The organism is Clostridium sp. OS1-26 (genome assembly GCF_030915445.1).
Lineage (GTDB): Bacteria > Bacillota > Clostridia > Clostridiales > Clostridiaceae > Clostridium_AM.
On record NZ_CP133264.1, the window covers coordinates 806,704 to 864,374 of the forward strand.

The window sequence follows — 57,671 nt, forward strand, 5'->3', positions numbered from 1 at the left end:
CATTTTCTTTAAATTCTTTAAGATTTCCATTTATAACATTACACTTACACTTCTCAATCCATTTTTCATATAAAATATTAGCTGATCCAGGAATTTTCTCATAAGGTCTTACTTTATAAAGTACCCTCATGAATAAGTCACCATATAATAACCCAATCATAGCTTTATTTAGAAGACCTGCAGTTATTTTAAATCCAGGATTTTTCTCCATACCTATAGCATTCAACGATATTACCGGAATATTTGACATTCCAGCTTCCTTAAGAGCTTTTCTTAAAAAGCCTATATAGTTTGTTGCTCTACATCCCCCTCCTGTTTGGGTTATTAGTACGGATGTATTATTTAGGTCATATTTTCCTGATTTAAGCGCTTCAATTAGCTGTCCAACTACTATTATAGAAGGGTAACATGCATCGTTATTTACATATTTTAGCCCTTCATCTACCGCCTTCTTATCTACAGAAGGTAAAACCTCTAGATTATATCCAGATGCTTTAAAAGCTTCTTGAACGAATTGAAAGTGTATCGGAGACATTTGTGGACTCAAAATTGTGTGCGTTTTTCTCATTTCCTTGCCAAAAACAATTCTGTCTGAGTTCTGCAGCACCTTCTCTGGCTTGAAGCCTATGCTATCTCTTTCTTCTAAAGCAGCCTTTAATGATCTTATTCTGATTTTAACCGCTCCTAAATTACTTCCCTCATCTATCTTTAAAACAGTATATATCTTTTTATAAGAACTTAATATATCTTGCACCTGATCTGTGGTTACTGCATCTAAGCCGCAGCCAAAAGAGTTTAGTTGTATAAGTTCTAAGTTTTCTTGAGTAGCGACAAAGCTTGCTGCAGCATATAATCTTGAATGGTAAACCCATTGATCTACAACTTTTAGAGGTCTCTCAACTTCTCCTAAATGTGCTATAGAATCCTCTGTTAAAACAGCCATTCCGTAAGAAGTAATTATATTCGGGATTCCATGGTTAATTTCTGGGTCTAAATGATAAGGTCTTCCCGCTAATACTATACCTTTTTTGCCAGTTTCCTTTAGATATTGCAATACTTCTTCGCCTTTATTTCTTATATCTTTCTTAACCTTATGGTCTTCCTTATAGGCTTCTGCAACGGCTTGTTTAATCTCATCTCTACTTATATTGAAATCTTTTAATTCATCAAATAATCTTTTTACTAGTCTATTCTCATTATCTATAGGCAAAAACGGGTTCATAAATTTAATATCTTTATCTCTTAAAATATCCATGTTATTCTTAATAACTTCTGGATATGATGTAACCATAGGGCAGTTATAGTTATTGTCTGCCTGAACTTGTTCCTTCTGTTCATATGGAATGCAAGGATAAAAAATAAAATTTACACCTCTGTTAACAAGACTGATTATATGTCCATGAACTATTTTTGCAGGGTAACAAGCTGATTCAGAAGGTATTGTTTCTATTCCAAGTTCATATATCTCCTTGGATGATCTAGGAGACAGTTCAACTCTAAATCCTAACTTAGTAAAGAAGGTAAACCAAAATGGGTAATTTTCATATATATTTAGCACTCTTGGAATACCAATAGAACCTCTTTTAGCTTCTTCTTTCTTTAGTGGCTTATACTGAAATACTTTTCTATATTTATAATCAAATATATTTGGTATTTCATTAGTCTTATTTTCTAAACCGGCACCTCTCTCACATCTATTTCCTGAAATAAATTCTCTGCCATCAAAAAATTTATTTATAGTTAAGAGACAGTTATTGCTGCATTTTCCACACCTTTTCATGGTTATATCCGTTGAAAAACTATCTAGTTTATCAGATCCTAATAAGCTACTTTTTTTATCTTTTTTATATCTTTCTCTAGCTATTAAACCAGCTCCAAAGGCCCCCATAATACCTGCTATATCCGGTCTTACAACTTCTCTTTCGGATATAAGTTCAAAGGCCCTAAGAATAGAATCATTATAGAAGGTTCCACCCTGTACAATTATCTTCTTTCCGAGCTCCTTAGGATTTCTTATCTTTATAACCTTAAAAAGAGCATTTTTTATTACTGAATAAGAAAGCCCTGCCGATATATCACCTACAGAAGCTCCTTCTTTTTGGGCCTGTTTAACTTTTGAGTTCATAAAAACGGTACACCTTGAACCCAAGTCCACAGGTTTTTTTGAATAGGTTGCTGCCTTAGCAAAATCTTTTACATCCATATTTAAAGAATGAGCAAAAGTTTCTATAAATGAACCACATCCAGAGGAGCAAGCCTCATTAAGCATTATACTATCAATTACTCCATTCTTTATTTTTAGACATTTCATATCCTGTCCACCAATATCTAGAATAAAATCTACTCCCGGCTGGAAAAATTCTGCTGCCTTGTAGTGAGCTACAGTTTCAACTTCTCCTATATCCACTAAAAGAGCAGCTTTTATAAGCCCTTCTCCATAACCAGTAACTGCAGAATTTACTATGCTAGCTTTTGGAGGCAATTTGCTATATAAATCTTTTAATATTCTCACTGCAGACTTAAGCGGGCTTCCTTCATTACTTCCATAAAAAGAATAAAGTAAGTTACCATCATCATCAATAAGAGCTGCCTTAGTAGTAGTAGAACCTGCATCTATTCCTAAATAACAGTTTCCCTCAAAGTCTTCCAAACTTCTTTTTTGAACTACATATTTTTGGTGTCTTTCTCTAAAGCTTTGTAGTTCATGTTCATCTTTAAAAAGAGGCCTCAATGTCTGTACTGCATCACTTGTAAACTCTGCAATTTTAGGCAATTTTTCAATCAATGATTCAAAAGACATTATATTCTCTTTTTTAGAGGTTAACGCAGCTCCAATAGCTACAAACAACTGAGAATTCTTAGGAAATATAATCTGTTTTTCTGTTAATTGTAAAGTTTCAATGAATCTATTCCTAAGCTCAGATAAGAAGTATAAAGGTCCTCCTAAAAATGCTACATTTCCCTTTATTGATTTACCACAAGCAAGTCCACTTATTGTTTGATTCACTACGGATTGGAATATAGACGCAGCTACGTCTTCCTTTGCAGCTCCTTCATTTAAAAGAGGCTGAATGTCAGTTTTAGCAAATACTCCACATCTTGCTGCTATCGGATGAATGACCTTGTACCTCTTTGCAAGCTCATTTAATCCTTCTGCATCTGTTTGGAGTAATGATGCCATTTGATCAATAAAAGCTCCAGTTCCGCCAGCACATGTACCATTCATTCTTTGATCTATTCCATCATCAAAAAAAGTTATTTTAGCATCTTCTCCACCTAGCTCTATAGCTACATCTGTAGATGGAATAAATCTTTTTATGGTATTAGTACATGCTATTACTTCTTGTATGAATGATATATTCAACCATTCAGACACAGATAATCCACCGGATCCTGTCACCATTATTGTAATATTTGCTTCTTTGAAATAATCGTAAGCTTCTTTTATAACATCAATTATAGTACTTTTTATATCTGAAAAATGTCTTTGATATCTACTATATACTATACTGTCCTTATTATCACAAATGACAACTTTTACTGTAGTTGATCCTACATCAAGACCAATATGGAATAAGTTTCTCATAAATCATATCACCTTTTTTTACAAATTAATAAGTTTATGGGAATTACATATTTTTCTTTTAAATTATCCTAGGGATAAAATAACGTATGTACATTTTAATACATATTTTTATTATAACAATGTAAAACTCCAATTTTCATATGCTTTTTCATAAGCAATTTATATAATTCCTTAATACTAAATATATAGTTTATAAGAAAAAAAATAACCATATCGGCAATATACGGTTATTATATAATTTTGTTAAATTTACATAAATGAGATATAAGCGTATGAAATCCCATAATAATACTTTTCTATAGTAACATTATAACATATATTTGTCTCTATCTGTTTACTAATTGTTCAAATATAACATAATGTTAAAATTTCTATTTTAACATTATGTTATAGCCGTTCATATAATGAAATATGTCAAAACTTTTATAGGAGATGATCTCTTGGATAAAGTATCTGTTAATAACATTTATATGAACTATCATTCGCTAAAAGGATTAACCAAGGCTATAAATGATATAACCTTTACAGTATCAGATGGTGAATTTCTTAGTATAGTGGGGCCTTCAGGTTGTGGAAAATCAACCTTACTTAATATAATTGCAGGACTTTTGAAGCCATCTAATGGAGAAATATATGTTGATGGTGAAGTTTCAAGTTCTATATCAACTAAAATGGGGTATATGTTTCAAAGAGACCACTTATTTGATTGGTTAACAGTATGGGACAATATACTTCTTGGATTAAAAATACAACATAAGCCTGTAAATTTGTATAAAGAAAAGATTAACTCCCTGCTAAATGACTATGGATTATGGGATTTTAGATTCCATCATCCCTCAGAGCTTTCCGGTGGTATGCGGCAAAAAGTTGCCTTGATTAGAACTCTTGCCCTTAATCCTGAAGTTTTACTTTTGGATGAGCCCTTCTCAGCTTTAGATTACCAAACTAGACTTAATATAAGTGATGAAATTTATAAGATAATTAAAAAAGAAGGTAAAACGGCAATTATGGTCACACATGATATTTCTGAAGCCATATCAATGTCTAATAGAATAATTGTTTTAACAAATCGCCCTGCAAAGATAAGCAAAATATTTGATATTGATTTTTCAATCCCTCATGATTCGCCATTAAAATGCAGGGAAGACTCTAAGTTCAGACTTCACTTCAACAATGTATGGAAGGAGTTAAACTCTTAATGATTGATGAAATTAGAGAACATGAATTATATATAAAAAATGTTAAAAGAAGAAAAAGAAATATTGTAATTACTAGAATATCGATTTTAGTAGCAATATTTTTATTATGGGAAATTGCAGGAGATTTAAAATGGATAGATCCATTTTTGACAAGTACTCCATCAAGAATGTGGAAAAGTCTTGTTAAATTATATATGGAAGGAAGCTTATTTAAACATATTTGGGTTACTTGCTATGAGACTATATTAGGATTTGTCCTTGGAACACTCCTTGGTACTCTAATCGCTGTAATATTATGGTGGTCTGACTTCATTTCAAAAGTAATGGATCCGTATATTGTTGTGCTTAATGCCCTTCCAAAAGTAGCTCTTGCACCAATCATAATATTTTGGGTTGGAAACGGTACTCCTGCAATAATTTTAGTAGCTCTTCTTATATCAATAGTGGTTACTATAATAACTGTACTAAATGGCTTTAATGAGGTTGATATAGATAAAATAAAGCTTCTTAAAACTTTTGGAGCTTCTAAGCTTCAGATATTAATTTACTTGATAATACCATCCTCAATCCCTACATTGGTTTCAGCATTAAAAATAAATGTAGGACTTTCCTGGGTAGGAGTTATAATGGGCGAATTTCTAGTAGCTAAGGATGGATTAGGCTTTTTAATAATATTCGGTGGTCAAATAGCGCAATTGGATACAGTTATGCTCAGCATTATAATATTAGCGATACTCGCGTATTTAATGTATGAAGCGGTGGAGCTTTTAGAGAAAAAGCTAAGAATGTGGCTCTCGTAACTGCATAAAAAAATAAAATGTGGTTATGATTTTTAATGGAATATTTTTCCGAAAAATTCGATATAAATTTATTACAACAACAGAACGAAAAAATGTTTTGGTAAACCTAAGGAGGATCAAAATGAGCTACTTTCACAAGGCTAATGAATATTATAATGCTAAAGATTATAAAAAAGCGCTAGATATGTACGAAAAGGCCATTAAACTTAAAGAAAATGAAGCATCTTCACTTTATAATTCTGCTGTATGCTTTATAAAACTTAAAGAATATGATAAAGCTATTCCTCTATTAAAATCTGCTATTAGTTTAAAACAAGAAAGCAAGTACTTTTTTAACCTTGGATATTGTTATACCATGCTAAAGAATAATAAAAAGGCTTTAGTATATTTTAATACAGCATGGAGCCTAAATAATGATGATACTGACTGTGAAAAAGCAATAAATATAATAATTAAAAATCACCTATCAAAAAAATCAAAATAAAATACAGCTTGAAGTATCTAATCTTCAAGCTGTGTTTTTATTTCAGAGTATCAAAATTATATCCCTTAGATTGTAAATATTCTATTACCTGTGGAAGAGCCTCCACTGTAGTAACCTTAGCAGGAGCATCATGCATTAAAATTACTACATGGTCTTGGGTAGTGTATTTTTTCAACTCATCAAGCAAACCACTTACAGGAACATTGGGACGCTCAGCATCGCCGGTTAAGTCATTCCAGTCTATATAATGATAACCAGCCTTTTTTGCTGCTTCTCTAAAAGGTGCTAATTTTGTCCCAAAAGAGCCTCCTGGAAATCTTGCAAGCTTTAAATTATAATCATTACCTATTACAGATTTTAAAACCTTGTCCCCTTTATCTAAATCACTAATAAAAACACTTGGGTTTGAATATATGTGTTTCATGTTGTGAGAATAGGTATGATTTCCAACTACATGTCCTTCTGCTATCTCTCTTTTTACTAACTCGCTATTTTGCTCAGCATTTTGTCCAATAACAAAAAAGGTTGCTTTTATATTATATTTTTTTAGTATGTCCAATATCTTTGGTGTATTATTTGTTGATGGACCATCATCAAAAGTTAAATATGCAACTTTTTTACCATCTGGTTTATATGGGTCAAAGTCTCCACTACTATTGCTGCTTTTTTTATTATCACTATTTACCGCACTTTCTCTCTTATTCATAGCTTCGTCGGAAGGTTTCTTTTCTTGTTGCTTGGAGCTGTCATTTGCAGCACTTACAACAACATTACTCTTCTTATGAGATATTTTACCGCCAACAAAGAATCCAAAAGAAAAGAGTACTAATAAAGAAAATGCAGTAATGATGGCATTTCTTTTTTTTCTTCTTCTATTTTTCTTAATTCTTTCTTCATATTTCTCCATAATTCACCATCTCCTATAATCTCGTCAACAACATTATACTGCTTTTTGGTGAAAAATCATATTACAATTTAGTAACATTTTTACCACTCTCCAGCTATTTGAGATCCTCTATGATCCAAGTCAAATCTTTTGCTATTAAAGTAATTTCCTCCTTTATAAAAGGTTGTATCAACGTTAATCCATTTTCCTTCTTCAGGTATATACACTTGGTTCCATGCATGGCTTACCCAGCTGACACCATTAAACCCTTCACCAGTTATTAATCTTACTTTAATATGATTAGCCCTAGCCATCGCAACATACAAACAGGAATAGTCAAAGCAAATCCCTTTACCTGTGTTAAAGGTAGGTATAGCCCCTGACTCCACATTAAAGTTGTTGTTTAATACTTTATTCGCTTTATCATGATCATAACTTATGTTACTTCCTATCCAATTATATATTATCTTAGCTTTTCCCTTTGTATCAGATTCCTTAGCAGTAATTTCTCTCGCTGTCTTATCTATTTCTGCATCAGACTTTACACCCTGATCTAATGTAACTCCATTGTAATAGACTATAGTCCTGCCTTTGCTAACACTTTTTCCTGGCGTGGTTTCTTTAGACTCAGGTTCTTTTATTACAATCCTAAAAGAATTATTTATTATACCTGGTAACTTTTTAGCTATTTGAGAGTCTGTAATAGGGATAACTATTTCTTTGCATATAGTATTGTATGGTTTAGATGCTTCCAGGTGCTCATTAAGTTTTTCACTAGCACCAAATATAGACATTATATTTAATACAAAAGTTACTATGAGTACGTAACATACAGCCTTAGGAAACTGAGCAAGCATTCCTGCTATTCTCTTAAAAAAGCTGCTCTTTGAGCTCAAAAACTTTTCTAGCCCATCTAGTACGGGATAAAGGGTTACGTAGCTTATAAGGTCAAAAATCAATTTAATAATTCTATATACTATGAATATAAGTATTGGTATTACAACCGCATATACTATAAAACTATTGCTTTCTATATACTGAACTACACTATCGGGTATAATTTTATATATCTGTTTATAAACACCAGCTTCGTGCTGTAAAAATATTTTTTTGCCATAATAAATTCCTAATACTAAAGAAATAATAAAAGAAATATTTCTATTTATTTCATCTATTCCAGCCTTCAAGTTACTTGAGGAAAATTTAAATAAGAAACCTTTTAAAAGAGGATATAAAAATACTAAAACTAATACAAGTGTTACAGGATTAATATTCTTATTCATTATAATAATCACCTCTTAATCAGTTGATAATTTCTATACTTAACAAAATACTTTTACGTTTTAATCTAAGAGGCCTTGTTAAATATAAGAGTCTTTTATAATATTATTTAATGCTGCTTTTATGTCATTCCAAGAATATCCTCTTCTCAAAAGATAGTCTCCTAACTTCTTATAAAGTTTTCTAACATCACTTTCAGATTTTATTAATATTTTATATCTTTTCTCTGCCAGTTCATATAATTTATCTATATCCTCATTCACCTTATCTTCAGCTTCTTTTTCATATATATCATCTATATCCTGTTTTACTACTTGATTTAAAACACCTTGTACTATATCTAAATTATAGCCCTTTCTAATTAGGTATTCTCTTAATTTTTTATGAATATTTCTGATATCCTGTTCACTTTTAATTAATAAATTATATTTTTTTTCCGCCAATTTTAAAGCGGAGCTTTCCTCAGATTCTTTATCTATATAACATAGCTTTTCATTTATTATTTCTTCACTTATTCCTTTATTAATTAATGCGTATTTTATTTTATTTCTACCTTGAGAGTTCATTTTATCTTTTATGTACATTTGTGCATACTTATTATCATTTATAAAATCATACTGTTTGAGAAACTCTTTAGTTCTTTTCACAACTTTCTCATCGTAACCTTTTTCAATTAATTTATCAGTAATCTGCCTCTCTGTTTTATACGATTTTTCGATCATTTTTAGGGAGGTGCTCTTACATTTTATATAATTATCTTCATTTGCTATTTCCTCTAAAGTATCTTTCTCTATAATCTTATCCTTTGAAAGATTATGAGTATATACAAGTTCTGCACTACATGCGAAAGCAAATTCATCATTTACATATATATTAACTCTATCTTTATTTCTTTTCTGCACTTCAATCTTTGTAATAACATATTTATCTTTACTCATTTTAAACTCTCCAATTAAGCATATCAAGATTACCTACCATCTTCACATTTCAATATGTGTATAGTAGGATTTTCAAAGACAACTCTTGCTACATTGTATATATCTTCTTTCCTTATGTTCTCCAAGTTTTTCATATCACCAACAAATTTGAATATATCATCTTCGTCAATAGCTTGATGTAATACATAATTTCCTATGTCTGTAGAATCTTCTAAAGTAAATGCTACAGCTGTCTTTAGAACTTTTTTCATCAGTCCTATGGTACTGTCATCAAAAACAATATTTTCATTTTTAATTTCTTCTATGCAATTATCTATCGTGTTTATAGTTTCATCCACACTCTCATCACTAACAGCAGTATATATATATAAGGTTTTTACATTAGTAGTCAAATCCAAATCTGTATAAACATCGTAGGCAAGGCCTTTTTCCTCTCTAAGCTTCCTGAATAATATAGAGTTAGCACTTTCTCCAAATTTATGATTTAAAATTCTAAGAGCAAGCTCCTCTTCTTTTGTTATATCATAAAAAGTGAATAGATATAATATTGTGCTTTGTTCTATATCTTTTTTATAAGAAACCTTTAACCCAGGTATATTATTTTCAACAATAACTTCCTGTCTTTTAAATTCTTTCCACATCCACTCTTTAAAATACGTCCAAACTAAATTATATACATACTCATGTTCAAAGGATGATACTATAGAAATAAAACAATTATTAGGAACATAATATTTGTCATAAAAGTTTACTAATTTTTCTCTGTTTATCTTATTAATAGTTTTTTCATCGCCTATAGTTTCATATCTTAGAGGGCTTTTTATAAATGCCATCTCATTTATCTTTTTAAAACTATAGTCTTCTACATCATCTTTACTTGTCCTAACCTCTGCTAGTATTACATCTCTCTCTTTACCAATCTCTTCTTCTGGAAATGTTGAATTTCTAAGCATGTCTGATAACAATTCTAGTGATTTCTCTAACTCTTCACGTAGTGCTGTAACACTGTATACTGTACAATCATTGTCAGTATAGGCATTGTATTCTCCACCTAAGGTCTCTAAATCTAAGTTTAACTGCTCATTTGTTTTAGTTTTAGTGCCTTTAAACAGCATATGTTCAATAAAATGTGATATTCCCTTTTCCCCTGGATTTTCAAAAATTGCTCCTATTTTTATACCTGCATGTATTGAAGTAACTTGCGTATCTTTCTTTATACTAATCAATCTTATTCCATTAGGTAAGACTTTTTGTTTAGCATCAAACATAAAATTAATCTCCTTAAAACCATAGTTATAATACATTATATTATAATTTATGTTGACAGAAATAAAAAGATTAAAACCTATAAATAAAAAAACTCCCCGGATTTCTCCGGGGCTAATACCTATTATTTATTGCTTAGGTGATGGCGCAGGATCTAGTAATCCCGTTTTATTTAGCTGTAAATTTATTTCTCCAACAACAGCCTCTCTAAAGTGATCTATTTCATCTTGAGTAAGTCCTGGAACTTTGCTTAAAAGCAGCTTATTAAACATATCAGCTTTTTGTTGTCCGGAATTTGGTGTTAGTTTAAATTGTTGCTCAACAGCGAAAAATATACCTTTTGCAATGTTATAGGTTGCATTATACTGATCAGCACCCATTTGATTTATAAGAGCTTCTTTTTTCTTAGTCAAATACGAAACAGCAACAGTAGCCAGATATGAAACCAATACTCCCAAAATTGATAGAACTGCCTGTACAAAAATACTCATCACTTGATTTTCCATAAACTTCATCCTCCAAGATTAATTTTTATAGATAAAAACTTTTAGTTAGGCATCTGAAAGAAAATAACAAGTCAAAGATGCGACGGATATTTTGTGTCAGACAAGGAGAAAGGTTCCGCAGATAGCCAACCCTATCTAAGGGTTCTGTCAACGCAGTATGACACAAAATAGACTAGCAGATTGACTAGTTATTTTTTTGAAGATGCCTTATATATTATTTTAAAATCTTATTCCAGCTTTCTATTCTAACAACTCCATCTGGATCTGAGTATACTTTAATAGCTTTTTGCCATGCCTTAATCTTTTGAACCGTTGTATCATCAAACACTCCAGTCTTAGATGCTCCAACCCACCACTGAATAAATTTAGTTGCTATAGGATTATCCGACCAACCCTTTCCTATTGTGGGCATTTTAGTTATAGCATTTAGTGCATCTGTAAGCTGAGAATCTATATTATCACCATCTGGTAACCCTACTATATTTCTAAACTGTCTTATTGCAGCCTTAGTTTTAGTATCTAGTTGACCTGTAGCATTAATCTCTCCACTTTCTAGACAGCTAACTCTTTGCAAATCATGCTGTACAGATTTTATAAAGTAAAAATTGCTATTATCCGGCTTCACTGTTTGTCCAGTAAGCCCTTGAACTATTGCCGAGGCTATAACTTCAGAACCTAACTTATTGTATAGGTCCGCATCACCTTGAGTATCTACAAAACATACTTCTATGAGAATTGCTACAGGTTTACTGTGCTTTATTACGTATAAACCACTGCCATCTTTGACTCCACGATTTACAAATCCCAATGCTACTAAGCTTTTTAATACACTAGAAGCTAAAGTGTTTCCTGCAGTACTCATTGCAAATACCTCACTGCCTTTTCCACCACCTGCATTTAGGTGTATAGAAACTAAATAGTTTGCATTCGCTGCATTATCACATCTTTGCTGCAGCGAATTTGGAACACTCCAAGCACTTGTAGGTCTTACATTCCAAGCCTGATGGCCTAATATTTGAAGTTTTCCTATAACTCTATTTGCTATATCTAATGCACAGTCCTGTTCATTTAAATACCCTTCTGCTCCTGTGTCTGGATAACATCCATGCCCAGGATCTAACGCAAATTTACTCATAATAATCTACCTCCTATTTAGGTTATGTTGGTAAATTAAAATTGATAATAGTTATTTAAATATTTTATCTTTAACTTCTTTCACATCTTCTTTAATACAGTTTAAGCCTTCTTCTATACATTGAAATTTATCTGTTAGCTGAGATATTATCTCCTGATATTTTGATTCTCTTTTGGAATTCTCATTTAATACAAAGAAAAGCAGTGTTATAAAAAGTACCGCCCATATTCCTTGCTGCATAGCTAAATCTAATACTTTATCTTCCAAGTTGCACCTCCATTAAATAATAAAGTGCAGAACTCTTCATTCTGCACTAGCTTTTAGTTATTCTATGGTACAGGTTGTAGCCCTTCTTTACATATTTTTTGTAATGTCCATCTTCTTTAAGTCTTTTTGGTTATCTATAAATTCCTTTGACTCTGCTCTTTTAGCATGCTCTGGAGTAATAACAACTTCCGTAAAATGTCTAATACTTTTATCCGATGACTACCCGCTCTAATACTCCCGGCGCACTCTGTGAAAGCGACTATCACCAAATCACAGATTTGGGATATCTGCTTTTCTCCAAGCGGGAGTAAAGAGCAGCTACGTCCCTGGATAACGATTTCTAAGCATCAGGTGGAGTTAAAACTCCATCTGATGCCAAGAACTCTGTTTATGCTCTTCAACTATTTCGTCATCAGCGCTTTTCTTTTCTAAATGGGTTTCTTCCATAGTTACCATCTCCTTGTATTTTATAATATGAGATAGTAACTGATGGGTATATGTGAGGCAAAATAAAAAGAACCTAGTTAATCTGGTTCTTGTGTCGTATAATTTTTCTATTGTATAATTAGGTCTTGTCTACCTTTCTCTGTTAAATATGCGTCTATATTAACTTTTAAATCTGGTCTTTTACTTATTACATAATTATAAGTATAAACTTCATCTATTATTCTCTGTCCCATATATTCAGCCATTATAAAGCACCTCCTAAAATTAAATCATCAATTGTCTTTTGCATTAAATCAAATGATTCTTTAGGAACTTCTGTATAAATAATTTGTGTGGGAATTACTCTTGGAACATCTGAAAATATTAAGAAATTTCCCTCAAAAAGATTCTGCTCCTCAACTAATATTAATGGTTTATTTTCATTAATAAGATTTTCACGTTCCTCTAATGTATTATATTGAACTTTTTTTTCCATCTATATCACCTCATTAAAGTGTGTTTGAATAACCAATTGTAACACCTGGAATTTTATCACATAAAATTTTAATATTTGATATTGACATACCGCCAGAATTTGAACCAGAAGCGCCATATATTTGTATTCTATCACCAGCATTTATTGTAATATCGTCAGTATAAGTCATAGTGTTAGTAGAAGCATTAGGGTGACTAACACCTCTAGCCACATCATTCACATAAACTTGTGACACAGCCCCAGCACCATAATAATTTTTTGATTCTGTATAAATAACCCTTACACTTCCAGAAAAATTCAAAACACACTCTGCTATTTTTTTAACGTAAGTATATCCAAATGTATTACCATTCCAAACAGGAATCGCTAATGCACTAGCTGACCCTATAGAAAAAGAAAATCCTTGAATATAACCAGCACCGTTATGATAACCAGCAGGAATTGATATATTACCATATGTATAAGACATTGGTATTATATATGCACCATTATTAGGCATTGTTCCAGTAACTTTAGAACCATTTGCATAAGCAGTATAACTACTAAGAATTTGTGGTGCTGTAGCTGTTGCATCTGAGGTATAAGTACCAACTAAAGGACTATCCCATCTTCCAATTTTAGCACCTGCTTGAACAAATTGAGGAGCAACGCCCCATAATGATACATTTATTTGAGTATTTGCATCATAATATCCAGTAGGTAAATTCTTTATAGGAAATATTACTCTAAAACCAGGGTCACCTTGGTCAGTAATAATGCCACCATATTGTAATTGACTATCTGCTGTTGACGATATTGTTACACTTGATTTATTAGGCATTGTACCTACTAATCCTGTGTCGGTATCATTACTAAATTTTTTACCTGCTAGTACATCTCCGACACCTGCATCACCTTCTGCACTAGCTTTGATAAAAAAACAATTACTTGCTTGGTTGTACCAAACTGTATAAGCCTTTCCTGATATTAGATTTGGTGCAGTAGTAGTTCCAGGCTTATATAAAGGCTTTGTATTTATTGTTGTAGCACTACTATTGTTATTTGCACTAGCTATAAATGTTATTGGATAACCATTTATCAATGTGCCACCAATTGTTAGTGTTATGGCTGTTGCTGTTCCTCCTGCTGTTTGATACAGACTATCAGCCAAATGCGACATAAAATCATTCTGTTTAGCTGGCCCCCCTGCCTGCCCTAGTTGTGAGCTTTGTAAGGCTGTATCAGCCTTGATACCTTGTGCTGAAGTTGCTGCTCCAACATCAGTTGCTATAAGTGATACCGTCCCTGTTTTACCGTTAACACTTTGCACAGCAACTGTTGGTATGTCTGTTTTTAAAGCTCTTTTTGCAGCTCTGTATCAATAACATCAGCATTATAATTAAGATCATCAATATTTACTACATCGGTTCCTTCTGGCTTTTTTAATCCTAAATTTGCTGTTATCTTCATATTTATCACCTCTATCCATAAATTTTTAAGTCATTCCATGTTTTCATTTTGGACTGACTCCAAGTGAGTTCTATTAATTTATTCCACCAAGTATAAGTATATTTAAAAGAGTATCCCAAATGCGCTGGCTTAATAGTTTCTATTATTTCTATTAATCCTACCATATTCTTTGGAATACCCTTTATACCAATAAACTGTATTATAAAACTATAGTCTAAAAAGTTTTCTAATACCTCAACTTCTCCTCCTGAAAAAGCTTCAGCAACATTTTTAATCATATTTTTAGTTACAGTTCCAGCTCCTCTTAACTTTGCCTTTATAATCTCTCTTCTTTCTTCATAGGATTTATTTAAATCAATCTGAATACCTAGAGGTTTTTCCCATATGCAGCTTAGTCCCCAAGTTGCAGTGTCAATATAAAATTGATCTAATAAATCCTTTTTAGAATAATTTAGTTTACCAACTTCTTTTGATATAGTACTTTGAACACTTTTCATTAGTTCAGAATTTTCATAGTATGTTGGTAAGTATTTCATTAAATTAGGTGTAAAAGGTTGTAGCTGCTGTAATATTGGGTTATCATCAGCATATTGTGTGCTCCCATAGATAGTATCACCATACATTTATTGCACCCCCAAACTAACAGTGCCAAACACAGGTATTTCTTCATCCTCAATTATTACATTTAAAATACCTCCATTAACAAGAAGATTGCTGTAATCTATAACTCCATCAGTATTAAATATTAAATTGCCTATACTTGCATATGAAATATAGTTGCTTATAAAAGATATTTCTTTAGAATATTTTATTAGGTTATTTTCAATAGAAGCTTGAACTTGATTTAAATTATATAATTTAGTATCTATTACTAAATTAGCTGATATATTTATTGATTTTTCTTTTGCTGAAACTACTGTAATATCAGAACCTATGGGTCTATTTTCTTCTATATGATTTTTAGCGATATCTACAAGATTACTATCTGCAGCTCTTTTATTTGAGTTAATTATAATTACCTTTACAGTTCCATTGCCATTCCAAAGCGGAAATACTTTAGCATCTCCAACACCAGTAACCTCTTTAGCCCAATTTCTATAATGATATTTATTACCTGAAGTTGTTGGAGTTTGCAGTCTTTCAAAATACCTTTTCCTTAGGCTTTCATCCTCTTCAATATCATAACCATTTGTTATCGGACTAGGATTTGTAACAGATATAATCCCACTTATTTGCACTGGAATCTCAGTAATAATATTAGCAGGAACATTGTACTTACTTCCGACTTCACTAGCTTCTACACTCACAATAGTTGATTCGTTTGTTACTATAATATCTTGCATAACCTTATATACTAGACCGGATTTAGTTTGAAGTATTGAGCCCGATTTCAAAGTTGTGCCTACAACAGCTTTTACTAAAATTTGAGTTAAAGCTTTTTTACCAGGCTTCCTAGTAATTCCATAAGGATTTGTTATTTTTTCAAGATCCTCTCCTGCAGCTATATAGGGATCTGTTCTTCTTAATATATCATCATTTGATATATACGATTTTTCTAATTCTTTGCTTACTGGAGATAAAGCATCATAAATAAAAGAACCTTCTGATTTATCTACATCAGAAGGTATACCATCTTTCATTCTTTTCAATATATCATTAGCCAAGTTATTTTCACTATACAAATTATCGCCTCCTATGCAGAAGTTTAATTATTTTCGAATAGTCTTCCATATTTAATCCTTAAGAACTCTTTTTTCCTGAAGATTGATTCTTGTCGAAAATTTCTATTAATTCGAATTATATAAAGCATTTATCAAATAGTATTAATATCTGTTACTTTTCCATTACGCTAATATATATTTCTTGTCTTTTCCTAATTTTAGTAACATTATTCTCTCTTAGTTCATTTTAATTAATCGTTCACAAATTGTTTTTTACTTTTGTTGCTATTGTATTTATAAAATACTGCTATCGAATCCCTTTCCATCAACCTCAGAAGCGTCTATTACAGAGATAAGAGCATCTTTATCTATATTTTGTATTGAATATTTTAGCTCTGGTAAGTGAGATAAGTGTACTATACAATACAAAACTTTTCTTTCTTTACCAGTCAAGGTTTGCCCATTTAAAATGGTAGCTCCCCGATGCATATAAGTCATGATATAATCACATACTTCTTTCTCTTTTTCAGTAATTATAAACAAAAGTTTTTTTCTTACCATACCATGAATAATTTTATCCGTTACAACTGACGTGATATACATTGATATTAATGTATAAAGCGCAGTTAACATACCATTTAACAATGCACCTACACATACTATAACGCAGTTAAAAATAAGCCCAATTTTGCCAACATCATAATTATCGTGTTTTTTCTTGAATAGCATTGTTATAATATTAATTCCACCCATAGAACCATGATTTGCAAAAGTTAACCCTATGCCAAGCCCATTTAGTAGTCCCCCATATAGACAATACAGTAGGGTATCATTAGTACTTATTATAGTTTGTAGATCTTTAGTAATAACTAAAAAGACTGAGTAACAAACCGTACCTATTAAACTATAGATTGTAAATCTTATATTTAATTTTTTAAAGCTAATGGCGAGCAGAGGTATATTAGCTAACATTATTGTATAACCAGCTGGGAATTTAGTTATATATTGAATCAAGATAGCAAGACCTGACACGCCACCACTATACAGTTTTGCATGCACAATGAACATATTTAATCCTATTGAAGATAGCAAGCAGCCCAATATTATAAGAACTACATTTTTTATTCTTAGATTATTTGTTATTGTTTGCATATTCATCCCTTACCCTCATATAGTTTATTGTTATATTTACGTATATAGAGTATCAGACTATGCTTGATGACGCAATGATTTTCTATTGTTTACTTTTAAAACTTGACATCATCTCTAATTATATTAAAATATCTATTAGTGACTATAATTCTAAAGAGGTGATTGTAATGAAAAAATTTTCCTGTATTTCCATAGTATTGGTTATGTCCATATTCTTCGTTGCATGTGGTGCCAAAACTCCTAGTAATACTAATACTTCTAGTAATACCAATAATACAAGTAAATCAGATACTACTAACAACACTAGTGATCTGCCTAAAGAATTCTCATATCTTCCTTCTTATGGTGCTGATATGAAGCTTGAAAATTTCACACCACCATCACAAGGTAAACAGGGATATGGTACTGCAAAATATACTATAAAAAATACTAATAATAATGACGCATTAAAGCACTATGAGGACATATTAAAAAAAGACGGTTGGACAATTTATGAAGATAAAAAACCTGTTTCTATTGCAGCTAAAAAAGATGATCATCAAGTTGCAATACTCCCTGCAGCTTCCGGATCAGATGTACTGTTAACTATTATATCAAAATAAGGATAGTAGATTTCTACTATCCTTATTTTGATTAATGTTTCTATTGTTCAGTGTATACCTGTCCTGTTATTTGTTGATGCTGATCAAACGTAATTTTTTCCTTAGCTACAAATACTGCAACTTGAGCAGGTATATAATATCCTGCTTTATAGTAATTGCTTATTATGTCAAACCAATTCATATTGCATCAGACCTACCTTAACCATAACAAGCAGCATTTGAGAAATTAAAGTGTTAACTGATTGTATCCGTTGTTCTAAACTGTTATTCTTATTTCTCAAGTATATTGCTATTTCTTGTAACTTAGTCATAGCTAGAATGTAAAGTCCCATCTTCTGCTACACTATCAATTGCAATGTTAAATTGCACCTCATATCCCTCTTGAGAGTTCCTGTTATCTGCTATCGTCTGTGGCTTCTCGTTTAAAATTTTTATTGTCAAGCCTGTGTCTGGCTGATATAGTAAATATCGATACTCAAGATAGACGCTTGGAAGAATGTCATTTAATATAAGTTTACCCGTATACTTATTTCTTCCTTGTATTTTATAATATAAAGCAGTAACTAATAGACATATGTGAGGCAAAATAGAAAGAACCTAGCAAGATTGGGTTCTTAAGTCATATAATTTTTCTATTATGTCTTAAATCTCTCTTGGAATTAATAATATTTGTGCCTTTTCATCTGCTGTAATTAATCCTTTATCTACTGCATTATCTAAATTAATTTCTGTAAAATTACTATTGTACTTCCAACAAGTAACAAAATAATTATATAATCTGCTCATTAATTACACCCCCAATAATGCATTTATTGCATTTTGTGCTTCTAATAAAGCATTAGCTAAATTATCTCTTTCTTTTCTTAAAAACTTAACACTCTCGGGTTGTTTAATTACACAACACAAAGTAAGAATATTATCTTGATTAACTTCTTGAACACAAATATAATTTTCATATTCATATCCAACTTCAAAATTTCTGTTGTCTGCAATAGCTATTTTATTACTGTTAGTTATATTAACAGGCATTTCATTATAAATAGCCACAACATACCCATCTGAATTATATTCTAAATATCTATATTCTAACGCTTTTTCATTACCATTTACGTCAGTAAAATAAATTTTCGCATTATTTTTATCAAATATAAACACCTCCATTATTCTAACCAAACATTATATACATTTCCAGTTACAGTGTCGCTTCCAGTGCTATGATTTGATGAAAAATATATTTGTAAATATTGCACTCCAGTAAGACCAGTTAAGTCAAAATTAACAGTACTCCTAGAGCGTGATGTAGAAATAATTGTATATGAAGATGATGTTCCTACAAGACAACTACCACCTCCTTGAACTATAGTAAAATCCATATCGACTTTGAATGTTTTATATCCAGTTACATCTACATTCCAACGTATATACACACTTGAACCATGTCTATCATCACCACATCCATAAATTGATAAAGAAGAACCAGTATTAGTAACAGTTCCGTAACTACCCACATCAAGAGTATAAGGTACATTTTGAACACCTGCTGTAAATAAAGCATAAATTGCTTGATAAGCCGACCTCCATACACCACCTACATTAGCATAAGAATATTTAACTTGTCTCCAAACACCACCTACATTTGCAAATATATTTTTGACTTGTCGCCAAACACCACCTACATTTACTTTTGCTTGACCTGCCATAAAACTACCCCCTTATACATATTGCAACCAAATATCTCCGTCACTTCCACCAGAGGGTGCAGCGGTTGACATTGTAGTTCTATGCAATCCAGTTGTCCCTGAAGCCAAAGTTTCATTGTAAGTGAGCACATTTACTCCACCTTTTTGTAAAGCTGTTGCATTTACTGTAGCGTTTACAGTTAAATTACCTGACATAGTATCTCCTGCTTTATTGAGCTTAGTATTATCCGAAGGATGTACATGGTCTGACCTAGCGACATTATTTGATAAACCAACTGAAACAGTTCCATCCATCTTAATATTAGTTGTAGAAGTTTCAAAATTTTGATTGAAAGCTGTATTATGTGTCCCTATTCCATGAGCCGTATTATCAGCCAAATGCGAACTAAAGTCAACTTTATCAGCCTTAGCTGTCACAGAGGCATCTATCTTGTCCCAATTATCATTTAACATAGTTTTTATATTAAAAGTATCATTTCCATCTACAGTAGGATCTTTTTTATATAAATTTAGATTAGGGGTATTACCAGCCATTTATTTCACCTCCAGCGAATTTATTTAATGGAATAGCTTCAAGCTGCCTTAATGTTTTAACTCCATCAATGTCTTTTAAAAGTAGATATGAAAATACATATTCGAGCCTTAAATTTACTGGCTTTATATCTTCCAGAGCTTTTTTTAAATCATCTAAATTGCCTGGAATTCCTATAATACTGTTAAATTTAATATTTATTTTTCCATCAAAAGTAACATCGACCTGTCCGTTTGTATAGGCATCAGCTACCATCTTAATAAGTTTCCCATCTATTTTTCCTGTGCCCCTCCACTTGGATTTAATTACAGCTCTTCTCTCATCCAGAGATTTAATTAAGTCAGTTTTAATACCCATTTCATTTTCGTATATGGATAAAGCCCAGGTTGCAGTATCAATACTTAACTGATTATTTAGATCTTCAACTTTTTTATCTAAAGTATCAAATTCCCTAACTTCAGCATCATATATATTTCCAAATATTTTAGATTCAGTAATAAATGATGGCATACAGCTTTTCATGTATTCATTATTCAATTGTTACCACCCCTTTTACTGCTACTTCATTATCATCTATTGGGATGTTGGCAGCTCCTCCATTTATAGTTAAGCTTGAATAATCTAAAAAGCCTTTTGTATCTAGTATTAAAGCGCCTACTTTAGCATAGCTTATTGAGCTTTCAACGAAAGCAAAATTCTTGAGAAAATCAGTTAGATTATTTTCAAAATTAATCTTTCTTTGCTCATCAGTATAATTTTTATCTTTTACAGCAGTAAAACATACATTTATGGCTTTGCCTACTGCACTCACTACAGTACAAAATGCACCTATTGCAGCAACTCCCTCTCCTAAACCTTTACTTCCAGGATCTATATAATTTTGTACTGCCTGAACTAATTCTGTGCTTGCTGGCTGCTTATTAGAGTCTATTATTACAACTTTTACAGTGTTATCTCCATTCCAAAGAGAGTATACCTTTGCGTCTCCTACTCCTGCAGTTTCCTTTGCCCAATTCTTATATTGTGCTTTATTGTTACTTGTAGCCGGTGTTCTAATTCTTTCATAGTATCTTTTAATCAGCTCTTCATTACTTTCAGCATCATAACCACCTTCGGTAGTGCTTGGATTATTTACACTAATAATTCCAGGAATGACTACCGGTATTACTGTTATTTGATCAGCAGGAACATTGGAGCTTATTCCTGGAACAACTGCTTCTATGCTTATAGTTCCCTTATTAACAATTGTTTTTGTTTCTATAGATATAAATTGTATGCCCCCAGCAGTTTGAAACAAATCACCTGCTTTTATAGTAGCATTACCTATAACATTTAAAGTTGTATTGGCTTTTGTAGCCTTTTTTCTTTTTATTCCCGTTTTTTCATATATTCTTTGCTCTAATTCATCTCCAGATAAGGCTTCTACACTAAGTTTTCCTGCTATGTTGTCTAATTTAATATGGACTTTTTGAAACTCATTAGCTGCTGGTAGAAGTGAATCATAAATAAAAGAACCTTCTGATTTATCTATATCAGAAGGTATACCATCTCTCATTCTTTTCAATATATCATTTGTACTATTTTCTTCACTATACATTGATTTTCACCTCCCCATAGTTTGTAATAGCTATAAAGCTAATATCTAATTTATCCTTTGAAAAGTTCATGTCAAATTTTTCAATTCTTTCTATATAAGGATTTAACTTTAAACATTCCCATACTAGTCTTTTACCTTCACTTTGCAGAAGCCCTCCAGAAAACCCTCCTGATCCGATCAGTGTTTCTAAATCATGTCCATAGTTTTCTGAATATACATTGTATTTTAGTTTTACAGTATGGAGAGCCTTCCATATCCAAATCTTAACTGCTTCCTTTCCTTCTACTACAACCAGCTTTCCATCTTTCATGATAAAGTCGTTATTTTCAAAATCCCAGGCGTATTCCCTTGGAATCCTTTCTATTTTCTCATCATTCTTTTTTATTTCATTATTAATATTTACATCAACCTGTGGAAAAATGCTCATGCTTTCACCACCCTACATAAAATTATATATGTCTGTCTATCTTCCGTAGCCAAGCAGGCCAATATATCTTCTTTTTTAAGACTATCAGTAAAATTCAAATCCGCATCAGGAATACCTATTGTTGTTATGCTGCCGGTTGTGGCACTTCCAGTTGCGGATGTAGATGGAATAGTTATTTTTCTTTTGTAGTTTTTTAGAAGGTAATCCGCTACTAAAAGATTGTCTTTAGTTAATTGCAGATCGCCTATTTTTATTATAAGAGGATCTGAATTTAGGACCACTCCTAAATCTATACTTGGAGGGTTGTATGCTGATCCATGTTTTTTTATTATATTTATTAGTTTACCGTAGCAGTCTTCCATTTTACTCCTCCTTTGCATCCATAGTATTATAATAGGAAAGCTTTAAATCCATGGTATACTTTCCTGAAGCTAACTCCCATGTGTGCGTATCTCCATCAATGAACATAATAGTATCAGCTAAAATATCAATATAAGGTATTTTAACCTGCATAGCATATCCTGTTCTACATCTCCAATCACCTATCGCTGTTACAGAAAATTCTCGATCTATTCCATGTAACAACTTTCTAGCTTCCGTAACTGGATCTTTATTTTCTTCCTTTTGATATTCTTCTTGAAACACTCCGTAAAACTTTATCACATCTTCTAATTCAGTAGCACCAATAGCATTACCATTTTCATCGTAAATTTTGACCTTATTCACCATATTAGAACTTGTATCTTTGTATACAGTTCCTGCCATATTTAAATCTGGACTCAGCACAGCGTTAACATCTACAGTACCCGTATAGCTATGCCACTCCTGATTAGTTATAACTTCGCCTTTTTCCATAACTGAAAACATATCATAATCTGCATAAGGCATGTATTTAATGTTATTTACCTTATTCACTTGAGTATATATTTCCATAATAGCTTCATAAGCCGTTTTGTTTTGAATTAGCCTGTTTATTTTAATCCCTGTAGTAGGTATATAGTTATACATACCCCCTAAATCTTTACATATTTTTTCTACTGCATACTCACTTTCTATATTTTGAAAGTTATAGGTTACTTTAGACCTCAAAAAATACATTAGATAATCATAGGCTGTAAAAGTTATTTCTTGAGCCCCTGAATTTATTTCTCTATCCACTACAACGCCACGATATATTTCTTTAAAATCTAAACTTACATATATAATAGTACCTGGGCCTATCTGTGCATTAGGTTGGTTTTTGTCTCTTATTGAATAAGCCATATTTATATCTAATTTTCTAGCACACTGCTGCACATCTCCGCTAATTTGTACTGTTTTACAGAAATCAGTTATATTCTCTAGAATTTTTCTATCATATAAAGCCCATACACTAAGATACATTAAAATACATCCCTTCTAATTGGCGATATTCTCTAAGATCTAATGTAAAATACACATCTCTATCTCCAAATTTTTCACCATAAGTGAATTTTTCTATAGTACATAACATATTTACATCTGTTTCTGTGATTACTAAGCGTATTGGCTTACCACTTTGCTGCCACTTTTTTATCAACTTTACACATTCATAAGGCTCCGGAAAATCTAAATACTGGCAAAAATTATATTTTTCATTAGGAAAAAAGCTATTAATTGATATATTGGAAAGCTTACTTTTACCAATAAAACTTACTTCTCCTAGATTTTCTACATTAAAAACATCTACATTTATTTCATTAGGTAGATTGTACTCTGCCGGTGGTACGGGAAGTTGAAAATTTTTTTCATTCTGCATTAGCCAAAATTCCATAATCTATTCCTCCTATACACAATTAAATCCTACTTTAGTTAACTTTTTAGCTAAAGCGTCTGCTATTCTGTCTATATCTGAATCTTCTCTAACTACTAAGGTATCCGCTAATTTTTCTACGCTTATGGAACCACCTAACATGTTTTGAGAAGTTCTGTTGTCTAATATCTGGGTTCCTCCTGGAAGCTTCATAAGTTCGGGGCCTTGTTCACCGACCCATGACCAACCGCCATGAAAATAAGATGTGCCAACTGCACACTTATCAGCAGGATTTTTTTCGAATCTCGATCCTTCATTTCTAAGTTCCATTATAGAATCTATTGGATGGCGTGCTAAATGACCTAGTTTTTTTAAAGTATCATTCCATACCTCATTGAAATGATTATATAAATAGTCAAGTCTTTCTCCAATTTCTTTTATGTCTTTTTCAATATCGTCTCTTATTCCACGAAAATTACTTTTCCAAGCTACGGCAAATAATCCTACTCCTACTATTAGCAATAAAAGCATTGGATTAAGTCCCATCAAAGCCTCTATTGCTCCAATAGCAAATCTTGAAATTATACGACCAAGTCCAATAAATACTGCTCCTATAGGAGCAAATGCTAATTTTAATGTATTGGGCATTTCTTTCGAAATTGATTTAAAAATACTTGGCATTTCGTCAAATGCACCTTTTAATGTCTTTCCAAGTTGCATATTTTTTAAAATATTTGGTATTCCTCCAAAGGCTTCTTTAACCGTTTTTCCTATATTGGCACCTCTTATTGTAGACTTTATCGTATTAATTGCTCTAGATATATTTTTACCAATTCTACTAAATGATTTCGCTATAGGATTATTCGGAAATTTTTTATTTATAGCTTTATATATACTATAAGCATCTTTAGCTATGGTGCTTGTATTTACATAGTCTGTCATCGTATTTCTGATCTTAGATGCATTATCTTCTTTAGGCTTATCTGATTTTTTTAAAGCTTCTTCTTTTAATTTAATCTCTACTTCACTTATTTCTTTTATGGCTTTTTTAATAGATATTATTTGCTTTTCAAAACTGTCAGTTTTTAATTTAATCTCTACTTCACTTATTTCTTTTGTAGCTTTTTTAACAGATATTATTTGCTTTTCAAAACTGTTAGTTTTTAATTTAATCTCTACTTCACTTATTTCTTTTGTAGCTTTTTTAACAGATATTATTTGCTTTTCAAAACTGTTAGTTTTTAATTTAATCTCTAATTTACTTATTTCATTTATAGCTTTTTTAACAGATATTATTTGTTTTTTAAGACTGTCAGCGGCATTTACAGCTTTTTTCATATTTTCATAAAAACTTTCATTAATATTAAATACATTTCTATTTTGTTCTCCCAAATTTTCACCACCCTCCTTTTTATAAAATATACGAGATACGTTTAAGTATCTCGTATATTAGTTATACCAATACCACCGGAAAAATAGGAGTTTCAGAATTTTTCATCTCCTGCCTGTTTTTATTTTTTTCTTCTATCTCATTTTCATAAAAAACCTGTACTACCATTCTTTCACCTATAGGCATACTATAAAACACAGAGGGTCTTATACCTTTTTCTTTCCAATAATAATACATCATCTGTACAAGACCATCTGTGTTTATGAGTTTTTTATTTCTTTTACTGAATCCTTACCAAAACCTGAAAGGTCAGTTATAGTAGTATATATGCTTGATATTTCCCCGCTTAAAAATATCTTTTGGACTAAATCCTTTGGAGTAGGTACACCAAAGTGATCCATAAGCTCTTTGCTCTTAAAATCAGGATCTTTTGTCCCCTTTAGAATTGTTAACACTTGTATATTGTTATCTAGTTCAATGTTTCCTTCTATATTAATAGATATGCTTTCCTGTAGCTCATTAAATTCACTAGGAGTTAACGCCTGACACGTAACTATAAAAGGCTCTCCATATAACTCAGATAATCTAGTTATCTCTATATCCTTAGTTGGTCTCTTTAATTTACTCACGTCATTTTTTAATAATAAATCTATTGTCTTATTCATAATAAAACCCTCCTGCAAATATATCATTTTTATTTTCAATATATATAAAAGTATAGTCCCAAATATAAGTTTCCTTTCCCTTTATAGGGCTTCTAACTAAAAAGTTAACTTATACAGAGGAACATGTTTCCAAAGCCGAAGTAGATTTAAAAACTTTATGTCAGTCTTAGTGAAGAGTTTTAAGATAAGCTTAAAACTCTTCGAGTATGAACCCCATCTTCCTTTTGTCAGAGGAGTACTCGCTGAGTAAGCGATCATCTCAAAATCATAGATTTTGGCCCTCTGTTTAACAGACTGAAGCTTTAAAACATCTCCCAGTGTATAAATTAATTTTCGCTTAATACCTCATACTTCTTATATCATGTCTATATATTCAAAGTCTTCAAAAGTGAAAGGTAAACTCTCAACTAAAGCTTTATTTGCTGACCAGTCTGCTAAAGTTAAATCATCAAATTTAACACCCTTTAAGCACACTCTTTCAACTCCATCAGATGTAGGATCTGCTAATTTAGAAATTATGGTGCATACAACTTGTCTTCCTTGTCTTAAATTATCGCCAATTAGTTTAGCCATTCTACTGCTTACTTTGTTTAAAGTAACTGTTCCTTTTCCTTCCCATCCTGAAACTTTGAATGCCTTACTTAATCTTCCGCACATAGGTATGTCCACCTTCTGAAATGTAGCTTTAGCCTGTAAGCCAGTGCACTCTGAAATCAATTCAGAGTTAATCCACAATTCTCCCCAAGTTCCAATAATAGTTTTTTCTGCATTATACATAAAATATACCTCCCTAGTATAAAAATTTTAATATCTTTTAATCTTGCTTTTATATAGAAACATTAAAGCTCATATCTTCGATTGCATCTAAAATTTTAATATTTGCTGCTAAGAATACTTTATCTTTAGTATTGGCCTGTTTAATATCAATTTCTTTCATGCTATCAACGTTAACGCCTATACTCTTCAAGTAAGCTTTTTGTCCTGCTAAATCAATAGTTACCTTGTTTTTATCTCTATCTAGAAGGCCTTCCATTTCTAATTCTTCAAAATAGCCCCCAATGGAAGTTGTTAATAGGCACTTATTATCATAGGAATTGCTTACCTTTCCTATGTAGTTATCATCAACAACTTTCTTTATATCATCATGAATCTGGTCCATAATATCAATTATCTTTATCTTTTTAAACTCTTCCCCTTTATCACTAGTTGTAGTTACAAGAGAGTTTATCGCTCTGCCAACCTTAACCTTAGTTCCATCATTTATAAGTATAAATTTGCCGGAATCTACAGCAGCATCACTATCGTCCTTTGTTAAGTGATCACAATCCAATACTTCAAGTAAAGGTGCATAAGTAGCACTTATAGTTAATGGAGTACCGGCTAGTAATCCCGCTATTCTGCTGCAGTATTCTTTAGCTGAATAAGCTTTATTTTGAGTTTTTATATTTTGAGTAGCAAAATTAATTATTCCTTCATGATCAGCGGCACAATTAGGTAAAACAGCCTTAACCTTTATATCTCTATTATTTCTAAGGTCTTTAATCCAGCTTGCAAAAGCAGTAACATCTGCATCTAAAATATCTGGCACTGCAATATAATCCCACTTAACAGTTTCAAAATATTTCTGAGCCTCCTTATAATCAGCTGCGGTGTTTATATATGCTATAATCTTTTTAGGAGCTTTTTGATAACCCATAAGCGCTAAATTAATTTGCTCTTTATTTGTATCGCTTAGACTATTGGGAATGTCTTTTGAACTATATATAGTTACAGGATTAGTAACACCTGCGCCTATTGTGTCCTTTAATATTAGAGCAACAACCCCACGTTCTCCACGTTCAATAGCAGTTGTACCTGCTTCTTTAAATATGATATTAATACTTGGTAATTTCATTAAATTCCACTCTCCCTTATATAAATATTTTTCATAGTTTCAAAATTATTTTCATTACTGAATTTGTCTTCTCTAAATTCTTCTTTATCTAAAGTAAGTTGTAAAAATATATCTTTATCTTCTGTATAATTTACAACCATATCGCTAATACGTACCCAGTTATCTCCTACCCTAATTCCCATATTTGAAAATACTTTTTTTAATTTTTCTAAAGTAGCTAATTGATCTAATCTAATAGGTAGCTGGTATTTGCTTAATGGAGCAAAATATACTATTTTTATTAAGATATTATTGTTGTATTTTCTTCTATTCATATCTACTTGCTTTGTTGAGACATGATAAATAAAAAAAGAAGGTCTTTTAAATCCTTCTCCTATGTCTTGTAAATAGATATAATGTTCAAATTCTTTAGCTATATCTACTGCTATTGCCTTAATTAATTCTTCCATAATTATTCACCTATTTTTTAATATTTCAGTAAGTCAGATTCTTTCTCTAATAAGCTTATCTTCATTTACTACACTTCCTGATATAATATTAAATCACACTCAATATGATGATTAGCAGGTTTGTAAATATTTTTTACAATGTAGTTATCTCCATCTATTAAAGCTATGTCACCTGCTTTTACATTTGCACTTATTACAGTGTATAATCTTAAGTTTTGTGTAATTTTAGTCTGAGGCATAGATTGTACAAATTTACTTATGGGACGCCCTATTCTGCATGGGTAAGGTCCATAAGTTGTTTCTTGTTGTTCTACTATATGATTTGATCCAGCTGTGCTTTCTGTTCTAATAATAGTAAGACTCTGATTTAAAAGATCTGTAAACACCTCATACACTCCTTTTTAGTTGAGATAAATAAGGTGCGAGCATATCTTCATGCACATTATACTGAATATAATAGTCTCCTATTCTCTCATACCTTATATCATTTTTCCCCTGCATAATTTTGATAACTAGCTCTTCAACAATTCCTTCATATTCAGGCTTCAGTTGAGTATCTCCACAATAACTTTGAACTCTTTGGCTTATTCTGCTTACATAATATTTTATTAGTTCATCTTTAGAGTTATCTACCATGCCTAAAACTAGTTTTATATTTTCAAGCATATCTTACCACCTTCTAACTACTTATTTGCTTTAATGCACCTCTATGCCTTTTATAGCTCCTATGTTTCATTAGGTTTTCAATATCACTTAAATTTTCCTCCTTTGAATCATTTAATTTTTTATTATTTGTTAAATCTTTTCTATTGGGTTTACAATCTAAGGCTTTTTTTGCTTCCATATTCTCACCTCCTTCCAGTAAAGCAACAAGCACTTGAAGTAATTCCAAGTGCTTGTTTCGAATTAATTTGATGATATAATATTAGCATGTGTTTACTGTACTTGTTACAGAAAAAATCTGACCATTTCCGGGATTTATCCCGTGTACTTTTTACTCACCCAAATTAGTTCTGATATCCTATTTACAGCTTTTCTTTTAATGCGGCCGCAGTAGTCTCCATCTCTGTTTGTTAATATGCCTATTTTATTCCATCCCATTTTTTCAAAATACCTTAGCTTAATTATTTTTATTTCCTCTTCTTCTAATATAGTTAGAGCATTATCTACTTTGCTAATTAAAATTTCCTTGCTTCTCTTTTCTTTCGTTAAATCTCTTATTAATTTCTCTTTCCTTAATATCTCATTCTCTACTGAACTATTGAAAGCATTAGTTTTTCCTGTTCGTTCTTCATATCCTACAGCCTTAACACCATCGTATTCCGATTTAATTTCTTCTATTTCTAATTCTAAATTATTTATTTCCGCCTTAATTATCTTATAATTTAAAAGCAATCCATCAGTTTTTTTATATAAATCTTTTTCTTTATTCTTGTCCATTTTATCCGCCCCTTTTTTATATGTTTTTCTCTTTTATTTTTTCTAAGTAATTTACTAAGTTATTGATAACATAGCTAACTTATCAATATAAGAATAAGTCTGTTTATAGTATTCTTTATAAAAAGAGTTTCTGGCATCAGAGGTTTTTCCATGACTTGATGCTTAGAACTCGTTATTCAGTGAGTATTATAGCAGGCAGTCATCAGATGAAGCTTGTATTGTTAGTAGTTTTCATTATTTAATTTGCATTACGTTATTTACGTAATGCAAATTAAAAAATGCTCACTATCATCATTAATAACTTAATTAATTTTTTCAAGCGCACTTTTATCACCTCCTGTTTACAATTATTATACGTAAATATCGTAATAAATCATACATCTATATTATGTTATTTGGTTAAAATAAACTCATATTATTTTAGATAGCTCTAATTTTCTTATATTTACGCAAAAAACGTATTTTTACATATTTACTTCCGTTTTTATTGATGTATAATATAATTAATACGTTATTATCGAACTATGGGATAGTAACAAATTCAGAAAGGTGATATGTATGTCTATTAATAGTATAGGAGATAGAATAAAAACTCTTAGAAAAGAACACAGTTTAACCCTAAAGGATTTGTCTGAAAAAGCAAATATATCAGTTTCTTTTCTAAGTGATATTGAAAATGGAAGAAGTAATCCTTCCCTGGAAAGATTAAATGATATCGCTAAAGCACTTGACACTACAACCTCTTATCTTCTAGGAGAGAATCAATTAATTAACGAAAAAAAAGAAACTCAGTTAACTAAAAAAGATGAAAAAGACATAGAAAAAAGACTTAATCAAATAAAAACAGAACTTATGGAAGGGCAAGATGGACTTATGCTTTCAGGGGAACCAGTATCACCTGATGCTATTCAAAGCATTGTAGATGCACTTGAATTTGGCATGCGTCAAGCAAAATTAATTAATAAAAAGTATATACCTAAAAAATATAGAAAAGATTAAATAGGACTGATAAGTTAATGTTTGTATTGCGTGGGGGAGTTAAATTGAGAAATCATATAAAGGAAAAAGTAGATCAATTAATAAAAAAATTTAAAACTGATAATCCCTTTGAATTAGCTGAATTACTAAAAATTCAAGTAATTCATCGGCCTTTGCATGAAGAAGTTAACGGATTATATCAATATGAAAAGAGAGTTAAGTTTATCTATATTAATTCCACTCTCCCGTATTTAATGCAAAGAGTTGTATGTGCACATGAACTTGGTCATGCAATTCTCCATCCTAAATTAAATTGCACTTTTTTAAAAAACCATACCTTTTATAATATAAATAGATATGAAAATGAAGCTAACAGATTTGCATCCGAGTTGTTAATATCAGATAGTCTCAAAGAGGATTATCCAAGCTATTTTAACTTAGAACAAATATCCTTAAGTGAAGGTTTACCTATAGAGTTATTGAGGCTCAAATTTGAAAAATGATTTGAGTATTTTTTAGACCTTTTTAAGAAAATTTTAACACAAATGTATTATATTGAAATTAGCACCCACAAATAATATTTTTGTGGGTGCTAATAAATTTCTTTTTTATAAATTTTATAATTTATATTTTTAAATATATTATCTAATTCTTCTATATATGAAATATACTTAGAGTCTAATGTGTTCTTAGTTATGTCATCATATAACTTTTTAAATCTTTCAATATGTGCATTTACTCTTTTTACTGCATATTCAACAGTTGTATTATTTTTTATTATAAAGGGCCAGTCTGATGCTTCTGCAAGCATTAATTCTCTAGCAGCTTGATTTAATGCTCTTTTCTGAAGGTCACTTGGATTAGTATAGGTATCAGCCATCCTCACCATAGCCTCTGCACATCTATGAACCTCTCTATAAATCCAATCATTAGATTTGTTTATCCATACTGAATAATCTCCGTTTTCTCCCCAACTTGAAGGACATGGGTTGCTGCATTGAACCATTGGGTATCTTTCTAAATACTGCGACGGCGTTATTAACTCATAGTTCGTACATTCTTCTGCAGACTTTCTTATAAATTCATCTATAAAATCAGGTCCTTCAAACCACCAATGCCCAAACAATTCTGTATCATAGGGGCAAGTTATTATAGGCGGCTGCTCCATATGTTGAGAAATATGATTAATTTGATTAAATCTAGAAGATGCAAAATGTGAACTATGTTCCTTAACTCTCTCCATTGCAGCCTCTCTATTGTAGTATTCCTTTTTATCTGTTTTTTCTGTGATTCTGTAATACTTTATGCCCGTATCTAACCTTATTCCAGCTTTATTTATATAAGGTTTTATGTATTCCATAGGCAATTCATATCCTATATCCTTATAAAACTCTCTATAATAGTAGTCACCTGGATATCCATTAAAGCTACTCCAAACTTGATGTGAAGATTCCATGTCTCTTCCAAATGCACATACACCATTAGGAGTAGCTATTGGGGCAAAAGTTCCATATCTCGGCTTTGGCGATGCATTAAGTATTGCTGTACTTTCTGTTATAAAATATTGTATTCCAAAATCCTTTAACATTGAATCCAAAGAATATGTATAAGCACACTCAGGAAGCCATATCCCCTTAGGAGAATGTCCTATACAATCTATGTATGATTGTACTCCTGTTGCAAGTTGTGCTCTCACCGTTTCTGGGCTAACCATAAGCAAAGGTAAAAGTCCGTGAGTAGCAGAACAAGTTATTATTTCCAGATTACCAGACTTATCAAATTTTTTAAATGCATTCATTAAATTGCAATCATAGCCTTTATATATTGACATTAAATTATTAAATCTTTCATTATAGAAACATGCTAGTTTGTTTAATTCCCTACTATTTTTTGTCCTAATAGTCTCTTTTTCTGATAGTTCTATAGATTTCTTTAAATATTCTAAATATCTTTTTTGTAAATAGTCGTCCTCTAGCATAGCCATCAACGGAGGTGTTATGGACATAGTAATTTTAAAATTTATGTTATCCTTTATTAGATTATCGTAAACTTCTATTAATGGTATATAACATTCACCCATTGCCTCAAAAAGCCATCTTTCTTCCAATGCATCCTCAATTTCAGGATGCCTGACAAAAGGCATGTGGCTGTGAAGTATCATTGAAACATAACCCTTGATCATATTTTTCCCCTCACATTACTTAATTGGCGACGAACATAAATCGTATTTAATTATTACTTCATCAAAATATCTATTAAAAAAATCATTTTTACAATAACCTGAATTTACTATTATTTTAGGGTATCCACCCCACTTTTTTTTAACATTCATAAAAGGATATGGCTTAGGTTCTTTATGCCTATTAATATTGCTTGAACACTCTTCATAATTATCAAGACTTGATTTTGAACTTATATCAACATTGTCAGAGATATCCACAAAATATACTGAGCTATCTTTAGACTCATAATTTCTTGGAGTAGTAACTGTATTTGATGCTGCAAATGCAGCAAAGATGTTATTTGGTAATATTCTGCCAAGCTTTATAAATACATCTTGATCTCCTCTATCCATGTTTATATAACAGTTATTATCAAAATCATCTATAAGAATTGTTTTTATTTCTTTTGCTGCACCATTCTCTACACAGTAAACTTTAATAGCAGGCTTTGAAATTTTCCAAGATACTTCCCCGTATCTATCCTCAAACTCTTTTATAGTTATCGGTGATATATTAAAATAGCAAAATACTCTACTTGCACTTTGCACCATTAAAACTATATTTGATTTTTCGTCCCCCAGCATGAAATCACTCCTCAGAATATATAGTAAAGATATTATACCTTAAAATTCCATTTATGTCACTTATAGAAACTCTTAAATTTTCTTATAACATTTAATATAGTTCTTTGATATAATATAAATCATTGTATTTTATATTAAAGTGTATAAATGATTTAAGATAAATTAACTTATAACAACTGATAAAGGAAGGAGAAAATACATGTCTAAAATATCATTTAAAGGAAGTGCTATACTAAACCCAGTTCCAGCAGTACTCATAACATCTAAAAGCAGAGAAGGAAGCGTAAATGTATTTACGGTTGGTTGGATTGGAACTGCATGCACAAGACCGCCTATGATAACAGTAGCTATACGTCCCGAAAGATTATCATACAAATACATAAAAGAAACAGAGGAATTCGTAGTTAATCTACCTTCCAAAGAACTTGTCCGTGCCGTAGACTTTTGTGGTGTGAGATCTGGAAAAACTATTGATAAAATAAAAGAGTGTAATTTAGTATTGGAGGATAGTGATCAGGTTTCTGTGCCTGGTATTAAGCAATGCCCTGTTACCATGGAATGTAAGCTTAAAAGTATAACACCTCTTGGAAGTCATGATCTTTTTTTAGCAGAAGTAGTATCAATTCATGTAGAAGAGAATTTAATAGATGAAAGTGGTAAAATACATTTAGAAAAAGCTGATTTAATATGTTATTCTCACGGTGAATATTTTCCTGTTTTCAATAAACCTTTAGGTAAATTTGGATACTCCGTTCAAAAAAGAAAAAAACTAAAAATAAATTAAAAAAATAATATTTTGCATGTCCCTATCACATAGAATATGATAGGGGTGATTTTAATGTCAAACTTCAAAAAGTTATTATTTATTTTAATTTTTATACTTATTGTTGAAATCATATTTATATTTACAAAACATAAGATGTCTCCAAACAAAGATACATTAAAATATAACAACCTTTTATGTAGAAGCTATCATATAAATTTACTATCGTATAAATGAAGTATGTATGGATTAAAAGACTGAAAGTTAACTTATGCAAAGGGATATGTCTCCAAAGCTGACTGAAGCTTGGAAACATATCCGGTCGTATAAGTTAACTTTCTAATTTTCAACCCTATAAAACAACTAATTCATAATCTTGAGTACCTATACCTATTTGTTCGGCATGCTTTAAACCAGCCTCCCAGTTGGTATTTACATGTATATGAGTGAATTTATCTTCACCTTCATGATAGTGTTCATGCTCAATAACTGATCCATTTATTATCGGAGCTTTGTTTACCAAATCCACACAGGCTCTATCTAGTGCAACAGGATCAAAGGAAGCAGCTATACCTATATCTGGTACAATAGCTATATCATTTGAATTCCAGCAATCACAATTAGGTGAAACATTCATTATAAAGCTAATATGGAAGTTAGGCTTATCTTTAATAACCGCATAAGTGTATTCTGCAATTTTTTCATTTGCAGTATCAGCTGATTCATTCCATATAACTTGTGCAGCGTTAAATTGACATATAGCAACACATTGACCACACCCTATACACTTACTGTAATCTATATCTGCCTTTTTGTCTTTGTCAATTACTATAGCAGATTGTGAGCAGCTTTTTATACATTGTCCACATGCAACACAATTCTCCTTTTTTATCTTTGGTTGAGACGCGGAATGCATTTCTAATTTCCCACCTCTTGAACCTGATCCCATTCCTAAGTTTTTTATAGCACCACCAAACCCAGTCATTTCATGGCCCTTAAAATGATTCATGGATATAATTATATCTGAATCTGCAATAGCAGTACCTATTTTAGCTGTTTTGCAATGCTTACAATTGATTTCTATCTCTCTATAATCTGTCCCCTTTAAGCCATCTGCAATTATAACATTACATCCAACTGACAATGGATTAAAACCATTCTCAAAAGCAGCCTCTAAGTGGTCTATAGCATTTGATCTTCTTCCTGTATATAATGTATTGGCATCAGTAAGAAATGGTATTCCCTCTAATTTCTTAATTACTTTTACTAATTTTGCGGCATAATTAGGCCTAATATAGGCTAAATTTCCTGGTTCTCCAAAGTGAATCTTTACAGCTACAAATTTATTTTTAAAATCAATATTTTCAATGCCAGCCTTTTTTATTAATTTCTCGAGTTTATCTAATAAATTTAAGCCTGGTTTTGTTTTTAAGTCTGTAAAATATACTTTAGACTTTTCCATTTAAATTTCCCCCTTTAAAACTATACAAAATAAATGTATTGATAAGATATAGTATATCAACTTTCAATATGCTTTTAAAGTAAGATACTTTATTGAAATATAGTAACTTTTATGATACTAAGATAAACTTTTTATTATTAGTACTTTACAAAAGTAACATTTTTTAACTTCGTAGAATAGTATGAAATTATCAATGTTCGGAGGTATATAGATGTTACAAAAAAAATGGCTTTGTTGCCCTTATACCATGTGCCAATTCTGCAGCAGCTTTTATCAGTGCCATCCAAATATGCATACGAAAGGCAACGAAGAAAACTCTATTGACAAAAATGAGAGTAGAGAAGAAACCTCAGGAAATGATGTAGATGCAAATAACGACACTAACATAGAAGACTGAAGTGAGGATTTTAGTGACAGCAGGTCAAATTTAGATATAGATGTATACTTAGATGCATTTAGAGCGCCTCAAGATGAAATAAATCAAATATTAAGGTTGCTAGCTAGAGATGAGCCTAATATTTATAATACGATGACGGAGCATGGAATTAATAGACGTACTTCTGATTACTTATTTAGATTAATCATTGGATACGTACTTGATAATGCAGAAAAATATTCAGGAAACGAAAATCAAAAGATAAATGCCATCTCCAAGGATTTCGAGAAAAGATATTCCTATGTTTTATCGTCTTTAGTAAATATGGGTATACCTCGTAATAAACTTAATGAGCTTATAAAGAAAGTTATTAGATTTACACTAAATAATGCACAAATCTCTGCTGAAAAAGGATGGAGTAAGTGGGAGGACTTAGGTGGCAGTTTAACTTCTGCTCCTAGCGCATCTTCTTGGGGAGCAAATAGATTAGATGTTTTCGTTAAAGGGACTGACAATGCTATGTATAATAAATGGTGGGATGGTTCTAGGTGGAGTGATTGGGAAGATCTCGGTGGTAATATAGCATCTGAACCTGCAGCATCATCAGCTCGCCCTAATCATATTGATGTTTTTGCTAGAGGTAGGAATGGAGAATTACTCTATAAATCTTGGAACGGAAATCGATGGAGTTCATAGCAAAACCTTGATGGAAACTTGACCTCTGCACCTGCATCAGCGTCCTGGGGACCTAACCGTATTGATGTTTTTGCAAAAGGGAAAAATGATCATCTATGGCACATTTGGAAGGATTAATATAAAAATTATGCGATATAAATTCGCTGTGTAGGGTTAAATGCCGAAAATTGACTTACACAAAGGGCTATGTTTCCAAAGCTGAAGGTAGATTTAAAAATTTTGTGTCAGTCTTAGTGAAGGGTTTTAAGACAAGCTTTAGACTGACTAAAAGTTTTTAACGGACTGAAGCTTGAAAACATAGCTCGGAGTGTAAGTCAATTTTCCGTCTTGTACCCTTAGGATCTTATGTCGCATAATTTTTACTATATGAATTACGTTTAAAATTATATGCTTATGGGAAATATCTAAATGATTGTTATCTTGTTGTAATATTATATTGGTGATATTATATATAGTATAAACAAATAAAGCATGGTTGTAAGCAATTTTGCTATATTAATAAAATTTTAGATAGTGGGTGATTTTTTCATGCGTAATTTAATGTTGACAGAAGCGGGAAAGAAAAAACTAGAAGAAGAGTTAGAATACTTAAAAACTGTAAAAAGAGTAGAAATAAAGGCTGCGTTAAAAGCTGCTCGTGCACAGGGTGACCTTAGTGAAAACGCAGATTATAGTGCTGCTAAAGAAGATCAATCAATGACTGAAACAAGAATAATGGAATTAGAAGAAATACTTAAAAATGCACAAATCATTGAAAGTTCTGATGAAGAAGATGTATTTGGTATTAACAAAACAGCTTTAGTAAAATTTTATGATATTGATGAAACTGAAGAGGTTACATTAGTTAGTACCGTTGAGGCAGATGCTAAAAATATGAAAATAAGCATTGAGTCACCACTTGGCGAAGTATTATATAAATTAAAAGTTGGCCAAAAGAAAACTGTAACATCACCAGATGGCGAGTATGACGTAGAAGTTATAAAGATACTATAAGAAATACATAAGATTCACTCCTAATAGAAAAATTCATAGGAGTGAATCTATTCATTTAAAAAATCTTTGGCTTGTCATTTTCTTTCGGATATCTAATCAAGTGTTTTACTAAACTTCTTCATAGTTAGGCCAACAATTATAAGAATTAAAATTAATAAAGAAACAATCGGACTTATCAAATAAGTTATTCCAACTCCCTTCACTATTATTCCTCTTAAGACCTGTAAAAAGTAAGTCATAGGTAAAACATTACTTATATAATAGATAATCTTAGGCATAGACTCTCTTGGAAACATAAATCCAGAAAGTAATACACTAGGTAATAGAAGAGCAATTGATGCCTGCATAGCTTGCAGTTGAGTTTTAGCTACTGTGGAAATTAGCATACCCATAGCTAGAGAACATATTAAAAATAATGTCCCAAGTAAAATTAGCAATGCCACACTTCCCTTTATTGTTACCCCGAATATTATATTTCCTAAAAGCAAGGCCACAATCATATCAAAAAAACCTATTATAGTGTATGGTATAAGCTTACCAACTATTAGCTCAAAAGATGTAACTGGAGTCATAATAAGCTGTTCTATCGTACCCTTTTCTCTTTCTCTAACCATAGCAAAAGATGTTAATATTACTGTTATATTTTGAAGAATCAGCCCTATAACCCCTGGTACATTAAACTTACTGCTCTCAAGAGTGGGATTATATAGCACAAATGGCTTCAAACTTATACCTGTGTTTTCTTGTTTTCCTAGTGCTGACCTTTGGGTCTCAATTTCCCTCATTTTTAAAGAATAATTATTCCCAATGAGCAGTGAATATGACATAGCAGTTCTCGCTATAGTAGGATCTGATCCGTCCACCAATACCTGTACTTCAGTTGGGCTATTTCTTCTCAACTCCTTAGTATAATCAGGTGGTATAACAAGTCCAACTTTAACCTTTCCCATCGCTATATATTCCTCAACCTCTTTTGGTGAATTTACTTCCCCGTAAAGTCTAAAGTAAGAGGAATTCGTAAACTTACTTGTTAACTCACGGCTCTCTGAAGTTCTGCTTCCATCATAAACTATCAAATCTACGTTATTTACATCGGTATTAACTGCAAATCCAAACAATAAGAGCATCATTATTGGCATCATCAATGCTATTACAAGGCTAGCTTTATCCCTTTTTATGTGAATAAATTCTTTTTTAGTTATAGTCATTAGCCTCTTCCACTGCATTATTTATCGCCTCTTTTCTGCCTCGTTAATTTTAAATCATCAAAAGATGATATAACATCCTTATTTGAAAGCTCTTTAACATAGCTTATAAATATATCTTCTAAGTTATTTATACCATGTTCCTCATACAAACTATCAGTAGTGCTAATAGTAATGAGTTTACTATTATAGATAAAACCTATGATATCACAGATTGAAGCCTCATCCATGTAGTGAGTTGTTACTAATACCGTTATCCCACCTTTAACGAGATTAGTTATTGTACTCCAGAACTCTCTTCTTGATACTGGATCCACTCCTGCTGTTGGCTCATCTAGTATTAAAAGACTAGGTTTATGAATAAGAGAGCATCCCAATGCTAATCTTTGCTTCCATCCACCGGATAATGTACCAGCTAAACTTTTCTCTTTTCCTGTTAGATTAGCCATTTCAATTAATTCTCTTTTTCGTTCTTCTAGTTTATCCTTGGGTATCATATATATGTTTCCATAAAACTCTAGGTTTTCTTCTACTGTTAAATCCTCATATAAACTAAACTTTTGAGACATATATCCTATATTTTGTTTTATTTTCTCTGATTCTTTTATAAGGTCATACCCTAAAACCTTTCCTTCTCCCGAGGTTGGTTTTAGTACGCCACAAATCATTCTTATAGTTGTAGACTTTCCCGAACCATTAGGCCCTAGAAAACCAAATATTTTGCCTTTAGGAATGTCAAATGATAAATCATCTACAGCTGTAAAGTTCCCAAACTTTTTTGTAAGGTTTTTTATAGAGATGGCATATTCCATAATAAGCCTCCATTATTTCAAATTTACATCAAGAAGCATACCAGTTTTTACATTATCAATATTATCCAAAATTTTTATTTTCACTTCATATACAAGCTTAGTTCTGTCATTTTTAGTAACTATATTCATTGGAGTAAATTCTGCTTCTGGTGATATATATATTATCTTTCCTTTTATGGTTTTATCCTTTAAAAAATCACTTGTAAGTGTTACTTCCTTTTCTAGTTTAATGTTTGTAAGTACACTTTCAGGTACATAAATTTTTACCCATAGATTTTTGTCATCTAACAATGTAGCAACTGCACTACCTGGTGCTATATATTCACCTTTCTTAAAATTAATAGTTTCTATAATACCATCAGTAGATGTCACTATATTGCTTTTATCTAGCATAACTTTACTAAGCTCATAACTGTTCTTTGCTTTTTCTACTCCATACTGTGCTGAGTCTTTATCTCTTTCTGTAGCACCATTTACTAATAACTGCAGCTTTGCATTGGATGAATCTAGCTGTGCATTATAGTTGCTGGCCTGCGCTTTAGAACTTTCCAATGAATCTTTATCATTATTAAGTACGTTTGTAGCATTATCAAGTTCATTTTTAGCAGCATCCATTTTGTATTTTGAATCCGCTCCACTTTTGTATAATGCCGCTGCATCATCATATATCTTTTTCTTATAATCAAAATTTGTTTGCGCAGCGTTTAAATTATTTTCTGCAATTTTTACTGCTGCTTCTCCTTGATTTACTAATGATTGTGCTTGTCTCACTAAAGCCTCTTGAGCTTTTATCTCTTCAGCTCTAGTACCATCTTGTGTTTTACCTAATTCATTTTCAGCGCTTTTTATTGCTATCTCAGAATCTTGAAGTTTTAATGAATTTTCATCAGAATCTATAGTTGCAACTAATTCACCGGCCTTTACCTTGCTTCCTTCTTGAAGTTTAATCTCCTTTACCTTTCCACCAATCTCTGTAGATAGGTTTATCTTATCTGCTTCCACGGTACCGTAATATACAAATTCGTCTTTTTGCTTATCCTTAATGGATTTAAAAATAAAACCACCAGAAACTGCAATTATTAGAGTAATAAGTATTAACACTTTTACATTTTTCTTTTTATCCACTATATTTCACTCCTTTATTAAAACTATATATTACTCACTCCGTTTAAAAATATATCAACAATCTTTCTTAATTCATCTTCGTGATTTTCACCTTGAAAAAAATCTGGAAAAGTATTGGAAAATATAACATAACCTAAAAGTAAACTCATGAGTGTCCTTGTAACTAACTTAGGTTCTAGGTCTCTAAAATTATTATTTTTTATATTAGATTCAATGAAAAAATTTATAAATGGAATGAGTTTAGGTGCTAAGTCTTTTCGCAAAGTTTCTAATAATTCTGGTTGGTAAGCTGCCTCCATAAATACTGTTTTAATTAATGGTAGGTTTTTATCAATTAAATAGAATCTATCAATTAATAAATTATTAATTACCTCTTCTACTGGCTTATCTTCCTCATTTTTTATAATTCTCTCTGCAGAGTCTAAAATCATAGGCCTGAAAAACTTTGTAATGAGCGGTATTAATAGACCCATAAGCAAATCTTTTTTAGTTTTATAATATCTAAATATAGTTCCTTCAGCTACATCAGCTTCCTTTGCAATTTCACTCGTTCTGCTTCCATCAAACCCCTTAGCTGAAAATACTTTTACAGCAGCCTCTAATATCTGCCATTGTCTTTTCGTCATTTCTTCTTCTGAAAAGCCTTCATTTGATAAAAGCTTTTCAATAATCTCTTTATTTTCTATGTCCATCTTTATCCTCCATTTTATATAAGTAGAATATTTTTATAGTATTGACTCACTTAAAATGAGTGAGTACTCATTTTAAATTTATTATATTTTCTGAACTTTGTCAATTGCTTTTATCGAAATAAATTCACATTTTATTAAACTGGATAACTTATGTAAAAATATTGACATAAAAGTACTTTTATGTTAATATAAGATTAACTAAAAAATATATCATTAATTTATAAAAAGACGTTCACATGAGCGCATTTAGCATATGTGTAATGAGAGCATATTAATCTGAGGAATTTAATTCTCTTGGGTTTATATGCTCTTTTTTAATGAATATAATAAACGGGAGGGGTTAGTATGAAAAAAAATTTTAAAAGTTTCTTTGTAATTTTTATTGGAGCATTATTAGTGGCCGTAGGCACTTACTTTTTTCTAGCTCCAAACCATATTGCTGCTGGTGGAATAAGCGGTGCTGCTATAATAATAAATAGTATTTTCCCAAGCCTACCTATTGGAGCATTGATGATGGCTATGGAAGTAATATTATTTATAACTGGTATTTTAATAATTGGACCTGTTTTTGGAGGGAAAACTATATTCTGTAGTTTTTCTGTTTCAGGAATAATTCTACTACTGGAAAAGCTTTTCCCTAATGTTCGCCCTTTAAGTAATGATATGTTAGTTCAACTTATATTCGGTGTGTTAATATGTGGTGTAGGAATGGCAATCGTATTTGATCAAGATGCATCTACTGGTGGTACAGACATTATTGCAAAAATAATAAACAAGTATTTTAAAATTAGCATTGGTAAATGTGTGTTAATCGCCGATATTGTTATTACAGTAGCCGCTTCTATTGTATTTGGAATAGATAAAGGTATGTATGCAATTCTTGGTGTAATACTAAATTCAACACTTATAGATACTGTAATAAAAAACCTAAATACCTATAAACAAGTAGCTATAATAAGTAATGCAGGTGAGGAAATAAAAGATTATATAGTAGATACATTAGATAGAAGTGCTACCATATACTACGCTAAAGGCGCTTATAACAATAATGAAAGAGAAGTAATTACTACTGTTGTGAATAGAAAACAATTTATGAAATTAAAGGACTATATAAAAGATATTGATGAGAGAGCTTTTATCACAGTTAATGAAGTTAATGAGGTTCTCGGAGAAGGCTTTGCAGAAATTGCATAATAAAGAATGGGTACTAGCTTCGCTAGTACCCATTCTTTATTAAGTTTATTTAAGACTATCTGCTCTAATTATTCTCCGTGCTCTGTTTATCCTAGGATTTGTTTTAAATCTTGTTCTGGAGTAGTTATTGGAGCTAAGTTAAATGTTTCAACTAATACATTAACTACATTTGGTGATAGGAATGCTGGTAATGAAGGTCCTATCTTAATGTTTTTGATTCCAAGAGATAACAATGTTAGTAGTATACATACAGCTTTTTGTTCATACCATGAAAGAATTAGTGATAATGGTAGATCATTTACTCCACAATTAAATGCTTCTGCTAATGCTAATGCTATTTTAATTGCTGAATATGCATCATTACATTGTCCTACATCTAGTAATCTAGGAAGCTCTCCTATAGTTCCAAAATCTAACTTGTTAAATCTATATTTACCGCAAGCTAAAGTTAATATTATAGAATCCTCTGGAACAGCCTTAGCAAAATCTGTGTAGTAGTTTCTTCCTGATTTTGCACCATCACATCCACCTATTAAGAAGAAATGCTTAATTGCTCCTGCTTTAACTGCTTCTACTATTTTTCCTGCATTGCTTAATGTTGCATTATGCCCAAATCCAACTAGTATTGATTTTTCTTCTTCATCTTCAGTCCATCCGCCAAGTTCTAAAGCTTTTTCAATAACTGGTTTAAAATCTTTTACTCCATCTTTATCATCAATATGTGCAACACCTGGCCAAGCTACTACGCTGGAAGTAAATATTCTATCTTTGTAGTTCTCTCTTGGCTTTTGTATACAGTTAGTTGTCATTAGAACTGCTCCTGGAAGGTTATCAAATTCTTTTTGTTGGTCTTGCCAAGCTCCACCAAAGTTTCCTACAAGATGGCTATATTTATTTAACTCTGGATATGCATGACATGGGAGCATCTCACCATGAGTATAAATATTAATTCCTTTTCCTTCTGTTTGCTCTAATAATTGTTTTAAGTCTTTTAGATCATGTCCTGATACTACTATAAATGGACCTTTCTTTTTAGTTACTAGTACGCTTTTTGGAGCTGGATTTCCGTATTCACTAGTATTAGCTGAATCAAGAAGCTCCATAACTTTAAAGTTTACTTGTCCAAGTTCCATATCTAAGCTAAGCCAATCTGATACAGTTAAGTTTTTATCTAAAGTAGCTGCTAATAACTTATAGAAGAAGTTATTTACTACTTCGTCTTCTCTTCCTAATACATAAGCATGATGAGCATAAGCTGCCATTCCTTTTATTCCATATATGCCTAATTCTCTTAATGAGCGTACATCTTCATTTATTGTTGAATCTGACATAATACCTAGACCTTTAGCGTCTGATATCATCTCTTCTATAGTATTTGGCGCTTTATAATCTATCTCATCAGGAATTTCTACAGTAATTTCTCCTGCTACTCCCTTAAGTTGAGCTTTAACACTTTCAGATTCCTTTATTAAATCAACTAATCTATTAGAATCAAAATTTACATTTGTTAAAGTTGAGAATAATGCATCCATAGTGAATTTATTAATTTTACTATCTATTTTTATTCCTTTTTTAACTGCTTCATTTCCATAGAAACCTATTCCTTTTAATTCATGAATTAAAAGGTCTTGTAATGCAGCTACAGCCGCATCTTTACCACAAACTCCAGCCTTTGTACAACCTTTACCTCCTGCAGTTTGCTCACATTGATAACAGAACATATCGTAATCATTTGTCTTTAAGCTATATCCAAGTCCGTTGTTTAAATCTTCTACTAATTTATCTAAGTTTATGCCATGAACTGCCGCTGCTTGCTCTAGTGATTCCATTTGTGAAGATGGACATCCTACGCATCCCATACCATGATTCATTAATATTTGTGCTGCCTTGCTGTCTAGTTTTAAAATTTCTCCGATTAGCATATTACTAGTTATTTTCATTATTATTTCCCCCTATCAATATAAATTTTTACTTGCTATGTAAAATCCTGCGGGTTTTCTATTGGTGATTATACTTTACCAAAAATAATGTTATAAATCAGTAACCTATGTTACGGAAAAAAGAAATGTTTAATAATATAATAAACACATAAAATAATATCTAGTAAAATAAATACTAATCTAACTTATTTAAAATACATCGTCACTATATTTAAATTTCAGTGATAATTTATTTTATATAGTTGTTTAGAAGGGAGATATAAAAATGAGTAAATTTTTAGCACCTATTCATACATGGTTATTCAATAAAATAAAATTATATGAGGGTTTAGAATCAGATTTAGTCAATGCTTATACAGAAAAATATGGGGAGAGTGTAAAAAGCTTATATAAAGATATAGAAGAGAAGCATGGATATCCTTTAGAGAATAAACCTATAGAGGAATTGATAGATGTTTCTAATATACATGGTTGGTTACAACATAAAATATCACTTGCAGAGACAAGACAGGCTGCTTTTATAACAGAAATATTTAATAAGTATAATAAAGAAGAGGCACTAAACATAGCTCTAGATTTATATGCTAAGCAAGCCCGTATTTGTGCTGAAGAAGCAAAAGAAAAATATCAAATTAGTAATCCAGAAGAAATGTTTAATGCATTAAATAGCTATATCATTGAGGGTATGCCTTGTGATAGAGTAAATGACATTACTGTAAGCACTGAAGATAAGTTGCAGTGGGAAACTGCATTATGTCTGCACAAAAATTATTGGAGTTCCGTTGGAGGAGACATAAACATTTTTTACACATTAAGAGAGGCATGGATTAAAGCTTTCATTGAAACACTTGACAGCAGCTTTACTTATAAAGTAGCTCATAATGCTAATGGAACTCCTGTATCTGTAAATGAAATAATAAAAAAATAATAAAAAAGAGTAAAGGATTCAACATCTTTTACTCTTTCTTTGTAATATAAGCTTCTATTTAACCCACTTTTCTTCTAACTGCTCTAACATTTTTATGTAGTTATTTTGAGTATTTTTTTCATAAGCATTATCTTCTAACTCAATACAGCTGTCTTCAATTTCTTTAAGGGAATTTTCATTTAAGGATCTCTTTGCAAAATTGTATATAGCATTATCTTCTTTATCTATATGTCTATTCAATAAGTCACAATAGCCTATAGAATTAGCTATAATATCCACTCTTGCTTCCATATCTCCTTCTTTAAACTTTTTAAGTGCTTCTTCTAAATTACTTATGAATAATCTTCCTAAATCATGTTCTATAAGCATACCAGATAAAGGCGCTCTCACCTTTTCACCTAACTCATCTTCCATTTTCTTAAATAGTATATTTTCTTCTTTACTATGATGATGTTTGTCAGCATAGTTTCGTATAAAATCAATCATTTTTATAAAATCATCATAAGATACTTCTCCTGTTTCAAGTATAGATATGCATATTTTTCTTATGACTTTAAGTCCTCTTTTTATGAGCTTATGCTCTTCTTTCATTAGTTCAATAAAATCCATCTATAATCACCTCTATTTTATATTTTTGTTCTTTAATTAAGTAAAAGTTTAACATATTTATCATTACTAATACAGAACTTTTGAACTCTGTAGTAAAAAGATGTATGGAAATTTTATAACTTTCATACATCTTTTATATATTAAATAAAAGTAGATGACACTTAATTACTAGGATATCCTGCATACCCTATTCCTAAGCAATCTGACAAATCTTTGTCTACAGCAACTAAGTCTGCCATTGAAAGCTGGCTAAATTCAGTTTTACCCATTGCAACAAGGGCTAGTTTCATCTCTTCGTTGCAAGAATTCAAAAAATTAGACAGTGTTTTTGCTCCTAACTCTACATCTAATTCATCTGTTAGCTTTCCATCATAAAGCACAAGCTGTGGTGTGGGTTCATTAGGAGTCGCTTTCACTGCTTGAGCTTGAATCATTGCAATTAGTGCTATAGAACCTATGTAAACAGCACTAGCTCCAAGTGCTAAGGCCTTAAGGAAATGTCCTGGAGTGCTTAAGCCTCCTGCTAAAATAATATCATATTTATCCTTTACTCCATTTTGCTCCAAATATTTTGCTGCCCTAGATACAGCATACAATGTAGGAAGCCCCATATTATCTTGAAGAGTTGGAGGTGAACCGGCTGTTCCTCCTTCAGCACCATCAATAGTTATAAAATCTGCATTGGTTTGCATTACTATATCTAATTCTTTTTCAATAAAATGAGATGCCGCTATTTTAATTCCAACTGGTACTTCATAGTCTTTTTTTAGCTTATTTACTAAATCTATTATTTCTTTTGGTGTATTCGCTTCTTCAAATCTTGAACCTCTATTAGCTGGTTGATTTTCTCCAAGGTGCCATGATTCTCTCATGTGATCTCCTATATTTTCTGGTTTAATACTTCCAATCATTGCTCCTCCCCAGGCTCCTTGACCAAGTTGAACTTCTATAGCATCCAGCTGAGATAACTGTTCTACTGTGCACAATGACCTATATCTATTGTACTGACCTATTAGTAGTGTAGCAGATTTTCTTTCTTCATTAGTAACTGGTGCTTCACCAGTATTAGTAGCTATTCCCGCTAAGCTAGCTCCTTTGCCAATGCAACTTTAGCATTTAAGCTCAATGAGGCTCCATAGGACATACCTGTAATCATAATAGGCATAGATAATTTTAATGGTTTTAAAGCATTCTTACCTATAACTACCTGTGTATCTACAGCAAATTCATCCTTTGTAGGAAGTGAAAAAAGCTGTGTTGGATTTAAGAATACTTTATTCCATGGAGACTGAACATTTGGGCTACCAAGTGATCTGCTTAACACTTGCCCAGATTCTCCTCTCATACAAGCCTCGATTATAGCGCGTACTGTTAACTTTTGCGCTGCTGTTATAAGTACAAAAAGATTTTCTGTATATTCGTCCTTTAGTATTCTTTCTATTATGTTGTCAACAGTATCATTAGCTATTCCCCTAATTAAGCCTTGAAACATAAAAATACACTTCCTTTCAGTTTTACCATTAATAATTATTGTGTATAAATACATAAAGTAATATGTAATCCTTTCTTTGGTTTATTATGGAATAAAATTCACGTTATATGGTAATACTGTCATTAACAGTTAATATATAGGAGGCTATAAAATGAGAATTCCAAATCATATTGGCGTTATACCTGATGGAAACAGACGCTGGGCTGTTATGAAAGGATTAGGTAAAGAACAAGGATACGGCCCAGGGCTTGATCCCGGATTACAATTATTTAAGATTTGCAAAGAGCTTGGAGTAAAAGAATTAACTTATTATGGTTTTACTACGGACAATACCAAAAGACCAGCAGTACAAACTAAAGCCTTTACTGCAGCATGTATAGATGCAGTAAAAATGTTATCTAAGGAAGATGCCTCTCTTTTAGTTGTTGGTAATAGTTCATCGCCTATGTTTCCTAAAGAGCTTCTTCCCTTTACCGAAAGAAAGCAGTTCGGAAAAGGAGAAATGAAAGTTAACTTTTTAGTTAACTACGGCTGGGAATGGGATTTGGGAAATGCCAATGATTTAACTACAAATAATAGAAATACTATAATAAGTTATTTAAAATCCTCTGATATTACTAGGGTAGACTTAATTATAAGGTGGGGAGGAAGAAGAAGACTTAGTGGCTTTTTACCAGTTCAATCAGTTTATTCAGATTTTTACATCATAGATGATTACTGGCCTGATTTTAAGGCTTCTCAATTTTACGAAGCTCTTGAATGGTATGATAAGCAAGACGTTACTCTTGGAGGCTAAAAAGGGAAAGCTATTTTAAAGCTTTCCCTTTACTATATTAACTCAAACCCAATTCCTTACGCTTCTTCTCTATATGGTCAACATATATTTGAATAGTTTTTTCATAGATAGTTATTTATATTCATAAGAACTACTTTAAATTAGTACAGTAATCCATGGCTTTCTAATTCAAATTTAACATCAATATTTATTTCAGCTGTTCTATAAGCTTCCTTCCAATCAACCTTTTTCCAATAGTCACTATGTTTAGCCCTTACTATATCTCCAATTCCTAGTGGATCACTACCTACTGCCTGAGTGTATTTTATTATATTTAAACACTCATTTTTCAACTCCCCAGCCATTTGACTTTCGAGTTCTCTATACTTTTTTTCTTTATCTAAATCGTCCCATCTGTACTCATCTATAAATCCTTTAAATTTTAATTGTATATTTACGATTGGTTTACCTCTATCTATAGTAACATTTATTTTCCTTTTTATTTTTTTAATGGAAACGGCTATGCCATCTCTTACACCACTATGAGCCTCTTCTATATTAGGAACTCTAAATATGTATTCCGCTGTATTTTTTAGTTTATTCATCATTGCAAGCATTAAAGTAGTTTGCTTAACATCAATGTTCCCTACCATTTTATCTCTTGAAAACAGTGCTGAACCTGCAAGCTTAACTGTTGTAGATTCTAATTTTATCATGGGAACTATACTGTCTAATCCTTCCGCATAATATTCTGTGTCAAAATTATAAATTCTAGTTTCTGCTGCTTTTGAATCTTTTACGGCAGCTTCAAGTAATTGATTTAGGTACATTCCTATCCTAGGCTTATCTGGGAACTCAAGTGATTTTTTACATAATTCATAAGGACTTCCGTCTACAATAACTAAAAATGCTAGTGTAGGACTTAGAGGATCACTAGAAAATATTGATACCAAGTTATGTATTTCACCTTTTTCTGCTAACTCCTTTGAAATAAGGACTTGCTGAATCTTACCAGCTTCTAATGGTCTAGATGTTTTTGTTCTTGAAATCTCTCTCGCTTGCCTTAATAAGTCCGCCTCTTGACTAGTTAGTTCTACCTGATTTTTTTTCCCAAGTCCAATAGCTGGGTTTGTGTAAGTAACCAATAGCTTTTTATGCTTTTCCTTTGAGGACTCTATTCCAACCACTAATATAAATCCAACTTTTTCGTAAATTTTTTGATCCCAACAACCTATAAGTGTACTTGAAAAAATTACCATCATTAAGATTACAAGTATTTTCTTTATCTTTATTCTAACTATTTTTTGCATTAGAATTTACACCTCTTTTATTAACAAAGGAAAATGCATAACTTACTAAAAGAAAACCTATAACTGCAATACCATAAATACTAACTATTTTTTCAAAATTTGAAATTTGTATTTGATCTTTTGGGATTCTACTTATTAAAACTATTATAATTGTGCATAAAGTAATAAGAACTTTTTTGTTTTTTATATTTAAAAGTTTATAGGAACTATAATATGCACAAAAATAATAGGCACGCACTGCACCACCCATAACGGGTATCCAAAGAGATATAAAAAATAAGTCTACTCTTTCAAATAACATAGATTTATATGTTCTAGCTAAGCTAAAAAGAGGAAATATCATAAACTTTAGTCTATTTTCTCCAAATGCTCCTGTAGAAACTATAACAACTGAAGTATAAAAAAATCCAGCTAAAAAAATTGCTATTACTGTAGACTTTGTAATCTTATTTTTATTCATAATATTAGGATAAACAAAAGGCAGTAATTCATAACCTAGAAATGAAAAAGTTACAGTACCTGTACCTTCTATAATAGTCCTAAGCCCTGCTTCTCCTACAGGTTGAAGAAATGTTAATCTTATATTTTTACTTACCATCATTAGTAAAATCATCATGGTTGTTACTGAAAAGTAAAACACACTGCCATATCTACATACAGCTTTTAGTCCATACCAAACTAAATATATGCTAGGAATCATAGCAAAAAACTCAATATAATAGCTGGAGTATTTCTTAGTATACCAATCTTTAGAAGTTCAATGAATTGTCTTAGTACATAAGCTGGTAGCAAATATGTGTATAGTACTAATACATAATTATTAAAGGTTCCTATATATTTACCATATAACAATCTATTAATCTCTAAAACTGACTTATTAGAATATTTTTTTAAGAGAAATGTTATTAAAATTCCTGCTATTATTGATATAAAATTTGCTGTTATTACACAAATCCATCCATCATGGCCAACAGCTTTTGCAAGAGATGCTGGTAGTGAAAGTATACCAACTCCCACTTGAGCAGTTAATATAAATGTCATTGCCTGCGTTGAGGTTATGTTATTTCTATCCTTCTCCATCATCTTTTCCTCTTTTCTTATCTACAGGTTTTGGCATTTCAGGTCTCCTTCTAAGCAAGTCAAGTGGAAATCTTACAATAGTATCTTTGAGGTCCTTAACCCTTAAAGGTATAATGGGTTGCAAATATGGCTGTCCTAAGGATTCTAATACAACAAGATGCGCAACTAGCAGTGCTACACCCATGAGAACACCTACAATTCCAAATATAGCAGATAATATCATTATTGCAAATCTTATAAATCTTATAGCTAAGCCCATATCATAAGTTGGTTGTACAAATGAAGCAATAGCAGTCACTGCTACTATAATTATAAGTAAATCACTTACAATACCTGCTTGAACTGCTGCCTGCCCTATAACAATACCTCCTACGATGCCTACCGAAGTGCCTATATAAGTAGGAAGCCTTACAGCTGCTTCTCGAATAAACTCTATAGTTATTTCCATAACTAATGCTTCAAGTATAGGTGGCAAAAATACTCTTGATCTGGATTCCGCTAATGATACCAATAAGTTTAATGGAACCATGTAATAATGAAAAGAGATAATTGCTATATATAATGCTGGAAGAAAAACTGCGATGATTAAAGCTAGAAACCTTAACCCTCCCAAAAAACTCCCAAATATCCAATGGGTACTATAATCATCAAAAGCTGTCAAAAATGCAAAAAAGTTTACTGGTACAATAAGAACTACAGGAGTCATATCTATTAAAACTACTAATCTTCCTTCCAAAAGTGCTGCAACAGCTCTATCAGGCCTTTCTGTGGCTTGGTATTGTGGAAAAGGTGATTTCTTGAAATCAGTTATAAATTGTTGTATGTAACCAATCGCAAGTATTCCGTCATAGTTTATAGTAATTAGTTTATTATATAAAGTATCTATCATCTGAGGATTTGCTATTCCTTCAATGTAGGCAATTGCAGTAGTTTGATTAGTTGTAGTACCTAATTTTAACGTTTTAAATTTAAGATTACTATTTCTAATTCTTTTTCTTAATATAGACATATTTACATTTAAATCTTCTATAAATCCTTCATGAGGCCCTTTTACATTTTTCTCAGTTTGCGGTTCACTTATCTCTCTTTTTTCAGATTTCTTACTTTCACAGCATATAGCATAATTGATGCCATCCACAATAAAAATTGTTATGCCTGACATTATATTTTGCAAAAGCTCATTAAAGTCATAAGTAAGAAAGATTCTGCTAATAGGAACATTTTGTATCTTTTTTAAATCTAATAAATCTTCATATTTCATAGAGATTATAGGACTTATAAAGTCTCTTTGTACTAAGTTGTCATTAATAAGGCCTTCTATATATATGAAACAACCTTCTTTATTATCCAAATATACATTTTTCCATATGATATCTGGGCAATCGGTAAATTTCGCCCTTAATTGATTTATATTATCTAAAAGGCAGTTAGATAATTTTATATTTGCATTGTTGTTATTAGAACCATTATTATTCACATTTGTATTGTTTATCATGTTTACAAACACCACCATTTATGATGTCTTAATAATTGTTATAATATATTTACTGCTTATTTCTTTCATCTATTTGTTGCTTTACTTTTTTAACAATATTTGCAATATCCTTATATGCCTTAATAGTTCCATAGGTTACTATAGGTCTTCCAAAAGACACAAGATTCATTGCTCTTGAACTAAAACCTCCAATTTTCATCCAAAGGTTAACAGATGGTTGTGTATCTACTATAAGCAGATCATCTGTACTCCCATGCAAAATAGTATACATACTTGATATGGAGGGTATAACCAAATTAGGCTTATATCTACGTCCTACAGTATATACTTTATTTCCAAACTCATCTTCCCCAATATATAGTAGAGTTCCCATTTGACTTCGAGTCGTCTTGTCAAAAGTTGGTAGACTCAATAACTCTTCTTTTGTAGGAATCTTATCCATAGAGAGGTTTCCTATATGAATATTTGCAGCTGTAGCTGTAGAGTGTGCTCCTCCTGCATCATGATAAACGACTATCATAATTAATCCTCCTATTCTCATATAAGTTTTAATTTAATTACCCTGAAATAACTCTAATAATTTCAATTTTAATAATCAATAATATAATCCTTTATTATATTAAAGTACCTTAAATTCCATATTTTTATTCATGACTAATACTTAATGTAAAATTGATTATATTAACATTTTCACATGATATTGTAAAACATGAAAAAACTTTCACTAATAGCTTTTACTTCTTTGAAGATAATAATATAGAGGAGGGATAGTATGGCAAAAAATAGAATTAAGGAACGCTTTATGGGAGTTCCAATAGAAAATCATGATACTGCAGCATGGGCTAATATAGAAGACACAAAACCAGTTTCAAATGTTAGCTTACCTAGTGAAACAGAAGTAAGAAATTCAAAAGAATGGGTAGATACAAACGAAAAATAATACTTATAAAAAAGGGCTGCTGTTATTATCAGCAACCCTTTTTTATAACATAAATACAATTTAAATTTTAATACTTCATTTCTGCTAAGCGCTTATAAGATTCATATCTTTCTTTAGCATCTTTTTCAGCAGCATCAAACATTTCTCCTGCAATTTCAGGGAAAACATTCATAAGTGAGGAGTATCTTATTTCTCCTTGTATAAAATCTTTAAATGGTTTAGTTGGTTCCTTTGACTCTAGTGTAAATGGATTCTTTCCTTCTTCCCTCAATAAAGGATTATATCTATATAAATGCCAATATCCACTTTCTACGGCTTTCTTTGATTCTGCCATACTTGTTCCCATACCAGTTTTTATACCATGATTAATACATGGAGCATATGCAATTATAATTGATGGTCCTTTGTAATTTTCAGCTTCAACTATGGCTTTTATAGTTTGATTCATATTAGCTCCTTGTGCTACTTGTGCAACATATACATATCCATATGTCATAGCTATAGCGCCAAGGTCCTTCTTTCTTATCTTCTTGCCTGCTGCTGCAAATTTTGCCACTGCAGCTGTTGGAGTAGATTTTGAAGATTGACCTCCTGTATTTGAATATACTTCTGTATCCATGACTAGTATATTTATATCATCTCCAGAAGCAAGAACATGATCTAAACCACCATATCCAATATCATAGGCCCAACCATCTCCTCCTATGATCCATTGGGACTTCTTAATTAAATAATCTTTTCTCTCCATTATTTGTTTTATAATTTGATCATTACTATAATCCTGATTATTTAAGAGTTCAAGTATCTTTGAGGAAGCATTCTTTGACTGTTCTCCATCATTTCTACCTTTAATCCATAAATCAAATGCTTCTTTTACTTGTTCATTTCCACCAGATTGTATATATTCTTTCATTAGGTCTGCCAACTTTTCTCTTATTTGTTTAACAGCTAAATACATACCATACCCATACTCTGCATTATCTTCAAATAACGAATTTGCCCATGATGGACCTTTACCATTTGCATTTGTGGTATATGGTATTGATGGAGCACTTGCTCCCCAAATCGAAGAACAACCAGTTGCATTTGCAATCATCATTCTATCTCCATATAGTTGAGTAAGAAGTTTTACGTAAGGTGTTTCTCCACATCCTGGACAAGCACCATTAAACTCAAGCAATGGTCTTACAAATTGGCTTCCCTTTAACGTCTTAGGGTCCATAACATCATCTTTAGCAGTAACTGTCATTGCAAACTCCCAATTCTCTGCTTCCATTTCAATTTCCTGTTCAGCAGGGTTCATAACTAAAGCTTTTCCTGGGGCTGGACATACATCTGCACAATTGCCACATCCTGTACAATCTAGCGGACTAATTTGAATACGATATTCATATTGTTCAAGCCCTTTACCTACAGCTTTCTTTGTCTTAAATGTGTCTGGTGCCCTCTTTACCTCATCTTCATCTAGTAAGAATGGTCTTACTGTTGCATGTGGACATATATATGAACATTGGTTACATTGAATACATTTATCTATCTGCCATTCTGGCACCATAACAGCAATGCCTCTCTTTTCATATGCAGATGTACCTAATGGATATGAACCATCTTCCATACCAACGAAAGCACTTACAGGCAATTCATCTCCTTCATGTCTTGCCATTGGTCTTTGTATATTTTTAATAAAATCAGGTTCTTTCTTAATTGGTGAATTTATTTCCTCTGCGTTTACCCAATCATTAGGAATTGTAATCTTAACCAAAGAATCTATTCCTCTATCTACAGCAGCCTTATTCATTTCAACAATTTTTTCACCCTTTTTGCCATAGGTTTTCTCTATAGAATCTTTTAAATAGGAAACCGCATCATTTATTGGGACTACATTGGCCAATTTGAAGAAAGCAGATTGCATAATCATATTTATTCTTCCGCCTAACCCAATTTCCCTCGCTATTGATACTGCATCTATTGTATAGAAATTAATATTATTTTGAGCTATATATTTTTTTAAAGCTGCAGGGAGTTTATCATTTAAATCCTGTTCACTATATGGGCAATTAAGTACAAAGGTACCACCTTTTTTAGTCCCTTTAGTAAATCATAATTATATATAAATGATTTATTATGACAAGCCACATAGTCAGCATTATACACTAGGTAAGGTGATTTTATAGGCTTTTTCCCAAATCTTAAGTGTGAAATAGTAGTTCCTCCAGACTTTTTGCTGTCATATGAGAAATATGCTTGAGCATATAAATCTGTTTTATCTCCTATAATCTTAACTGCACTCTTATTTGCTCCAACAGTACCATCTGAACCTAATCCATAGAATTTACAACTTATAGTTCCTTCTGGTGTTGTTTGTATAATATCTTCTTCTGGAAGTGACGTATTTGTTACATCATCTACTATGCCAATAGTAAAGCCATCCTTTGGATTATCTTGTTTTAAATTATTAAACACTGCGAGTATTTGAGATGGTCTGGTATCCTTAGATCCTAATCCATACCTTCCTCCTACAATTACAGGTCTGTTCTCGCTCTTATCATATAACTTAACTACATCTAAATATAGAGGCTCTGCCAATGATCCTGGTTCTTTTGTTCTATCTAAAACTGCTATTTTCTTTACAGTTTTAGGTAATACATTAAAGAAATACTTAGTAGAAAATGGTCTATATAAATGTACTTTTACAGCTCCTACTTTTTCTCCTTTTGCTATTAGATAATCTACAGTCTCATCTATAGTATCACAAACTGAGCCCATAGCTACTATTATGTATTCTGCATCTGACGCACCATAATAATCAAATGGATGATAAACTCTTCCTGTTACCTTTTCTATTTCTCTCATGTAGTTTTCTACAATATCTGGTACCGCTAAGTAGAATGGATTTGAAACTTCTCTTCCCTGGAAATAAATATCTGGATTTTGCGCAGTACCTCTTACTACAGGGTGTTCTGGATTTAACGCTCTATCTCTAAATTGTTTAATAGCTTCATAATCAACAAGTTTCGCAAGTTCTTCGTACTCAATAACTTCTATCTTCTGATACTCATGTGATGTTCTGAAACCATCAAAAAAGTGCAAAAATGGAACTCTTGATTTAATTGCACATAAATGTGAAACACAGCCTAAGTCCATTGCTTCTTGAACACTTGATGAAGCTAATAGTGCAAAACCTGTTTGTCTGCATGCCATTACATCTTGATGATCTCCAAATATTGATAATGCATGTGCAGCTATCGCACGCGCTGTTACGTGAAAAACTCCTGGTAGATGCTCTCCTGCTATTTTGTACATATTAGGAATCATTAAAAGCAGTCCTTGTGATGCTGTGTATGTTGAAGTTAATGCTCCTGCTGCAAGCGATCCATGGACTGATCCTGCTGCACCTGCTTCTGATTGCATTTCAGCTACTTTTACTGTCTGACCAAATATATTTTTTTTCCCATGAGCAGACCATTCATCTACACCTTCTGCCATAGGAGTGGATGGAGTTATTGGATATATTGCCGCAACTTCTGTAAAAGCATATGATGCATAAGCAGCAGCTTGATTTCCATCCATTGTCTTCATAACCTTTTTCATGAAATAATCCTCCTTACATTTCTAAAATAAGGCACAGGAAAATAAATAATAATTTAAATTTGAATGTGCCTGATATTCATACTATTTTCCTAACTTATTATTTGATACAGAGAGAATCTCATACATAAAATAAAAAATTATTTACTATTTTTTATTATTACTAAGAAAACTCTAAATATTTAATATTATCAAGAAATTAGCAAAGAATATTATTATTACAAAGAGGAACTAATTTTTATTATCAATTGATAAGACATTTCACTTCTATTTTTATTGACTTTTAAAGGATTGTTCGTTATTATTATTTTATAATCCTTTATCAAGTGATAATAATTAATTTTAGGGGGAACTGTATAAATGAATGAAAAAACTAAAGTCGCAAGGCTTTCTATATTATCAAATTCAGGCCT

General features: G+C 31.5%; 65 protein-coding genes and 2 pseudogenes (2 of these 67 only partly in view). 15 read left to right on the plus strand and 52 right to left on the minus strand.

Translation table 11 applies throughout. The annotated features are described in order from the left end of the window. Window positions 1-3,586: the 5' portion of an acyl-CoA dehydratase activase-related protein gene (locus RCG18_RS04000; protein ID WP_308040138.1), read on the minus strand. Its footprint begins 704 nt before the window's first position; the window shows 3,586 of its 4,290 coding nt (coding positions 1-3,586); the start codon lies at window positions 3,584-3,586; its stop codon lies beyond the left edge, outside the window. A gap of 440 nt (window positions 3,587-4,026) precedes the next feature. Between RCG18_RS04000 and RCG18_RS04005 the strand changes: the two genes are divergently transcribed. The 3 genes from RCG18_RS04005 (at window position 4,027) to RCG18_RS04015 (ending at window position 6,069) form a co-directional block, all read left to right on the plus strand. Continuing rightward, window positions 4,027-4,785: an ABC transporter ATP-binding protein gene (locus RCG18_RS04005; RefSeq protein WP_308040140.1), complete on the plus strand. Its 759-nt coding sequence runs from the start codon at window positions 4,027-4,029 to the stop codon at window positions 4,783-4,785. Continuing rightward, a complete protein-coding gene (locus RCG18_RS04010; protein WP_308040142.1) occupies window positions 4,785-5,585 on the plus strand; it encodes an ABC transporter permease in 801 nt (266 codons plus the stop codon). Before RCG18_RS04005 ends, RCG18_RS04010 begins: the two co-directional genes overlap by 1 nt. A gap of 121 nt (window positions 5,586-5,706) precedes the next feature. Then, window positions 5,707-6,069 (plus strand): tetratricopeptide repeat protein, encoded by a 363-nt coding sequence (locus RCG18_RS04015; RefSeq protein ID WP_308040143.1) that lies wholly within the window; start codon window positions 5,707-5,709, stop codon window positions 6,067-6,069. Between the two features lie 37 nt (window positions 6,070-6,106). Here RCG18_RS04015 and RCG18_RS04020 read toward each other — a convergent pair whose 3' ends face one another. From RCG18_RS04020 to RCG18_RS04080, 13 genes are all read right to left on the minus strand, one after another. Further along, complete coding sequence (locus tag RCG18_RS04020) at window positions 6,107-6,976, minus strand: polysaccharide deacetylase family protein (protein ID WP_308040144.1); 870 nt, start codon at window positions 6,974-6,976, stop codon at window positions 6,107-6,109. 80 nt (window positions 6,977-7,056) lie between these two features. Continuing rightward, entirely contained in the window at window positions 7,057-8,238 is a 1,182-nt protein-coding gene (locus RCG18_RS04025) for a transglutaminase-like domain-containing protein (protein ID WP_308040145.1), read from the minus strand. Between the two features lie 78 nt (window positions 8,239-8,316). Further along, the gene (gene recX, locus RCG18_RS04030) at window positions 8,317-9,174 is read right to left on the minus strand and encodes a recombination regulator RecX (protein ID WP_308040146.1); all 858 of its coding nucleotides are present in this window, start codon (window positions 9,172-9,174) and stop codon (window positions 8,317-8,319) included. Window positions 9,175-9,203: 29 nt separating this feature from the next. Continuing rightward, window positions 9,204-10,442 carry a pitrilysin family protein gene (locus tag RCG18_RS04035; RefSeq protein ID WP_308040147.1) on the minus strand — a complete coding sequence of 413 codons (1,239 nt, stop codon included), beginning with the start codon at window positions 10,440-10,442 and terminating at the stop codon, window positions 9,204-9,206. Window positions 10,443-10,568: 126 nt separating this feature from the next. Then, a complete protein-coding gene (locus RCG18_RS04040; RefSeq protein ID WP_308040148.1) occupies window positions 10,569-10,946 on the minus strand; it encodes a hypothetical protein in 378 nt (125 codons plus the stop codon). A 214-nt stretch (window positions 10,947-11,160) separates the two neighbouring features. Further along, window positions 11,161-12,081 (minus strand): N-acetylmuramoyl-L-alanine amidase, encoded by a 921-nt coding sequence (locus tag RCG18_RS04045; RefSeq protein ID WP_308040149.1) that lies wholly within the window; start codon window positions 12,079-12,081, stop codon window positions 11,161-11,163. Between the two features lie 51 nt (window positions 12,082-12,132). Then, window positions 12,133-12,348 carry a BhlA/UviB family holin-like peptide gene (locus RCG18_RS04050; protein ID WP_308040150.1) on the minus strand — a complete coding sequence of 72 codons (216 nt, stop codon included), beginning with the start codon at window positions 12,346-12,348 and terminating at the stop codon, window positions 12,133-12,135. A gap of 554 nt (window positions 12,349-12,902) precedes the next feature. Next, complete coding sequence (locus RCG18_RS04055) at window positions 12,903-13,040, minus strand: hypothetical protein (protein ID WP_308040151.1); 138 nt, start codon at window positions 13,038-13,040, stop codon at window positions 12,903-12,905. Next, the gene (locus RCG18_RS04060; RefSeq protein ID WP_308040152.1) at window positions 13,040-13,270 is read right to left on the minus strand and encodes a hypothetical protein; all 231 of its coding nucleotides are present in this window, start codon (window positions 13,268-13,270) and stop codon (window positions 13,040-13,042) included. Before RCG18_RS04060 ends, RCG18_RS04055 begins: the two co-directional genes overlap by 1 nt. A gap of 13 nt (window positions 13,271-13,283) precedes the next feature. Next, the gene (locus RCG18_RS04065) at window positions 13,284-14,579 is read right to left on the minus strand and encodes a hypothetical protein (protein WP_308040153.1); all 1,296 of its coding nucleotides are present in this window, start codon (window positions 14,577-14,579) and stop codon (window positions 13,284-13,286) included. Window positions 14,580-14,730: 151 nt separating this feature from the next. Then, window positions 14,731-15,342 carry a YmfQ family protein gene (locus RCG18_RS04070; RefSeq protein ID WP_308040154.1) on the minus strand — a complete coding sequence of 204 codons (612 nt, stop codon included), beginning with the start codon at window positions 15,340-15,342 and terminating at the stop codon, window positions 14,731-14,733. After that, window positions 15,343-16,401, minus strand: coding sequence for a baseplate J/gp47 family protein (locus RCG18_RS04075; RefSeq protein ID WP_308040155.1), 1,059 nt, complete (start codon window positions 16,399-16,401; stop codon window positions 15,343-15,345). Between the two features lie 273 nt (window positions 16,402-16,674). Then, window positions 16,675-17,538 (minus strand): YitT family protein, encoded by an 864-nt coding sequence (locus tag RCG18_RS04080; protein WP_308040156.1) that lies wholly within the window; start codon window positions 17,536-17,538, stop codon window positions 16,675-16,677. A gap of 161 nt (window positions 17,539-17,699) precedes the next feature. Here RCG18_RS04080 and RCG18_RS04085 point away from each other — a divergent pair, with 161 nt between their 5' ends. Beyond that, window positions 17,700-18,134 carry a hypothetical protein gene (locus RCG18_RS04085; RefSeq protein ID WP_308040157.1) on the plus strand — a complete coding sequence of 145 codons (435 nt, stop codon included), beginning with the start codon at window positions 17,700-17,702 and terminating at the stop codon, window positions 18,132-18,134. A gap of 40 nt (window positions 18,135-18,174) precedes the next feature. On the opposite strand, the gene RCG18_RS04090 is transcribed toward RCG18_RS04085, so the two are convergent. The 22 genes from RCG18_RS04090 to RCG18_RS04195 all read right to left on the minus strand — a co-directional run bounded on the left by RCG18_RS04090 (window position 18,175) and on the right by RCG18_RS04195 (window position 29,999). Then, a complete protein-coding gene (locus tag RCG18_RS04090) occupies window positions 18,175-18,315 on the minus strand; it encodes an XkdX family protein (protein ID WP_308040158.1) in 141 nt (46 codons plus the stop codon). A 122-nt stretch (window positions 18,316-18,437) separates the two neighbouring features. Further along, complete coding sequence (locus RCG18_RS04095) at window positions 18,438-18,719, minus strand: hypothetical protein (RefSeq protein WP_308040159.1); 282 nt, start codon at window positions 18,717-18,719, stop codon at window positions 18,438-18,440. Between the two features lie 57 nt (window positions 18,720-18,776). Beyond that, window positions 18,777-18,920 carry a hypothetical protein gene (locus RCG18_RS04100; protein ID WP_308040160.1) on the minus strand — a complete coding sequence of 48 codons (144 nt, stop codon included), beginning with the start codon at window positions 18,918-18,920 and terminating at the stop codon, window positions 18,777-18,779. Window positions 18,921-18,923: 3 nt separating this feature from the next. Then, the gene (locus RCG18_RS04105; protein ID WP_308040162.1) at window positions 18,924-19,295 is read right to left on the minus strand and encodes a hypothetical protein; all 372 of its coding nucleotides are present in this window, start codon (window positions 19,293-19,295) and stop codon (window positions 18,924-18,926) included. Beyond that, entirely contained in the window at window positions 19,295-19,834 is a 540-nt protein-coding gene (locus RCG18_RS04110) for a hypothetical protein (protein WP_308040163.1), read from the minus strand. The genes RCG18_RS04105 and RCG18_RS04110 overlap by 1 nt, the downstream gene beginning before the upstream one ends. A gap of 12 nt (window positions 19,835-19,846) precedes the next feature. Then, window positions 19,847-20,368, minus strand: a complete 522-nt coding sequence (locus RCG18_RS04115; protein ID WP_308040164.1) for a hypothetical protein — start codon at window positions 20,366-20,368, stop codon at window positions 19,847-19,849. Continuing rightward, a complete protein-coding gene (locus tag RCG18_RS04120) occupies window positions 20,358-20,903 on the minus strand; it encodes a putative phage tail protein (RefSeq protein WP_308040165.1) in 546 nt (181 codons plus the stop codon). Before RCG18_RS04120 ends, RCG18_RS04115 begins: the two co-directional genes overlap by 11 nt. After that, complete coding sequence (locus tag RCG18_RS04125) at window positions 20,896-21,963, minus strand: baseplate J/gp47 family protein (protein WP_308040166.1); 1,068 nt, start codon at window positions 21,961-21,963, stop codon at window positions 20,896-20,898. The genes RCG18_RS04120 and RCG18_RS04125 overlap by 8 nt, the downstream gene beginning before the upstream one ends. Beyond that, a complete protein-coding gene (locus RCG18_RS04130) occupies window positions 21,956-22,390 on the minus strand; it encodes a DUF2634 domain-containing protein (RefSeq protein ID WP_308040167.1) in 435 nt (144 codons plus the stop codon). The genes RCG18_RS04125 and RCG18_RS04130 overlap by 8 nt, the downstream gene beginning before the upstream one ends. After that, on the minus strand, window positions 22,387-22,752 hold the full coding sequence (locus RCG18_RS04135) for a DUF2577 domain-containing protein (RefSeq protein WP_308040169.1): 366 nt from the start codon (window positions 22,750-22,752) through the stop codon (window positions 22,387-22,389). The genes RCG18_RS04130 and RCG18_RS04135 overlap by 4 nt, the downstream gene beginning before the upstream one ends. Before the next feature lies 1 nt (window position 22,753). Next, window positions 22,754-23,773 carry a terminase gene (locus tag RCG18_RS04140; RefSeq protein ID WP_308040170.1) on the minus strand — a complete coding sequence of 340 codons (1,020 nt, stop codon included), beginning with the start codon at window positions 23,771-23,773 and terminating at the stop codon, window positions 22,754-22,756. Beyond that, window positions 23,763-24,182, minus strand: coding sequence for a phage baseplate protein (locus RCG18_RS04145; RefSeq protein WP_308040171.1), 420 nt, complete (start codon window positions 24,180-24,182; stop codon window positions 23,763-23,765). The genes RCG18_RS04140 and RCG18_RS04145 overlap by 11 nt, the downstream gene beginning before the upstream one ends. A 12-nt stretch (window positions 24,183-24,194) precedes the next feature. Beyond that, window positions 24,195-25,553, minus strand: a complete 1,359-nt coding sequence (locus RCG18_RS04150; RefSeq protein ID WP_308040172.1) for a hypothetical protein — start codon at window positions 25,551-25,553, stop codon at window positions 24,195-24,197. Between the two features lie 61 nt (window positions 25,554-25,614). Beyond that, window positions 25,615-25,791, minus strand: coding sequence for a hypothetical protein (locus tag RCG18_RS04155; RefSeq protein ID WP_308040173.1), 177 nt, complete (start codon window positions 25,789-25,791; stop codon window positions 25,615-25,617). Window positions 25,792-25,811: 20 nt separating this feature from the next. After that, the gene (locus RCG18_RS04160) at window positions 25,812-26,216 is read right to left on the minus strand and encodes a hypothetical protein (protein WP_308040174.1); all 405 of its coding nucleotides are present in this window, start codon (window positions 26,214-26,216) and stop codon (window positions 25,812-25,814) included. Window positions 26,217-26,570: 354 nt separating this feature from the next. Next, window positions 26,571-26,993 carry a phage tail tube protein gene (locus tag RCG18_RS04165; protein ID WP_308040175.1) on the minus strand — a complete coding sequence of 141 codons (423 nt, stop codon included), beginning with the start codon at window positions 26,991-26,993 and terminating at the stop codon, window positions 26,571-26,573. A 49-nt stretch (window positions 26,994-27,042) separates the two neighbouring features. Continuing rightward, window positions 27,043-28,110: a phage tail sheath subtilisin-like domain-containing protein gene (locus RCG18_RS04170; protein ID WP_308040176.1), complete on the minus strand. Its 1,068-nt coding sequence runs from the start codon at window positions 28,108-28,110 to the stop codon at window positions 27,043-27,045. Beyond that, window positions 28,110-28,559, minus strand: coding sequence for a DUF6838 family protein (locus RCG18_RS04175; protein ID WP_308040177.1), 450 nt, complete (start codon window positions 28,557-28,559; stop codon window positions 28,110-28,112). Before RCG18_RS04175 ends, RCG18_RS04170 begins: the two co-directional genes overlap by 1 nt. A 68-nt stretch (window positions 28,560-28,627) precedes the next feature. Continuing rightward, window positions 28,628-28,945, minus strand: coding sequence for a hypothetical protein (locus tag RCG18_RS04180; protein WP_308040178.1), 318 nt, complete (start codon window positions 28,943-28,945; stop codon window positions 28,628-28,630). 1 nt (window position 28,946) lies between these two features. Beyond that, a complete protein-coding gene (locus tag RCG18_RS04185) occupies window positions 28,947-29,225 on the minus strand; it encodes a phage head-tail connector protein (protein WP_308040179.1) in 279 nt (92 codons plus the stop codon). A 13-nt stretch (window positions 29,226-29,238) separates the two neighbouring features. Beyond that, complete coding sequence (locus RCG18_RS04190; RefSeq protein ID WP_308040181.1) at window positions 29,239-29,403, minus strand: hypothetical protein; 165 nt, start codon at window positions 29,401-29,403, stop codon at window positions 29,239-29,241. 134 nt (window positions 29,404-29,537) lie between these two features. Continuing rightward, window positions 29,538-29,999, minus strand: coding sequence for a siderophore-interacting protein (locus RCG18_RS04195; protein WP_308040182.1), 462 nt, complete (start codon window positions 29,997-29,999; stop codon window positions 29,538-29,540). 558 nt (window positions 30,000-30,557) lie between these two features. Between RCG18_RS04195 and RCG18_RS04200 the strand changes: the two genes are divergently transcribed. Together RCG18_RS04200 and RCG18_RS04205 are read left to right on the plus strand one after the other, a co-directional pair. Continuing rightward, complete coding sequence (locus RCG18_RS04200; protein ID WP_308040183.1) at window positions 30,558-30,998, plus strand: helix-turn-helix transcriptional regulator; 441 nt, start codon at window positions 30,558-30,560, stop codon at window positions 30,996-30,998. Window positions 30,999-31,042: 44 nt separating this feature from the next. After that, window positions 31,043-31,480 carry an ImmA/IrrE family metallo-endopeptidase gene (locus RCG18_RS04205; protein ID WP_308040184.1) on the plus strand — a complete coding sequence of 146 codons (438 nt, stop codon included), beginning with the start codon at window positions 31,043-31,045 and terminating at the stop codon, window positions 31,478-31,480. 89 nt (window positions 31,481-31,569) lie between these two features. On the opposite strand, the gene RCG18_RS04210 is transcribed toward RCG18_RS04205, so the two are convergent. After that, the gene (locus RCG18_RS04210; protein ID WP_308040185.1) at window positions 31,570-33,159 is read right to left on the minus strand and encodes a 1,4-alpha-glucan branching protein domain-containing protein; all 1,590 of its coding nucleotides are present in this window, start codon (window positions 33,157-33,159) and stop codon (window positions 31,570-31,572) included. Between the two features lie 15 nt (window positions 33,160-33,174). Next, entirely contained in the window at window positions 33,175-33,783 is a 609-nt protein-coding gene (locus tag RCG18_RS04215) for a DUF4912 domain-containing protein (RefSeq protein WP_308040186.1), read from the minus strand. A gap of 199 nt (window positions 33,784-33,982) precedes the next feature. Here RCG18_RS04215 and RCG18_RS04220 point away from each other — a divergent pair, with 199 nt between their 5' ends. After that, the gene (locus RCG18_RS04220; protein WP_308040187.1) at window positions 33,983-34,567 is read left to right on the plus strand and encodes a flavin reductase family protein; all 585 of its coding nucleotides are present in this window, start codon (window positions 33,983-33,985) and stop codon (window positions 34,565-34,567) included. Between the two features lie 331 nt (window positions 34,568-34,898). On the opposite strand, the gene RCG18_RS04225 is transcribed toward RCG18_RS04220, so the two are convergent. Next, window positions 34,899-36,008, minus strand: coding sequence for a DUF362 domain-containing protein (locus tag RCG18_RS04225; protein WP_308040188.1), 1,110 nt, complete (start codon window positions 36,006-36,008; stop codon window positions 34,899-34,901). 211 nt (window positions 36,009-36,219) lie between these two features. Here RCG18_RS04225 and RCG18_RS04230 point away from each other — a divergent pair, with 211 nt between their 5' ends. From RCG18_RS04230 to greA, 3 genes are all read left to right on the plus strand, one after another. After that, complete coding sequence (locus tag RCG18_RS04230; protein WP_308040189.1) at window positions 36,220-36,405, plus strand: hypothetical protein; 186 nt, start codon at window positions 36,220-36,222, stop codon at window positions 36,403-36,405. Between the two features lie 132 nt (window positions 36,406-36,537). Beyond that, window positions 36,538-37,080 carry a hypothetical protein gene (locus tag RCG18_RS04235; RefSeq protein ID WP_308040190.1) on the plus strand — a complete coding sequence of 181 codons (543 nt, stop codon included), beginning with the start codon at window positions 36,538-36,540 and terminating at the stop codon, window positions 37,078-37,080. Between the two features lie 528 nt (window positions 37,081-37,608). Continuing rightward, window positions 37,609-38,073: a transcription elongation factor GreA gene (greA, locus tag RCG18_RS04240; protein WP_308040191.1), complete on the plus strand. Its 465-nt coding sequence runs from the start codon at window positions 37,609-37,611 to the stop codon at window positions 38,071-38,073. A gap of 92 nt (window positions 38,074-38,165) precedes the next feature. Here the strand turns inward: greA and RCG18_RS04245 are convergent, their stop codons facing one another. From RCG18_RS04245 to RCG18_RS04260, 4 genes are read right to left on the minus strand one after another with little or no spacing between them, the layout of a single operon-like run. Next, entirely contained in the window at window positions 38,166-39,281 is a 1,116-nt protein-coding gene (locus RCG18_RS04245; protein WP_308040193.1) for an ABC transporter permease, read from the minus strand. 17 nt (window positions 39,282-39,298) lie between these two features. After that, window positions 39,299-40,090 carry an ABC transporter ATP-binding protein gene (locus RCG18_RS04250; protein ID WP_308040194.1) on the minus strand — a complete coding sequence of 264 codons (792 nt, stop codon included), beginning with the start codon at window positions 40,088-40,090 and terminating at the stop codon, window positions 39,299-39,301. Between the two features lie 12 nt (window positions 40,091-40,102). Then, window positions 40,103-41,215 (minus strand): efflux RND transporter periplasmic adaptor subunit, encoded by a 1,113-nt coding sequence (locus tag RCG18_RS04255; RefSeq protein ID WP_308040195.1) that lies wholly within the window; start codon window positions 41,213-41,215, stop codon window positions 40,103-40,105. A gap of 23 nt (window positions 41,216-41,238) precedes the next feature. Further along, window positions 41,239-41,907, minus strand: a complete 669-nt coding sequence (locus RCG18_RS04260) for a TetR/AcrR family transcriptional regulator (protein ID WP_308040196.1) — start codon at window positions 41,905-41,907, stop codon at window positions 41,239-41,241. Between the two features lie 345 nt (window positions 41,908-42,252). Between RCG18_RS04260 and RCG18_RS04265 the strand changes: the two genes are divergently transcribed. Continuing rightward, window positions 42,253-43,101, plus strand: a complete 849-nt coding sequence (locus tag RCG18_RS04265) for a YitT family protein (protein ID WP_308040197.1) — start codon at window positions 42,253-42,255, stop codon at window positions 43,099-43,101. Between the two features lie 86 nt (window positions 43,102-43,187). Here RCG18_RS04265 and hcp read toward each other — a convergent pair whose 3' ends face one another. Continuing rightward, window positions 43,188-45,041: a hydroxylamine reductase gene (gene hcp, locus RCG18_RS04270; protein ID WP_308040198.1), complete on the minus strand. Its 1,854-nt coding sequence runs from the start codon at window positions 45,039-45,041 to the stop codon at window positions 43,188-43,190. 265 nt (window positions 45,042-45,306) lie between these two features. Between hcp and RCG18_RS04275 the strand changes: the two genes are divergently transcribed. Then, a complete protein-coding gene (locus RCG18_RS04275; RefSeq protein WP_308040200.1) occupies window positions 45,307-45,969 on the plus strand; it encodes a hypothetical protein in 663 nt (220 codons plus the stop codon). 54 nt (window positions 45,970-46,023) lie between these two features. On the opposite strand, the gene RCG18_RS04280 is transcribed toward RCG18_RS04275, so the two are convergent. The 3 genes from RCG18_RS04280 to RCG18_RS04290 all read right to left on the minus strand — a co-directional run bounded on the left by RCG18_RS04280 (window position 46,024) and on the right by RCG18_RS04290 (window position 48,070). Beyond that, window positions 46,024-46,578: a hemerythrin domain-containing protein gene (locus RCG18_RS04280; RefSeq protein ID WP_308040201.1), complete on the minus strand. Its 555-nt coding sequence runs from the start codon at window positions 46,576-46,578 to the stop codon at window positions 46,024-46,026. A gap of 161 nt (window positions 46,579-46,739) precedes the next feature. Further along, window positions 46,740-47,681 carry an FMN-binding glutamate synthase family protein gene (locus RCG18_RS04285; protein WP_308041959.1) on the minus strand — a complete coding sequence of 314 codons (942 nt, stop codon included), beginning with the start codon at window positions 47,679-47,681 and terminating at the stop codon, window positions 46,740-46,742. Further along, on the minus strand, window positions 47,660-48,070 hold the full coding sequence (locus RCG18_RS04290) for a hypothetical protein (RefSeq protein ID WP_308040202.1): 411 nt from the start codon (window positions 48,068-48,070) through the stop codon (window positions 47,660-47,662). The genes RCG18_RS04285 and RCG18_RS04290 overlap by 22 nt, the downstream gene beginning before the upstream one ends. A gap of 151 nt (window positions 48,071-48,221) precedes the next feature. Here RCG18_RS04290 and RCG18_RS04295 point away from each other — a divergent pair, with 151 nt between their 5' ends. Further along, a complete protein-coding gene (locus RCG18_RS04295) occupies window positions 48,222-48,866 on the plus strand; it encodes an undecaprenyl diphosphate synthase family protein (protein WP_308040204.1) in 645 nt (214 codons plus the stop codon). 140 nt (window positions 48,867-49,006) lie between these two features. Here RCG18_RS04295 and RCG18_RS04300 read toward each other — a convergent pair whose 3' ends face one another. The 4 genes and pseudogenes from RCG18_RS04300 to RCG18_RS04320 form a co-directional block, all read right to left on the minus strand. Further along, entirely contained in the window at window positions 49,007-50,155 is a 1,149-nt protein-coding gene (locus RCG18_RS04300; RefSeq protein WP_308040205.1) for a Ger(x)C family spore germination protein, read from the minus strand. Then, a pseudogene (locus RCG18_RS04305) lies at window positions 50,139-51,238 on the minus strand (GerAB/ArcD/ProY family transporter). Before RCG18_RS04305 ends, RCG18_RS04300 begins: the two are co-directional and overlap by 17 nt. Beyond that, window positions 51,222-52,730 (minus strand): spore germination protein, encoded by a 1,509-nt coding sequence (locus RCG18_RS04315; protein WP_308040208.1) that lies wholly within the window; start codon window positions 52,728-52,730, stop codon window positions 51,222-51,224. The pseudogene RCG18_RS04305 and the gene RCG18_RS04315 overlap by 17 nt, the downstream one beginning before the upstream one ends. A gap of 49 nt (window positions 52,731-52,779) precedes the next feature. Beyond that, window positions 52,780-53,250, minus strand: a complete 471-nt coding sequence (locus RCG18_RS04320) for a DUF3189 family protein (RefSeq protein WP_308040209.1) — start codon at window positions 53,248-53,250, stop codon at window positions 52,780-52,782. 252 nt (window positions 53,251-53,502) lie between these two features. On the opposite strand from RCG18_RS04320, the gene RCG18_RS04325 reads away from it, so the two are divergent. Continuing rightward, window positions 53,503-53,670, plus strand: coding sequence for a DUF3787 domain-containing protein (locus RCG18_RS04325; RefSeq protein WP_308040210.1), 168 nt, complete (start codon window positions 53,503-53,505; stop codon window positions 53,668-53,670). A 67-nt stretch (window positions 53,671-53,737) separates the two neighbouring features. Here the strand turns inward: RCG18_RS04325 and nifJ are convergent. Then, window positions 53,738-57,261 (minus strand): annotated as a pseudogene (gene nifJ, locus RCG18_RS04330) (pyruvate:ferredoxin (flavodoxin) oxidoreductase). Between the two features lie 357 nt (window positions 57,262-57,618). On the opposite strand from nifJ, the gene RCG18_RS04335 reads away from it, so the two are divergent. Continuing rightward, a protein-coding gene (locus tag RCG18_RS04335) for a cation diffusion facilitator family transporter (RefSeq protein WP_308040211.1) crosses the window boundary here: on the plus strand, window positions 57,619-57,671 show its beginning. The gene runs 862 nt beyond the window's last position; the window shows 53 of its 915 coding nt (coding positions 1-53); the start codon lies at window positions 57,619-57,621; its stop codon lies beyond the right edge, outside the window.

What these genes read in the sequence shown, in the direction of transcription:
- RCG18_RS04010 (WP_308040142.1), top strand. Translation starts at nt 4,785, where the DNA reads ATGATTGATGAAATTAGAGAACATGAATTATATATAAAAAATGTTAAA.
- RCG18_RS04015 (WP_308040143.1), top strand. Translation starts at nt 5,707, where the DNA reads ATGAGCTACTTTCACAAGGCTAATGAATATTATAATGCTAAAGATTAT.
- RCG18_RS04020 (WP_308040144.1), bottom strand. Translation starts at nt 6,976, where the DNA reads ATGGAGAAATATGAAGAAAGAATTAAGAAAAATAGAAGAAGAAAAAAA.
- RCG18_RS04025 (WP_308040145.1), bottom strand. Translation starts at nt 8,238, where the DNA reads ATGAATAAGAATATTAATCCTGTAACACTTGTATTAGTTTTAGTATTT.
- recX (WP_308040146.1), bottom strand. Translation starts at nt 9,174, where the DNA reads ATGAGTAAAGATAAATATGTTATTACAAAGATTGAAGTGCAGAAAAGA.
- RCG18_RS04035 (WP_308040147.1), bottom strand. Translation starts at nt 10,442, where the DNA reads ATGTTTGATGCTAAACAAAAAGTCTTACCTAATGGAATAAGATTGATT.
- RCG18_RS04040 (WP_308040148.1), bottom strand. Translation starts at nt 10,946, where the DNA reads ATGGAAAATCAAGTGATGAGTATTTTTGTACAGGCAGTTCTATCAATT.
- RCG18_RS04045 (WP_308040149.1), bottom strand. Translation starts at nt 12,081, where the DNA reads ATGAGTAAATTTGCGTTAGATCCTGGGCATGGATGTTATCCAGACACA.
- RCG18_RS04055 (WP_308040151.1), bottom strand. Translation starts at nt 13,040, where the DNA reads ATGGCTGAATATATGGGACAGAGAATAATAGATGAAGTTTATACTTAT.
- RCG18_RS04060 (WP_308040152.1), bottom strand. Translation starts at nt 13,270, where the DNA reads ATGGAAAAAAAAGTTCAATATAATACATTAGAGGAACGTGAAAATCTT.
- RCG18_RS04070 (WP_308040154.1), bottom strand. Translation starts at nt 15,342, where the DNA reads ATGTATGGTGATACTATCTATGGGAGCACACAATATGCTGATGATAAC.
- RCG18_RS04080 (WP_308040156.1), bottom strand. Translation starts at nt 17,538, where the DNA reads ATGAATATGCAAACAATAACAAATAATCTAAGAATAAAAAATGTAGTT.
- RCG18_RS04085 (WP_308040157.1), top strand. Translation starts at nt 17,700, where the DNA reads ATGAAAAAATTTTCCTGTATTTCCATAGTATTGGTTATGTCCATATTC.
- RCG18_RS04090 (WP_308040158.1), bottom strand. Translation starts at nt 18,315, where the DNA reads ATGAATTGGTTTGACATAATAAGCAATTACTATAAAGCAGGATATTAT.
- RCG18_RS04100 (WP_308040160.1), bottom strand. Translation starts at nt 18,920, where the DNA reads ATGAGCAGATTATATAATTATTTTGTTACTTGTTGGAAGTACAATAGT.
- RCG18_RS04105 (WP_308040162.1), bottom strand. Translation starts at nt 19,295, where the DNA reads ATGGAGGTGTTTATATTTGATAAAAATAATGCGAAAATTTATTTTACT.
- RCG18_RS04110 (WP_308040163.1), bottom strand. Translation starts at nt 19,834, where the DNA reads ATGGCAGGTCAAGCAAAAGTAAATGTAGGTGGTGTTTGGCGACAAGTC.
- RCG18_RS04115 (WP_308040164.1), bottom strand. Translation starts at nt 20,368, where the DNA reads ATGGCTGGTAATACCCCTAATCTAAATTTATATAAAAAAGATCCTACT.
- RCG18_RS04125 (WP_308040166.1), bottom strand. Translation starts at nt 21,963, where the DNA reads ATGTATAGTGAAGAAAATAGTACAAATGATATATTGAAAAGAATGAGA.
- RCG18_RS04130 (WP_308040167.1), bottom strand. Translation starts at nt 22,390, where the DNA reads ATGAGCATTTTTCCACAGGTTGATGTAAATATTAATAATGAAATAAAA.
- RCG18_RS04135 (WP_308040169.1), bottom strand. Translation starts at nt 22,752, where the DNA reads ATGGAAGACTGCTACGGTAAACTAATAAATATAATAAAAAAACATGGA.
- RCG18_RS04140 (WP_308040170.1), bottom strand. Translation starts at nt 23,773, where the DNA reads ATGTATCTTAGTGTATGGGCTTTATATGATAGAAAAATTCTAGAGAAT.
- RCG18_RS04145 (WP_308040171.1), bottom strand. Translation starts at nt 24,182, where the DNA reads ATGGAATTTTGGCTAATGCAGAATGAAAAAAATTTTCAACTTCCCGTA.
- RCG18_RS04155 (WP_308040173.1), bottom strand. Translation starts at nt 25,791, where the DNA reads ATGATGTATTATTATTGGAAAGAAAAAGGTATAAGACCCTCTGTGTTT.
- RCG18_RS04160 (WP_308040174.1), bottom strand. Translation starts at nt 26,216, where the DNA reads ATGAATAAGACAATAGATTTATTATTAAAAAATGACGTGAGTAAATTA.
- RCG18_RS04165 (WP_308040175.1), bottom strand. Translation starts at nt 26,993, where the DNA reads ATGTATAATGCAGAAAAAACTATTATTGGAACTTGGGGAGAATTGTGG.
- RCG18_RS04170 (WP_308040176.1), bottom strand. Translation starts at nt 28,110, where the DNA reads ATGAAATTACCAAGTATTAATATCATATTTAAAGAAGCAGGTACAACT.
- RCG18_RS04175 (WP_308040177.1), bottom strand. Translation starts at nt 28,559, where the DNA reads ATGGAAGAATTAATTAAGGCAATAGCAGTAGATATAGCTAAAGAATTT.
- RCG18_RS04185 (WP_308040179.1), bottom strand. Translation starts at nt 29,225, where the DNA reads ATGCTTGAAAATATAAAACTAGTTTTAGGCATGGTAGATAACTCTAAA.
- RCG18_RS04190 (WP_308040181.1), bottom strand. Translation starts at nt 29,403, where the DNA reads ATGGAAGCAAAAAAAGCCTTAGATTGTAAACCCAATAGAAAAGATTTA.
- RCG18_RS04195 (WP_308040182.1), bottom strand. Translation starts at nt 29,999, where the DNA reads ATGGACAAGAATAAAGAAAAAGATTTATATAAAAAAACTGATGGATTG.
- RCG18_RS04200 (WP_308040183.1), top strand. Translation starts at nt 30,558, where the DNA reads ATGTCTATTAATAGTATAGGAGATAGAATAAAAACTCTTAGAAAAGAA.
- RCG18_RS04210 (WP_308040185.1), bottom strand. Translation starts at nt 33,159, where the DNA reads ATGATCAAGGGTTATGTTTCAATGATACTTCACAGCCACATGCCTTTT.
- RCG18_RS04215 (WP_308040186.1), bottom strand. Translation starts at nt 33,783, where the DNA reads ATGCTGGGGGACGAAAAATCAAATATAGTTTTAATGGTGCAAAGTGCA.
- RCG18_RS04220 (WP_308040187.1), top strand. Translation starts at nt 33,983, where the DNA reads ATGTCTAAAATATCATTTAAAGGAAGTGCTATACTAAACCCAGTTCCA.
- RCG18_RS04225 (WP_308040188.1), bottom strand. Translation starts at nt 36,008, where the DNA reads ATGGAAAAGTCTAAAGTATATTTTACAGACTTAAAAACAAAACCAGGC.
- RCG18_RS04230 (WP_308040189.1), top strand. Translation starts at nt 36,220, where the DNA reads ATGTTACAAAAAAAATGGCTTTGTTGCCCTTATACCATGTGCCAATTC.
- RCG18_RS04235 (WP_308040190.1), top strand. Translation starts at nt 36,538, where the DNA reads ATGACGGAGCATGGAATTAATAGACGTACTTCTGATTACTTATTTAGA.
- greA (WP_308040191.1), top strand. Translation starts at nt 37,609, where the DNA reads ATGCGTAATTTAATGTTGACAGAAGCGGGAAAGAAAAAACTAGAAGAA.
- RCG18_RS04245 (WP_308040193.1), bottom strand. Translation starts at nt 39,281, where the DNA reads ATGACTATAACTAAAAAAGAATTTATTCACATAAAAAGGGATAAAGCT.
- RCG18_RS04250 (WP_308040194.1), bottom strand. Translation starts at nt 40,090, where the DNA reads ATGGAATATGCCATCTCTATAAAAAACCTTACAAAAAAGTTTGGGAAC.
- RCG18_RS04260 (WP_308040196.1), bottom strand. Translation starts at nt 41,907, where the DNA reads ATGGACATAGAAAATAAAGAGATTATTGAAAAGCTTTTATCAAATGAA.
- RCG18_RS04265 (WP_308040197.1), top strand. Translation starts at nt 42,253, where the DNA reads ATGAAAAAAAATTTTAAAAGTTTCTTTGTAATTTTTATTGGAGCATTA.
- hcp (WP_308040198.1), bottom strand. Translation starts at nt 45,041, where the DNA reads ATGAAAATAACTAGTAATATGCTAATCGGAGAAATTTTAAAACTAGAC.
- RCG18_RS04275 (WP_308040200.1), top strand. Translation starts at nt 45,307, where the DNA reads ATGAGTAAATTTTTAGCACCTATTCATACATGGTTATTCAATAAAATA.
- RCG18_RS04280 (WP_308040201.1), bottom strand. Translation starts at nt 46,578, where the DNA reads ATGGATTTTATTGAACTAATGAAAGAAGAGCATAAGCTCATAAAAAGA.
- RCG18_RS04290 (WP_308040202.1), bottom strand. Translation starts at nt 48,070, where the DNA reads ATGTTTCAAGGCTTAATTAGGGGAATAGCTAATGATACTGTTGACAAC.
- RCG18_RS04295 (WP_308040204.1), top strand. Translation starts at nt 48,222, where the DNA reads ATGAGAATTCCAAATCATATTGGCGTTATACCTGATGGAAACAGACGC.
- RCG18_RS04300 (WP_308040205.1), bottom strand. Translation starts at nt 50,155, where the DNA reads ATGCAAAAAATAGTTAGAATAAAGATAAAGAAAATACTTGTAATCTTA.
- RCG18_RS04315 (WP_308040208.1), bottom strand. Translation starts at nt 52,730, where the DNA reads ATGATAAACAATACAAATGTGAATAATAATGGTTCTAATAACAACAAT.
- RCG18_RS04320 (WP_308040209.1), bottom strand. Translation starts at nt 53,250, where the DNA reads ATGATAGTCGTTTATCATGATGCAGGAGGAGCACACTCTACAGCTACA.
- RCG18_RS04325 (WP_308040210.1), top strand. Translation starts at nt 53,503, where the DNA reads ATGGCAAAAAATAGAATTAAGGAACGCTTTATGGGAGTTCCAATAGAA.